This is a genomic window from Ferruginibacter sp., from assembly GCF_049840995.1.
Classification (GTDB): Bacteria; Bacteroidota; Bacteroidia; order Chitinophagales; family Chitinophagaceae; genus Ferruginibacter.
Genome location: NZ_JASGIP010000007.1, coordinates 115,344 through 173,014, shown reverse-complemented (window position 1 = coordinate 173,014; position 57,671 = coordinate 115,344). Strand labels below are relative to the sequence as shown.

Annotated in this window: 54 protein-coding genes (2 of these 54 cut by a window edge); 29 read left to right on the top strand and 25 right to left on the bottom strand. The window is 43.3% G+C overall.

Annotation, left to right across the window (positions count from 1 at the left end; all coding sequences use genetic code 11):
- Positions 1-170, bottom strand: the start of a protein-coding gene (locus tag QM738_RS19165) for a hypothetical protein (RefSeq protein ID WP_462278356.1). Its footprint begins 802 nt before the window's first position; 170 of the gene's 972 nt are visible here — the first part of the coding sequence; it begins with the start codon at positions 168-170; its stop codon lies beyond the left edge, outside the window.
- Positions 171-304: 134 nt separating this feature from the next.
- Between QM738_RS19165 and QM738_RS19160 the strand changes: the two genes are divergently transcribed.
- From QM738_RS19160 to nhaA, 5 genes are all read left to right on the top strand, one after another.
- Positions 305-490, top strand: coding sequence for a KOW motif-containing protein (locus QM738_RS19160; protein ID WP_462278355.1), 186 nt, complete (start codon positions 305-307; stop codon positions 488-490).
- A gap of 35 nt (positions 491-525) precedes the next feature.
- Positions 526-1,089, top strand: a complete 564-nt coding sequence (locus tag QM738_RS19155; RefSeq protein WP_462278354.1) for a DUF6985 domain-containing protein — start codon at positions 526-528, stop codon at positions 1,087-1,089.
- 44 nt (positions 1,090-1,133) lie between these two features.
- Positions 1,134-1,934 carry an alpha/beta hydrolase gene (locus QM738_RS19150; RefSeq protein WP_462278353.1) on the top strand — a complete coding sequence of 267 codons (801 nt, stop codon included), beginning with the start codon at positions 1,134-1,136 and terminating at the stop codon, positions 1,932-1,934.
- Positions 1,935-2,044: 110 nt separating this feature from the next.
- Positions 2,045-2,461 carry a VOC family protein gene (locus tag QM738_RS19145; protein WP_462278352.1) on the top strand — a complete coding sequence of 139 codons (417 nt, stop codon included), beginning with the start codon at positions 2,045-2,047 and terminating at the stop codon, positions 2,459-2,461.
- A gap of 132 nt (positions 2,462-2,593) precedes the next feature.
- A complete protein-coding gene (gene nhaA, locus QM738_RS19140) occupies positions 2,594-3,748 on the top strand; it encodes a Na+/H+ antiporter NhaA (protein ID WP_462278351.1) in 1,155 nt (384 codons plus the stop codon).
- A 7-nt stretch (positions 3,749-3,755) separates the two neighbouring features.
- Here nhaA and QM738_RS19135 read toward each other — a convergent pair whose 3' ends face one another.
- The gene (locus QM738_RS19135) at positions 3,756-4,193 is read right to left on the bottom strand and encodes a GldM family protein (RefSeq protein ID WP_462278350.1); all 438 of its coding nucleotides are present in this window, start codon (positions 4,191-4,193) and stop codon (positions 3,756-3,758) included.
- Positions 4,194-4,457: 264 nt separating this feature from the next.
- Here QM738_RS19135 and QM738_RS19130 point away from each other — a divergent pair, with 264 nt between their 5' ends.
- The 6 genes from QM738_RS19130 (at position 4,458) to QM738_RS19105 (ending at position 9,758) form a co-directional block, all read left to right on the top strand.
- Entirely contained in the window at positions 4,458-5,765 is a 1,308-nt protein-coding gene (locus QM738_RS19130) for a T9SS type A sorting domain-containing protein (protein ID WP_462278349.1), read from the top strand.
- Positions 5,766-5,916: 151 nt separating this feature from the next.
- Complete coding sequence (locus QM738_RS19125) at positions 5,917-7,104, top strand: hypothetical protein (RefSeq protein WP_462278348.1); 1,188 nt, start codon at positions 5,917-5,919, stop codon at positions 7,102-7,104.
- Between the two features lie 106 nt (positions 7,105-7,210).
- Positions 7,211-7,936, top strand: a complete 726-nt coding sequence (locus QM738_RS19120; RefSeq protein WP_462278347.1) for a DUF6090 family protein — start codon at positions 7,211-7,213, stop codon at positions 7,934-7,936.
- 12 nt (positions 7,937-7,948) lie between these two features.
- Positions 7,949-8,695 (top strand): hypothetical protein, encoded by a 747-nt coding sequence (locus QM738_RS19115; RefSeq protein WP_462278346.1) that lies wholly within the window; start codon positions 7,949-7,951, stop codon positions 8,693-8,695.
- A 56-nt stretch (positions 8,696-8,751) separates the two neighbouring features.
- A complete protein-coding gene (locus tag QM738_RS19110) occupies positions 8,752-9,144 on the top strand; it encodes a VOC family protein (protein ID WP_462278345.1) in 393 nt (130 codons plus the stop codon).
- Between the two features lie 59 nt (positions 9,145-9,203).
- Positions 9,204-9,758, top strand: a complete 555-nt coding sequence (locus tag QM738_RS19105) for a cupin domain-containing protein (protein WP_462278344.1) — start codon at positions 9,204-9,206, stop codon at positions 9,756-9,758.
- Positions 9,759-9,857: 99 nt separating this feature from the next.
- Here the strand turns inward: QM738_RS19105 and QM738_RS19100 are convergent, their stop codons facing one another.
- Positions 9,858-10,367: a hypothetical protein gene (locus QM738_RS19100; protein ID WP_462278343.1), complete on the bottom strand. Its 510-nt coding sequence runs from the start codon at positions 10,365-10,367 to the stop codon at positions 9,858-9,860.
- Positions 10,368-10,806: 439 nt separating this feature from the next.
- Between QM738_RS19100 and QM738_RS19095 the strand changes: the two genes are divergently transcribed.
- The 7 genes from QM738_RS19095 (at position 10,807) to QM738_RS19065 (ending at position 15,769) form a co-directional block, all read left to right on the top strand.
- Positions 10,807-11,559, top strand: coding sequence for a PLDc N-terminal domain-containing protein (locus tag QM738_RS19095; RefSeq protein ID WP_462278342.1), 753 nt, complete (start codon positions 10,807-10,809; stop codon positions 11,557-11,559).
- Positions 11,560-11,589: 30 nt separating this feature from the next.
- Positions 11,590-12,309 (top strand): endonuclease/exonuclease/phosphatase family protein, encoded by a 720-nt coding sequence (locus QM738_RS19090; protein ID WP_462278341.1) that lies wholly within the window; start codon positions 11,590-11,592, stop codon positions 12,307-12,309.
- Between the two features lie 108 nt (positions 12,310-12,417).
- Positions 12,418-12,843, top strand: coding sequence for a VOC family protein (locus tag QM738_RS19085; protein WP_462278340.1), 426 nt, complete (start codon positions 12,418-12,420; stop codon positions 12,841-12,843).
- Positions 12,844-12,977: 134 nt separating this feature from the next.
- Complete coding sequence (locus QM738_RS19080; protein ID WP_462278339.1) at positions 12,978-14,129, top strand: aminotransferase class V-fold PLP-dependent enzyme; 1,152 nt, start codon at positions 12,978-12,980, stop codon at positions 14,127-14,129.
- A 16-nt stretch (positions 14,130-14,145) separates the two neighbouring features.
- The gene (locus QM738_RS19075; protein WP_462278338.1) at positions 14,146-14,550 is read left to right on the top strand and encodes a nuclear transport factor 2 family protein; all 405 of its coding nucleotides are present in this window, start codon (positions 14,146-14,148) and stop codon (positions 14,548-14,550) included.
- Positions 14,551-14,598: 48 nt separating this feature from the next.
- Positions 14,599-15,159 (top strand): YcxB family protein, encoded by a 561-nt coding sequence (locus QM738_RS19070; RefSeq protein WP_462278337.1) that lies wholly within the window; start codon positions 14,599-14,601, stop codon positions 15,157-15,159.
- A 1-nt stretch (position 15,160) separates the two neighbouring features.
- Positions 15,161-15,769 (top strand): alpha-ketoglutarate-dependent dioxygenase AlkB family protein, encoded by a 609-nt coding sequence (locus tag QM738_RS19065; RefSeq protein ID WP_462278336.1) that lies wholly within the window; start codon positions 15,161-15,163, stop codon positions 15,767-15,769.
- A gap of 20 nt (positions 15,770-15,789) precedes the next feature.
- Here the strand turns inward: QM738_RS19065 and QM738_RS19060 are convergent, their stop codons facing one another.
- Entirely contained in the window at positions 15,790-16,542 is a 753-nt protein-coding gene (locus tag QM738_RS19060) for a sulfite exporter TauE/SafE family protein (RefSeq protein ID WP_462278335.1), read from the bottom strand.
- 93 nt (positions 16,543-16,635) lie between these two features.
- Here QM738_RS19060 and QM738_RS19055 point away from each other — a divergent pair, with 93 nt between their 5' ends.
- Positions 16,636-17,421 carry an NIPSNAP family protein gene (locus QM738_RS19055; protein ID WP_462278334.1) on the top strand — a complete coding sequence of 262 codons (786 nt, stop codon included), beginning with the start codon at positions 16,636-16,638 and terminating at the stop codon, positions 17,419-17,421.
- Here the strand turns inward: QM738_RS19055 and QM738_RS19050 are convergent.
- On the bottom strand, positions 17,418-17,966 hold the full coding sequence (locus QM738_RS19050; protein WP_462278333.1) for a gluconokinase: 549 nt from the start codon (positions 17,964-17,966) through the stop codon (positions 17,418-17,420). The two genes, QM738_RS19055 and QM738_RS19050, sit on opposite strands and share 4 nt — an antisense overlap.
- 17 nt (positions 17,967-17,983) lie before the next feature.
- Here QM738_RS19050 and QM738_RS19045 point away from each other — a divergent pair, with 17 nt between their 5' ends.
- The gene (locus QM738_RS19045; protein WP_462278332.1) at positions 17,984-18,316 is read left to right on the top strand and encodes a CHY zinc finger protein; all 333 of its coding nucleotides are present in this window, start codon (positions 17,984-17,986) and stop codon (positions 18,314-18,316) included.
- Between the two features lie 16 nt (positions 18,317-18,332).
- Here QM738_RS19045 and QM738_RS19040 read toward each other — a convergent pair whose 3' ends face one another.
- From QM738_RS19040 to QM738_RS19025, 4 genes are all read right to left on the bottom strand, one after another.
- Positions 18,333-20,747 (bottom strand): PKD domain-containing protein, encoded by a 2,415-nt coding sequence (locus QM738_RS19040; RefSeq protein WP_462278331.1) that lies wholly within the window; start codon positions 20,745-20,747, stop codon positions 18,333-18,335.
- 266 nt (positions 20,748-21,013) lie between these two features.
- Entirely contained in the window at positions 21,014-21,814 is an 801-nt protein-coding gene (locus tag QM738_RS19035) for a hypothetical protein (protein WP_462278330.1), read from the bottom strand.
- A 2-nt stretch (positions 21,815-21,816) separates the two neighbouring features.
- Positions 21,817-22,803, bottom strand: a complete 987-nt coding sequence (locus tag QM738_RS19030) for a polymorphic toxin type 23 domain-containing protein (protein WP_462278329.1) — start codon at positions 22,801-22,803, stop codon at positions 21,817-21,819.
- Between the two features lie 52 nt (positions 22,804-22,855).
- Complete coding sequence (locus tag QM738_RS19025) at positions 22,856-23,644, bottom strand: sterol desaturase family protein (protein ID WP_462278328.1); 789 nt, start codon at positions 23,642-23,644, stop codon at positions 22,856-22,858.
- 196 nt (positions 23,645-23,840) lie between these two features.
- Here QM738_RS19025 and QM738_RS19020 point away from each other — a divergent pair, with 196 nt between their 5' ends.
- On the top strand, positions 23,841-27,218 hold the full coding sequence (locus QM738_RS19020; RefSeq protein WP_462278327.1) for a S8 family serine peptidase: 3,378 nt from the start codon (positions 23,841-23,843) through the stop codon (positions 27,216-27,218).
- Positions 27,219-27,309: 91 nt separating this feature from the next.
- Here QM738_RS19020 and QM738_RS19015 read toward each other — a convergent pair whose 3' ends face one another.
- The 6 genes from QM738_RS19015 to QM738_RS18990 all read right to left on the bottom strand — a co-directional run bounded on the left by QM738_RS19015 (position 27,310) and on the right by QM738_RS18990 (position 36,129).
- Positions 27,310-30,294 (bottom strand): TonB-dependent receptor, encoded by a 2,985-nt coding sequence (locus QM738_RS19015; RefSeq protein WP_462278326.1) that lies wholly within the window; start codon positions 30,292-30,294, stop codon positions 27,310-27,312.
- A 106-nt stretch (positions 30,295-30,400) separates the two neighbouring features.
- A complete protein-coding gene (locus QM738_RS19010; protein WP_462278325.1) occupies positions 30,401-31,759 on the bottom strand; it encodes a Gfo/Idh/MocA family protein in 1,359 nt (452 codons plus the stop codon).
- A 40-nt stretch (positions 31,760-31,799) separates the two neighbouring features.
- Positions 31,800-33,146 (bottom strand): 3-keto-disaccharide hydrolase, encoded by a 1,347-nt coding sequence (locus QM738_RS19005; RefSeq protein ID WP_462278324.1) that lies wholly within the window; start codon positions 33,144-33,146, stop codon positions 31,800-31,802.
- Between the two features lie 107 nt (positions 33,147-33,253).
- On the bottom strand, positions 33,254-34,300 hold the full coding sequence (locus QM738_RS19000; protein WP_462278323.1) for an ABC transporter permease: 1,047 nt from the start codon (positions 34,298-34,300) through the stop codon (positions 33,254-33,256).
- 67 nt (positions 34,301-34,367) lie between these two features.
- Complete coding sequence (locus QM738_RS18995; RefSeq protein WP_462278322.1) at positions 34,368-35,513, bottom strand: BT_3928 family protein; 1,146 nt, start codon at positions 35,511-35,513, stop codon at positions 34,368-34,370.
- Positions 35,514-35,580: 67 nt separating this feature from the next.
- Positions 35,581-36,129, bottom strand: a complete 549-nt coding sequence (locus QM738_RS18990; RefSeq protein WP_462278321.1) for a DUF1599 domain-containing protein — start codon at positions 36,127-36,129, stop codon at positions 35,581-35,583.
- A gap of 92 nt (positions 36,130-36,221) precedes the next feature.
- On the opposite strand from QM738_RS18990, the gene folP reads away from it, so the two are divergent.
- Positions 36,222-37,046 (top strand): dihydropteroate synthase, encoded by an 825-nt coding sequence (gene folP, locus QM738_RS18985; protein WP_462278320.1) that lies wholly within the window; start codon positions 36,222-36,224, stop codon positions 37,044-37,046.
- Between the two features lie 37 nt (positions 37,047-37,083).
- On the opposite strand, the gene QM738_RS18980 is transcribed toward folP, so the two are convergent.
- Positions 37,084-38,103, bottom strand: a complete 1,020-nt coding sequence (locus tag QM738_RS18980; protein WP_462278319.1) for an FKBP-type peptidyl-prolyl cis-trans isomerase — start codon at positions 38,101-38,103, stop codon at positions 37,084-37,086.
- Positions 38,104-38,120: 17 nt separating this feature from the next.
- On the bottom strand, positions 38,121-39,140 hold the full coding sequence (locus QM738_RS18975; RefSeq protein WP_462278318.1) for a DHH family phosphoesterase: 1,020 nt from the start codon (positions 39,138-39,140) through the stop codon (positions 38,121-38,123).
- Between the two features lie 231 nt (positions 39,141-39,371).
- Between QM738_RS18975 and QM738_RS18970 the strand changes: the two genes are divergently transcribed.
- The 3 genes from QM738_RS18970 (at position 39,372) to QM738_RS18960 (ending at position 41,330) form a co-directional block, all read left to right on the top strand.
- Positions 39,372-39,788, top strand: a complete 417-nt coding sequence (locus QM738_RS18970; protein WP_462278317.1) for a nucleoside-diphosphate kinase — start codon at positions 39,372-39,374, stop codon at positions 39,786-39,788.
- 211 nt (positions 39,789-39,999) lie between these two features.
- Positions 40,000-40,731, top strand: a complete 732-nt coding sequence (locus QM738_RS18965; RefSeq protein ID WP_462278316.1) for a spheroidene monooxygenase — start codon at positions 40,000-40,002, stop codon at positions 40,729-40,731.
- On the top strand, positions 40,728-41,330 hold the full coding sequence (locus QM738_RS18960; protein ID WP_462278315.1) for a DUF1684 domain-containing protein: 603 nt from the start codon (positions 40,728-40,730) through the stop codon (positions 41,328-41,330). Before QM738_RS18965 ends, QM738_RS18960 begins: the two co-directional genes overlap by 4 nt.
- Positions 41,331-41,384: 54 nt before the next feature.
- Here QM738_RS18960 and QM738_RS18955 read toward each other — a convergent pair whose 3' ends face one another.
- The 3 genes from QM738_RS18955 to glgB are packed head-to-tail and all read right to left on the bottom strand — an operon-like array spanning position 41,385 to position 44,472.
- Positions 41,385-41,972, bottom strand: coding sequence for a tetratricopeptide repeat protein (locus tag QM738_RS18955; RefSeq protein WP_462278669.1), 588 nt, complete (start codon positions 41,970-41,972; stop codon positions 41,385-41,387).
- A complete protein-coding gene (locus QM738_RS18950; protein WP_462278314.1) occupies positions 41,875-42,402 on the bottom strand; it encodes a tetratricopeptide repeat protein in 528 nt (175 codons plus the stop codon). The genes QM738_RS18955 and QM738_RS18950 overlap by 98 nt, the downstream gene beginning before the upstream one ends.
- Before the next feature lie 27 nt (positions 42,403-42,429).
- On the bottom strand, positions 42,430-44,472 hold the full coding sequence (gene glgB, locus QM738_RS18945; RefSeq protein WP_462278313.1) for a 1,4-alpha-glucan branching protein GlgB: 2,043 nt from the start codon (positions 44,470-44,472) through the stop codon (positions 42,430-42,432).
- A 151-nt stretch (positions 44,473-44,623) separates the two neighbouring features.
- Between glgB and QM738_RS18940 the strand changes: the two genes are divergently transcribed.
- Positions 44,624-47,395, top strand: coding sequence for an outer membrane beta-barrel family protein (locus QM738_RS18940; protein WP_462278312.1), 2,772 nt, complete (start codon positions 44,624-44,626; stop codon positions 47,393-47,395).
- Positions 47,396-47,420: 25 nt separating this feature from the next.
- On the top strand, positions 47,421-48,182 hold the full coding sequence (locus QM738_RS18935) for a GLPGLI family protein (protein ID WP_462278311.1): 762 nt from the start codon (positions 47,421-47,423) through the stop codon (positions 48,180-48,182).
- Between the two features lie 67 nt (positions 48,183-48,249).
- On the opposite strand, the gene QM738_RS18930 is transcribed toward QM738_RS18935, so the two are convergent.
- From QM738_RS18930 to QM738_RS18910, 5 genes are all read right to left on the bottom strand, one after another.
- Complete coding sequence (locus QM738_RS18930; RefSeq protein WP_462278310.1) at positions 48,250-50,115, bottom strand: alpha-amylase family glycosyl hydrolase; 1,866 nt, start codon at positions 50,113-50,115, stop codon at positions 48,250-48,252.
- Positions 50,116-50,119: 4 nt separating this feature from the next.
- Positions 50,120-51,676 carry an MFS transporter gene (locus tag QM738_RS18925; protein ID WP_462278309.1) on the bottom strand — a complete coding sequence of 519 codons (1,557 nt, stop codon included), beginning with the start codon at positions 51,674-51,676 and terminating at the stop codon, positions 50,120-50,122.
- A gap of 113 nt (positions 51,677-51,789) precedes the next feature.
- Positions 51,790-53,067, bottom strand: a complete 1,278-nt coding sequence (locus tag QM738_RS18920) for a glucose-1-phosphate adenylyltransferase (protein ID WP_462278308.1) — start codon at positions 53,065-53,067, stop codon at positions 51,790-51,792.
- Between the two features lie 52 nt (positions 53,068-53,119).
- On the bottom strand, positions 53,120-53,470 hold the full coding sequence (locus tag QM738_RS18915) for a four helix bundle protein (RefSeq protein ID WP_462278307.1): 351 nt from the start codon (positions 53,468-53,470) through the stop codon (positions 53,120-53,122).
- 72 nt (positions 53,471-53,542) lie between these two features.
- Positions 53,543-54,958 carry a glycogen synthase gene (locus QM738_RS18910; protein WP_462278306.1) on the bottom strand — a complete coding sequence of 472 codons (1,416 nt, stop codon included), beginning with the start codon at positions 54,956-54,958 and terminating at the stop codon, positions 53,543-53,545.
- Positions 54,959-55,159: 201 nt separating this feature from the next.
- On the opposite strand from QM738_RS18910, the gene QM738_RS18905 reads away from it, so the two are divergent.
- Both QM738_RS18905 and QM738_RS18900 read left to right on the top strand, forming a co-directional pair.
- Positions 55,160-56,656: an MFS transporter gene (locus QM738_RS18905; RefSeq protein ID WP_462278305.1), complete on the top strand. Its 1,497-nt coding sequence runs from the start codon at positions 55,160-55,162 to the stop codon at positions 56,654-56,656.
- Positions 56,657-56,729: 73 nt separating this feature from the next.
- Positions 56,730-57,671 carry the 5' portion of an ROK family protein gene (locus QM738_RS18900; RefSeq protein WP_462278304.1) on the top strand. It continues 24 nt past the right edge of the window, so only the first 942 of its 966 coding nucleotides appear in the window; its start codon is at positions 56,730-56,732; its stop codon lies beyond the right edge, outside the window.

The following is a 57,671-nucleotide window of genomic DNA, read 5'->3' as shown; positions in this document are numbered from 1 at the left end:
AAATTGCCATACAGGTACAGGTTGGCGCCAAAAAGATATTCTTCCACTTCCATATAATCCAGTGCAAAGCTGGCGGAAGGTCCCTCAACCGGTTTGTCTTTAGCCGGTTTGCTGCACGAGGTGCATGTAATGGCAGCAATAAAAAATAAAAGGATCAGGTTACGCATCATAATTTTTTTTAGAACACAAATATGAAGGGCATAACAAAGAGGGAAATTATAGAGTTGTATGAGTTGATAAAAACGGATATTGAAATGTGAAATATGCAACAGGCGGTTTAACTTAGCTGATCAAAATAAATTTTATGACCAACCCCGAAAAATTAAAAGATGGTGATCAATGTAAAGTGACCGGTGGAACACATGCCGGCAAATCCGGTACGGTAAGGGATATCAACAGGAGCAAGACCGGGCATATCACTATTACTGTAGAGCAAAAGAATGGTGTACGTTTTAAAACACTGGGTAAAAATGTGGAGGTACAAAAATAACAGCCCGCTTTTAATACATTTATCAACGAACAATTGTGAAGTATTTTACTTTTTTTATAGCAACCGTGATACTGTATGCCTGCAATGCAGGTAACAACACCGCACCTGCAACTGACAATACAAAAAAAGGCACGCCCCCGCCCATACAATACGATAAAAAAATGACGACCCGGTACAAGGCATTTGATACCACGGTGGAAGTACTGTTCATTGATACCAAGGATAGTTTGAACAGTATACAGCAAAAAAATTATGAAGGCTTTATTGCAAAGCAGGACCTGCTGACACCGGGAATACTGGACAGCATCTTTGCATTTTATAAAAGATCCTACGCCGATTACAAAGATGGCTGGACCACCGACGGGCAGATAACCGACCAGGAACTGGAAAAATATTTACCCAAACCAACCACGGCACAAAATCTTAAAAAATTCATCACACCCGCTGTAGTGTATATCAAAAGTGCCCGCAATTGCGAAGAAGGGAGTTTTACAATAGAATTCGACTGTACCTGGGATAATGAAGAAGGCGGCCTGGGGGTATCCATAAAAAACTGGAAGGTAAAAGAAGTGGGTACAGCAGAGATCGCATACCTGTAAAAGAAATGGAATTGGAGTAATGTTGTTATTCATATGCCCCTGTTATGAAAAAGAAAATTTTAAAACTGATGTGGATCGTTGGAGTACTCTATATCCTTATTTGTGGCGCATTATTCTTTCTGCAGGAAAAACTGATCTTTTTCCCAGAAAAATTAAGCAGTCAGTACCAATTTAATTTTGATCAGTTGTTTGAAGAAATGAGTATCAAAACAAAGGATGGCAAGTTATTGAGTGCAGTTCTTTTTAAAGCCATTGACTCAAAAGGCCTGGTGTTTTATTTACACGGTAACGCTGGTGCCATCAACTCCTGGGGGGATGTTGCCAAAACTTATACAGCGCTCCATTATGATGTGTTCATTTTGGATTACCGCGGCTATGGTAAAAGCCAGGGTTCTATCAGCAATCAAAACCAGTTTTTTGAAGATATACAAACAGCCTACGACAGTGTAAAAAACAGGTATACTGAAAACAGCATTGTTATTTTAGGTTACTCAATTGGCAGTGGCCCGGCAGCAAAGCTGGCAAGCAGCAATAATGCCCGGTTATTGATATTGCAGGCGCCCTATTACAGCCTCACCGATATGATGCGGCACTCCTACCCGGTTATTCCAACCTTTATATTAAAATACAAATTCGAGACCGGGGAATATATCAAAAACTGCAAAATGCCGGTGGTGGTTTTTCATGGCGACCAGGATGAAGTGATCTATTACGGTTCTTCTTTAAAACTGCAAAAGCAATTCAAACAGCAGGATACATTGATAACATTAAAAGGCCAGCAACATAATGGCATTACTGAAAACGCGGATTATAAAGCTGCGCTGGAAAAGATCCTCTTAAAATAAAAACAAGGGGTATTAAATAATAATTAAGCCGCTATTATTTTATTTGAACGGTAATGCCACTACTATGGTTTTTTAGAAAAAAATTGTTTCTTGCAAACAAAAATAATTTTATGCTGGTAGCTTACATCACTTTCAACGGTAATACCGAAGAAGCTTTCAACTTTTATAAAACTGCGCTGGAAGGCGAGTTCGTAAATGTACAACGCATGGGCGATGGACCGCAGGGGGCTCAACTTCCCGATGCTGAAAAGAAAAAGATCATGCACATTTCACTGGAAGCGCCGCACGGCGTAAGACTGATGGGCAGTGACTATATGGATTTCGGAGGCATGCCTTTTCAGCCGGGTAATAATTTTTCACTGTCATTACACCCGGATAATGAAGCATTGGCAGATAAGTTATTCGCTAATCTTTCTGCAGGCGGTACTATTACCATGCCGATGGCCAAAGCGCCCTGGGGAGATTATTTCGGCATGTTCCACGATAAGTTCGGCATGCTGTGGATGATCAACTGCCCTGCTAAATAACAGTGCAGCAATACGTACAACATTTTTTAAAGGCCGCTTTCTGCGGCCTTTATTATGTTCCACAAGATCAAAACCTTGCGGACTTATGCTAAATTGCAGTACTATACAAGTGATAGCAATTGCATAATACTGATGAAACTCACCAAACTCTTCAACGATTTTTTTAACAGCGAAAAGGCCGGCGGGTTGATACTGGTGCTTGCTACTATTCTTTCATTATGTATTGCTAATTCGCCCTGGCAGACTGCTTATACAAACTGCTGGCAGTTTTCCTTTGCCGGGCATTCCGTAGTGCATTGGATCAATGATGGGTTGATGACCATTTTTTTCCTGCTCATCGGGCTGGAACTGGAAAGGGAAATTTATACGGGAGAATTATCCAGCTTTAAAAACGCTTCATTACCTGTTATTGCTGCGGTTGGCGGTATGATAGTACCGGCGTTGATCTTCCTGCTGTTCAATACAGGCGGCCCCGGGCAGCCCGGCGCCGGTATACCCATGGCCACAGATATCGCTTTCGCCGTAGGTATATTGTCATTACTGGGCAGCCGTGTTCCTGCTTCTTTAAAAATATTTTTAACCGCTCTTGCCGTTATTGACGACCTCGGTGCAATCATAGTGATCGCCGTATTTTATACGAGTACGCTTTCACTTGTACATCTTTTTTTAGCATTGGGTGTTTTTGCCGTGTTGCTGGTACTCAACCGGCTTAAAATTCAAAATCCCGTGCCTTATCTCCTGGGTGGAATTGTGATGTGGTATTTCATGTTACAGTCAGGCGTACACGCAACACTTGCCGGTATCTTACTGGCATTCGCCATTCCTTTTGGTAATGGGGATGAACGTTCTGTTTCTTACAGGATACAGCACTTCCTGCACAAACCGGTAGCATTTTTTATCCTTCCGTTGTTTGCGATGGCCAATACCGGTATCAGCATCAGCAGCGATTGGTATGCAGGCCTTACCCAAAACCTCAGTGTGGGCATTATTGCAGGGTTGTTGACAGGTAAACCACTGGGCATTGCACTGTTCGCCTATATCGGTACGGCTGTAAAGTTCTGTACCCTTCCATCCGAATTAAAATGGAAGCATATCATCGGTGCCGGTTTTTTAGGTGGTATTGGTTTTACCATGTCGGTCTTTATTACGCTGTTGGCATTTACGGATGCAGTGATCACCGATACAGCAAAAATTGCCATACTCATTGCATCCTGTGCAGCAGGTATAATAGGTTACCTGTTCCTTCATTTTACATTGAAGAAAACAACTCCCGGCGATACCATTTAAAAAGTCATCAGAATAACAGCAGGTTCAATCCATCGATGGTACGGATGGTATTATCGGGTCCCTTTACTTTCACATCATCAAATATCACCCTGGTACCGGGCTGGCAGCGGTCCATCAATGATCTGATAGGCTTTAAACTGCTGCCGCTGATGGTACCTTTCTCGGTGTTTTTAAAATTAGCGCCGGAAAAATAAACCGTGGCGCTTACCACCGTAAAGTGCACATCAAATTCAAAATCCTCCAGTTCAGCACGGCAAAACTCCTGCGACTTGAATTTGATACAGGCCATTTTTCCATCGCCGGAATTGCCTTTAAAGGTGAGCTGTTTGCCTTCGTCAGTGGCAGTGGTGAAAGTAGGAATAGTTGTTTTAATGGTGGTATCCAGTGCATGCGGGGCAGGCGTCATGCTGATACCCGTTAAGAGCGGGAGCAGTAATAATTTCATGATAAAAGTTTTAGGTGTTGGGGTGTTCACTAAATTTAATGATTGATAAGTGAAAGAAATGTTAGAATTGTATTTATGAACAGCCCTGTGCAAAAAATACCGTTCACCTGTTTTAAAATAAGCTACGCCCAGGTGCTGTAGTTTGCTGCAGTACTGCCTTGTAGAAGAATTTCTAAAAAAAGCCCGTAGGTCTTTAAAATGCAATAAGCATTTATCCACCCCGTTTCTTTCGTGCACACTGAACCCTTATCCTAAAACAATACTATGCAAAACCGATCTTTACACAACTTCATTTCCAGTTTCAACAATTCATTGGCAAAATGCCTGCCGCCCGTGGCTGCAAGGTTCTTTGCCCTGTTACTTTTTATTGGCGTCGGTGCTTTAAAGAGCAATGCGCAGGTGAATACTTATTCGTTCACCACCAGCACCGGTAATGTGATGGAAACCGGCGGCTTCAGCAACCTGCTGGGTACTAACCTGGATGATAATGCATCTGCCATGACCAATATCGGCTTCAATTTTACGTATGCAGGCAGCACTTATACCAATTTCAGTGTTTCTTCCAATGGACTGATGGCGCTGGGTATTACTGCTACTACAGAGTACGACAACTCTATACCGGCATTAACGGGCACCTACCTGTTACCTTACTGGGATGATAACTATACCGACATAGATGGCAATGTGCAATACAAATTAATGGGTGTTGCCGGCAGCAGGAAGCTGGTGGTGGATTATAATCTTTCTGCATTGTCATTCCAGGGCACTGCTGATAAACATTTCCAGGTATGGCTTTTTGAAACGAGCAATAAGATCATGTTTGTATATGGCAGCGGTAACAACTCCAATGATGGCTTTTCTGTAGGTATTTTAAAAAGCGGCACTTCCGATTTTATGAGCATTACCACCAGCACACATACTTCCAGCATTGTAACCGCCAATGACAATAACGGCACCTGGCCGGGATCCGGCAGGGCTTATATCTTCAATACCAGTGTTACGCTGCCCGTAAGCTTTTTAAATTTCAGTGGTTACAACGATGGCAGCCGGAATCTTTTACAATGGAGCACGGTTACCGAAAGCAATAATCTTGGTTTCGAGATACAGCGTTCTGCTGATGGCGTTAATTATAGTGTACTCGGCTTCGTTAGTTCACTGGCGCCGGGCGGCAACAGCAGCCGCGAACTGCGCTACAATTATGCCGATAACAATCCTTCGGCTGCAAGACAGTACTACCGTTTCCGCCAGGTGGATATGGATAACCACAGCCGGTTAAGCAGCGTGATAAGGATAGATGCAGGTAAAGCCACGCAATTAAAAGTGGAAAGCGTTTATCCCAACCCGGCCAATACCATGATCAGTTTATCGATCACGGCGCCGGAAAAAACAAAACTTACCATTTCCTTTATGGATATTACCGGCAAAAAAGTACTGCAGAAAGACATCAATGTGGAAGCAGGAAGGAATATCATACCTGTTGATATCAGCAAGCTGCCGAACAATACCTATGTGCTGAAAGCAAGCACCACCACAGGTGATGCAGATGCCTTTAAGATAGATGTGGTGAAATAAACAAAAGCGTGTTCTTAATATATACAGGGGCTGGTGCAAGTGCACCGGCCTTTTGTTTATACCTGCTTACCGCTTATCATGGACAAAACCATCCTTCGTAAATTATTTTATAACTGTATGATAAAATGATGCAGTTTTATTGCAAAAACACATGAAGTGCATCTGCCTGCTCCTCTCCTTTCTTTCTTTTCAAACAATTTTTTCGCAAACAAAACTGCCCGTCATTAAAGCAAGCTCCAGGTCGGTGACCATTAATGATGACGGCTTTGTGGATAAGGGAGGATGGAACCTGGCGCCCAAAATAAGGCCTGATATTTATACCGCCGATCGCACACGCAAAACCAAGTGGGTGATATTTTATACCGATATCGATTCCATCAAAGTAAAGTTGAAACCCGGTGCTACATTTGATTTTATTGTATTGCTGAATGGCAAAGATTCCTGTTATACACAAATAGCCAGCGCTATTCCGCCTGCTGAAAAAAATCCTTCTACTAAGAACGATACCATACCTTTTACATTGACTTCGTATAATGTCATCAGTGTAAAAGCTGTGATCAATGACAGGGATACTTTGCAATTGCATTTTGATGCCAGTTCTTCCAATTGCAGGCTCACCAAAGAGGCTATTCTTAAAAAAACAAGCTTACTGGCAGCACAGCCCGGCGTGGCGGCAGGCACTGCCAATCCCGATTATAACAAACTGGCGAAAGTATTTAAGCTGCAACTGGGCAATACCATCTTTACCGATCCTGTTGTAGCAGCCACCGGTATTACCGCACAGGAAATGGATGGCCGCTTTGGCTGGAATATGTTTGAAGGCAGGCAGGTTGAAATTGATTACGATCATTACCTGTTGATAGTACACAATATACCGGTGCAGCGTGCTAAAGGTTATACAAAAGTTCCGTTGCATTTTATACGCTCCTTCCCTTGCGTACCCGGTAGTTTTATAATAAGCGGTAAAAAATACAGCAGTGATTTTATGCTCGACACCGGTTCCAGCACAGCGATCATTCTCGATAGCAGCTGGGCAGCCGAACAAAATTTTCCCGACAGTCTGCCATTGATCAAAACGTCTGTATTAAGAGACCCAAGAGGCAACCAGTACAAAACAAGACTGGTGCGTTTCCCGCAATTCAGCATCAGTGATCATTCGCTCTCCGCTGTACCCACACTTATATTGGGCAGTAAGAACCCCGCGGATTTCAAGATCAATTTCTTCGGCAACGATCTTTTAAAACGTTTCAATATCATCCTCGATTTTAAGAACGACCTCATGTATTTAAAACCCAACGGGTTAATGAATACTACTTACCGTGATGCGGTTGCAGGCTAAAAACCAGGAGCAAATGGCATAAGGTGGCAGTTACACAAAATTTTTATCGCAGCAGTTTTATATAATATATTTGCGCCGTTGCAATTTTAACCATAACTAAAACACAATGGCAGAACAGGAAGTAATCAAGCATACCAAAAAAGTATACAAGGTGTGGAATAGTAAAGAACACAGCACTTGGCATAAGATCAAAGAATTTCTGATCGAGATACTGATCATTGTTTTTGCCGTTACAGTTTCAATATGGCTGCACAACTGGAGCGAACACCGCCACGAACAAAAAACAGTAAAGACATTTTTGCTGGGCCTGAAAGAAGACCTGCAGAGTGATATCCGCGAAATGAAAACCGATTCTGTTACTTTTTCACGTACTTCAAAAGCATTTACTTATATCACCAGTATTAAACCCGGCGAAATGCTGAATGCAGACAGCCTGCAACCCTACCAACCCTACATATTCAACACCACCGGCCTGATACCCAACAATGGCCGGTTCGAAGGCTTTAAATCTTCCGGTAAACTGGGCCTTATTGAAGATGATTCATTGCAGAATACCATACTGGATCTTTACCAGGAAGACATTCCTAACCTGATGCTTTCCACCAATGGATTTACGGAAAGGAAAAAAGAATTGTTCCGTTATGTAAATGAGAACAGGAAAAAGAATCCTGATGGTACCGATAATCTCAACGTTATCTTTTCTGCAGACAGGGGACAGAATTACAGCGCTACACTGATGTTTACCGGCGAGATATTATCGCGGTACAGCATCTGCATTAAAACGGCTAAGAAGATCATTCAACGCATCGACGAATTGTATCCTGCTAAATAAACGGACTGGCAGATGATCTATACCAATGATGAAACGGATCGTAAAAGGCGCACGAGAGATGTATATGCAACAGTGGTGGCGCTTCCCTTGTGTTTGCTGATCGTACTTTGCTGCATCATTTATTTTATTGCCGCACACTATCACATTTCAAAACCTGATACGGGTTGCCTGTATTTTATTGCAGCAATGATTGCTATAATGCTGGGTGGTTATTTTGGCCGCGACTGGTTAAAGATGCCGGACAACACTTATCACAACATAAAACAGTTCCGCCTTGCTGCTGCCATCAACGCCGCCGAGCCACAGGAATATGAGGTTGTTTATTATCCTTCGGTGAAGTCATCCATTATTGTATTGCTTTTTGGTATTGTAATATTGGCGATGGCGATCTATTTCTTTTTTATACAATCGGAAAGCCTGTTGATCCCGGGCGCCATGCTGCTCTTTGGAGCGTTTGTATTGTATGCAAGCACCAGGAATATCTTTTTTAAAAAAGCAATACTTAAACTTACCAAAGAAGGCCTGTGGACAAAACGCTCCGGCTTTGTTGACTGGAAGCAGGTGATCAATGCGCAGGTAGCGGAAGAAAAAAATGGCAACAACATACAATTGATACTGGAAATATTCATTAAAGGAACTGTACAGGCAGATGCCGGTGTACCCAATGAAAAACTGAATATCACGGATGTAGCAGGCAGCCAGTTCATACAAATGCGGGTGGACGAACTGTTGACCAAAAGACTGGAAGCCGGGCAATAATTACAGCTTTGAGTTTACATGGAAAATGCTTTTCTTTAGCTCCTGATACAAAAATTATGACCGCAGGTACTGTTGCATTTGCTCCCCAGCTTTTTATTCCACATGGTGTTACCGATATTTCATTTTATACCCAAGCATTCGGCGCTGTGGAGTTGTACCGTTTTACCAATGATGATGGCAGTATACATGTGGCAGAATTATCGATAGCGGGCGCTATTTTTCACCTGCATGAAGAATCAACGAGGACAAATTCTTACAGCCCTGCAACCAATAATTCCGGCTCCGTTACCATCGGCCTGTTTGTGCCCGATGTGGATGCCATCATGAACAGCGCCAGGGCCGCAGGAGGCGAAGTGATCGTTCCTGCACAGGATTATGATTACGGATACCGCCAGGGCGAAATAAGAGACCCCTTCGGCCATTTGTGGATGATCGAGAAAAGAATATGAACACTGGCTGATCGTTTTTACATTGATAGTTATTGCTGTTATTCATAAAAAACCATCACATGAAAAGGCGTTTATTTCTGCAATTCCCCCTCGTGGCAACTGCATTGGTTGCTGCTGCAAAAGCTCCCGCTGCAACAAGAGTACAAAAAGGTTTTAAAGTAGCTTCCGGTAAAGACCGCTACCAGGAAGAACTGCTGATCATGGGCGGGCAATTCGATTGCAAGGTTTCCGGTAAGGATACCGATGGCGATCTCTGCCTCTACGATACTGTGCGGCAGGAAAAAGGCGGTCCTGCCCTGCACAAACATTTCAGCCAGGATGAATGGTTCTATGTTGTCCGTGGCGAATTTATTGTACAGGTAGGCGATGAAACTTTTACATTAGATCCCGGCGACTCGGCCTTTGCACCCCGTACCATTCCGCATGCATTTGCAAAAACCAGCGAAGGCGAAGCACAGATGCTGGTACTGTTTCAACCCGCAGGTACCATGGAAGATTTTTTTAAGCAGATGTCAAAACTGGGAAAAGACATTCCTAAGGACCAGGAAAAGAATTTAAAAGAACTCTGGAAAGCGCATGGAATGGAAATAGTAGGCCCGCCATTAAAGTTCTGATCGCACCAATAAAAAATGGTTCACAAAAAGTGAACCATTGTAAGCACTTAGCAGGTAACGGCTAATTAAAAAATTGTAAGCAGTTATTATCCTGGTATATTATTTTGCTGCAGTAATTGCATTGTCCATACCGTTCTTCTGCAGGTAGGTCATCAATTTACTGTCGGTTAAAGCGTTTACTTTTTTAATGCTGATATTGCCCGAAAGCACAAGGTATTCCCTGGTACGATTGGTAACGAACGGACCACCCATGCTCATATCATCGCCATTCTTTGCAAGGTCCAGCACATTCAGCTGGCTAACATTTTTGGCAGGCAGAATGGGATAATCATTCTCCAGTAATTCAGCATCCTGTATCACCACTTTGCCATCTTTGGCAATGCGTACACTTACTTTTTTAATGCCGTAGTACTGTTTGTTGTCGATAGTGAACCAGCTGTGGGTATAACCGGTGTATTTACCTTTTTCTTTGCTGATAACTAATTCGTACGGTAATGATTGTTTGGTGGAGTCGTTGTACATGGTCCCTTTCCAAAGGCCGGTGATATCCTGGCTGAAAGCGATCATAGGGCTGCATATAGCTGCAAGTACATAAATAATGTATTTCATTGGGTTTAAGATTTATGTGCAAGATAAACGCTTATCAGCGGCATTTATTTCAAAACGCATTAGTTTTTTGCGTTTACCGTGATAATTCATGCAAATGCACGTAGTAATACGATAGTAAAAATATCATTTACTGCTGCAAGGCACCCATTGCGGGCCAATTGCGTTGCAACAGCAGTTAATGCGGTGGCGGTTCCGGCTGCAAAAAACTATACTGTAGTTATACTGTACCTATACTGCCACTATACTGTACTTATACTGTAGCAAATGGCAGGTATACCCGCAGTAACTGCGGCGCTGCTGTCACTCATCTCCCTCCCATCTTCGTGCCCTCTTGCTAGCATCCTGCCATCATCCCCATAACTACCCCGGTTGTACCTGGAACTATTGGTATCAAACGCTTATATCCTTATTTTTGACACCTGTACAACCTAAAGCCCTTATGTTTTTCGACTACTCTTACATTTACTTTATCACCATTGTACTGCAGGTTATTTGCGCCATACATTGTATCCGCAGGGGTAACCAGAACAAATGGATCTGGCTCATCGTTTTTCTGCCGGTGGCAGGAAGTCTCATTTATATTTTTTCGGAAATGCTCACCGGCAACGACGTAAATAAAATGCAGTCGGGCATGAGCGCTGCCTTTAATCCATCCGGTAAAATAAAAAAGCTGGAGAACGAATTGCGTTTTGCAGATACTTTTAAAAATAAAGTGGCGTTGGCCGATGCTTACCTCGAAGCAGGCCAGACCGACAAAGCCATTGAATTATACGAATCCTGCCTGGCAGGAAACTTTATGGTACATGAGCATGTAAGCATGCAGCTGATACATGCCTATGCCGATAAAAAACGTTTTGAAGATATTGTAACTATCGGCAAAAAGATCTACCAGTTGCCGCAGTTCACCCGCTCCCGTGCACACATGCTGTATGCAGTGGCACTCTCCTACACCGGTCACCCCGATGAAGCCGAGCAGGAATTTAAATTATTAAAAGGCCGCTTCTCCAATTACGAAAGCCGTTACCGCTATGCAGGCTTTTTACAAAGAATGAACAGGAACGACGAAGCCAAAAAGATATTTGAAGAAATGCTGCACGAAGCAGGGCATTTAAGTCCGCAGGAAAAAAGAGCCAACAAAGTGTGGTTCGTATATGCCAAAGATGAATTGAAAAAAATGAACGGCGCAGCGTGATGGGTTGCTGCATTTTGTAATACAACTTTTATGAGGATCATTACATGGAACTGCAATATGGCTTTCCGTAAAAAAGCAGCCGTTATTTTAAAATACAAACCGGATATCCTTATTGTACCCGAATGCGAACATCCTGATAAATTACAATTTGCCGATGATGTTACTAAACCCAACGATATGGTATGGATCGGTGAGAACAGGAACAAAGGCCTCGGCATATTCTCCTATTCTGATCTCCGATTTAAATTACACAAGACGCATAATCCCGAATTAAAACTGATCGCACCGGTAAAAATTTTCAACGACAAAACCAACATCATGCTCTTTGCCATCTGGGCCAATAACCCTGCCGATAAAGATGGACCATACGTAACGCAGGTATGGAAGGCGCTGCAGCATTACAGCCGCATCATCCGCACCACCAACACCATTTTAACCGGCGATTTCAACAGCAATACTATCTGGGACAGGCCAAGACGCGAAGGTAATCACAGCACCGTAGTACAGCGGTTGGGCAAAAAAAAGATCTACAGCACTTACCATAAACATTTTTTACAGGAGCAGGGAAAAGAGATGCATCCTACATACTATCTCTATAAACACCAGCAAAAACCCTATCACCTTGATTACTGTTTTGCATCCGGCGACCTGATCAATAAACTGCGATCCGTAGAAGTGGGCAATTACGAAGAGTGGATCAAATACAGCGATCATGTACCGGTGATCGTGCATTTTAATGACATACGGTAAACTGGCGTAAGCACACCTGCAAAATGTCGTGTTGCACCCGCAGCCGTAATGGCTAACAGTATTACCTTGTGCCGGTAAACGGATCGCCTATCATTTAAAAAAATAATCATGACAAACTCAATTTATCCCTGCTTATGGTTTGATGGCAATGCCAAAGCAGCCGCAACATTCTATTGTTCTGTTTTTAAGAATTCAAAGATCACTTCAGAAAACCCGATGGTGGTGATGTTTGAAATAAATGGCCAGAAATTAATGGGGCTGAATGGAGGCCCGCATTTTAAATTTAATGAAGCCTTTTCATTAGTCGTGAATTGTGATACACAGGAAGAAATTGACGATTACTGGAACAAACTCACCGCCGATGGCGGGCAGGAAAGTATGTGTGGCTGGCTGAAAGATAAATTTGGTTTCTCCTGGCAGATAGTACCATCCATCATTGGCGAACTGATGAGTGATCCTGCAAGAATGCAACGCATAATGCCTGTTATTATGACCATGAAAAAACTGGATATTGAAAAGCTGAAGAATGCTTAAAAATAATAGCTCAATATTGCATGGCCGGTTCATCGCCGGCTTTTTTATTGCGCTTGCTTACCGTTCTTTATACAACAGCCGCCGCAGGATAATCCACTGCGGGCAGGTATTATTTTAATTCGGTAATTTTACAGATGCAACAGAACGAGCTGAAAGACCAGTTTCTATTAAAAAAAGATATTACCTTCTTAAACTTTGGCGCATTTGGCGCCTGTGCCAAACCGGTGTTTGAAAGATACCAGCAGTTACAGGCCGAAATGGAAGAAGAGCCCGTACACTTTATGCGGGTGAAAGGCATTGATTATTTAAATACCGCCAGAAAAGCCCTTGCGGATTACCTGCACTGCGCACATGAGGATGTGGTGTATGTTACCAATCCCTCCTATGGCGTTAATATCATTGCCAAAAGCTACGATCTTAAACCCGGCGATGAAGTACTGACCACCAACCTGGAATATGGCGCCTGCGACCGTACCTGGAAATATTACTGTGCAAAAAAAGGCGCTAAGTATATTCAGCAGCCCATCCACTTTCCTTTACAGAGCAAAGAAGATCTTATTGAGCAGATCGTAAGCGGTATTACCCCTAAAACAAGGATCATTTTTCTTAGCCATATCACCAGCAGTACCGGTCTTCGTCTACCCGTAGAGGAGATATGCGCCATTGCAAAAGAAAAAGGCATTATCAGTTTTGTAGATGGCGCACATGCGCCCGGCCAGTTAGCATTGGATCTAAGTACATTGGATGCAGATATTTATACTGGCGCCTGCCATAAATGGATGATGACACCCAAGGGTTCCTCTTTTTTATATGTAAATAAAAGATTGCAGCACCTCTTCGACCCCCTACTCATCAGCTGGGGTTTTGAAAGCGATCATCCCTCTTCCTCGCAGTTCCTCGATTATCACCAGCTGCAGGGCACCCGGGATTTTACTGCATTCCTTACCATTCCTGCAGCTATTGAGTTTATGCAGCAGCATAACTGGCCACAGGTAAACAAACAGTGCAGGGCCATTGCACAGAACAATGCGGAAAGATTCTGCAGCCTGCTGAATGCCACACCGCTTTGCCCGGTGAACGACGATTTTATAGCACAGCTATACTGCACACCCATTAAAATAACAGCGCCGGAAAAACTGCACAGCGCCCTGTACGAAAAATACAGGATACAGGTAGCCGTTATGCCGCACAATGGCGCCGTTTACCTGCGCTACTCCATCCAGGCATTCAACAGCAATGAAGACCTGGACAAATTATACGATGCACTGAAAGAACTGAAAGTATAGTCATAAAACAAGAGGCATGAGTCAATTAACAACCAATGAAGAAAAAGTACTGGCATTCATCAAAATGATGGAAGAGCAGCGCCCGGTGGAAGAACTGGATGAATTTTATCACCCCGATGTGGAGCAGACAGAATTTTCCAACGCCATTGTAAAGAATACTGTGGTAAGAAAACTGGCTGACCTGAAAGCAGGTGCCGAAAGAGGCCGTAAAATAATGCAGCGGGAAGAATATGAAATAAAAAAATTGCATACTGCAGGCGATACGGTGATACTGGAAGCAATATGGAAAGGCACTTTATCAATAGCCATTGGCAATATTCCCGCAGGCGGGCAGATGACCGCTTATTTTGCGCAGTTCTTTGAGTTTAAGAACGGCAAAATATTCAGGCAGCGCAATTACGATTGCTTCGACCCGTTTTAACAGTACGCATCATCTCCGTCAGCAAAAATATGCGTACCTTTAAGCACTATGATAACACTCCGTTATGCGCTTACAGCAGCAGATTTTTCCAGTTTCTCTACTTATGTTCAACTGGACGCTCCCGGAAAGAAAAAAGTCATATACAAAAGATTGCTGCCCATCATGATCGTTTTTGGCATCATCTGCGGTATTAATATTTATACATCGGTAATTACCGGCAATTTCACTATCACCGACCTGATACCTTTTGTGGTATTTGCTGCACTGTTCCTGTTTCCGATCGTTTCTGCACGTATGCGCCTGCAAAGGCAGGCTGAAAGTTTTGCTGCCAACCCTCAGAATGCACGTATGTTTTCTATGGTCGACCACTATTTTTCCGAAGCCGGAGTAATAATAAAAGATGATGCTATTGAAACAAAGTTTCAATGGAGTGCTTTTATACGCAAAGACGAGACCCGGGACCATATTTTTCTTTTCGTGTACTCGTCCTATGCACTCATCATCCCTAAAAGAGTATTCCGGTCGGAAGTGGAAAAAGAAGAATTATCGAAACTGTTCTCCCAATACATTTCCTTTGATGCAGAAATGGGACATCTTGTAAAATCCTGATATGGACCTCTTCAGCAACGAACCAATAGAAAATACCAACCTGCTGCCCCATGGCGGCACGGTGAATTACTATGGTTTTATCATGCCGCGGCAGGAAGCCGATCATTACCTCGATGTTTTATTACACCAGATTGAATGGAAGAATGATGAGGCCATCATACTGGGCAAACATATCATTACCAAAAGAAAGATCGCCTGGTATGGCGACACGAATTTTAACTACACCTATTCCAATATTACCAAACAGGCATTGCCCTGGACCAAAGAATTACTGGAATTAAAAACCCTTGCAGAAGAAAGAACCGGCGAAACCTACAACTCCTGCCTGATGAATTTATACCACAACGGCGATGAAGGTATGGCCTGGCACAGCGATGGGGAAAAAGCATTGAAGAAGAACGGCGCCATTGCATCATTGAGTTTTGGTGCAGAACGCAAATTCTCCTTTAAACATAAGGAAACAAAAGAAACGGTTTCGGTACTACTACAGCACGGTAGTTTACTGGTAATGAAGGATGCCACGCAAACCAACTGGCTGCATCGCTTGCCGCCTACAAAACTTATCAGCAAACCGAGGGTGAACTTAACTTTCAGAACGATTGTATTGTAAGTAATATTGATTTACAATAATTATCGTTTTAAGAAAATAACAATCGCTCCTGCCAGCGTCAATACCAGTATCACTTTGCGGTAACCATCATCTTTTATTTTAGCCACAATTTTTAATCCCGCAAAAAAACCGATCACCATAGCAGGTAATAATATAAGATCTGTCTGCAGCGATGTAAGCGTGATATTCTTCCAGTAAATAATTTGAAACGGTAATTTGAACCAGTTGATAATAAGGAACAGCCATGCTGCCGTACCGATAAAATCATTTTTAGGCATGCGCATGGCCAGGAAATAAATATTGGAGAAAGCACCTGCTAAATTGCCCAGCATGGTGGCAAAGCCCGATACCAGCCCCAGTCCTGATGCAAAGAATTTATTATGCGGCACAACCGGCGTTTTCCTTGCTTCCAGCCAGAACATGATCACCACCGTCAGTACAATGATCACCGCCATGATCTTACGGAAAACCGCTTCATCAATATCCTTGCCCACGTACACACCAATTAAGATACCGATGGCCATCCAGGGCAGTAATTTCCAGAAATGCTGCCATTGCGCATGCCGGTGATAATAGATCACTGCCATGATATCTGCCGCACATAACAAAGGCAATACAATACCCGTGGATGCCTTGCCGCCAAACACAATGGCCATGATGGTCACATTCATCATGTCAATACCTTTCAAACCTGCCTTTGCCAGCCCGATGATGGCAGCGCCGAGGAAAATGAGTATAAGGTTGACAACCGAAAAGCCGGATAATACGTCCATAAACAATCAGCTGGTTAATGTGTTAAGTTTTCGCCGAACTTAAATCAAAATATTTATTTTAATTTGTTGCTGCAATTTAAAAGTTTAAACATCATGAAAGCTTGTTTTGTAAAGATCATTTTAATATGGGTGGCGGTCATCACATTTGCTGCCCCTGCATACAGTAAATCCAAACAGCAATATTACCAGCTCACTGTGTACCAGTACGCCACTGCTGCACAGGAAACGGTATTGAACGATTACCTGGAGCATGCACTGCTGCCGGCATTGCACACCATGGGCTACAGTAATATCGGTGTATTCAAATCGCTGGCCAATGATACTTCGGTAATTAAAAAGATCTACGTTTTCATGACGATCAGGTCCATTGATGAAATGGTGAATATAAAGGAAAAATTAAAAAAAGACAGCAGTTATCACAAAGCAGGCGCAACCTATATCAACGCCGTGTACACCGATCCATCTTTTACAAGAATGGAAGTAATGATACTGAAAGCATTTTCCAAAGCGCCGCAAATGCAGTTGCCCGATCTTAAGGCGCCTAAAGCGGAAAGAATATACGAACTGCGCAGCTACGAAAGCGCTTCGGAAAAAATATTTGCCAATAAAGTGCAGATGTTCAACGAAGGCGGGGAAACGGTGATCTTTAAACGCATTAACGCCAATGCTGTTTTTTATTCGGAAGTGGTGGCAGGCAGCCACATGCCCAACCTTGTATACATGACCTGTTATGAAAATAAGGCCGACCGGGATGCACACTGGAAAACATTCAGCAGCGACCCGGAATGGAAAACGTTATCGGCCAAGCCGGAATACCAGCACAATGTTGCGCATATAGATATTGATTTTGTACGACCAATGGATTACTCCGATTTTTAAACGGCACTTTGCAGATGAGCAAGGATCTGTTCAGCAATAACCTGCGGGTTGTTATCAATGCTTACGGTATAGGCATCCGCAGGTATTTCCAGGCTTTCAAACTGCGATGCTAAAAGCGATGCAGGCATATAATGACCCTGCCGCTGTTGTAGGCGTGCATATATCTGTTCATAAGTTCCCTGCAGGAATATCCAGGATGTTTGAGGTACGCCATCCTTCAGTACTTCGCGGTATTTATCTTTTAATGCAGAGCAGGCGATGATAGCGCCTTTGATGGCCGACTGTTCTTTCGCCAGCTGGTTCAGACGCAGCAACCAATCCTTACGGTCATCATCATTCAATGCAATGCCCGCACGCATCTTATCTTTATTGGCTGCAGAATGAAAATCATCTGCATCAAAAAAAGGCAGCTGCATTTTTGCTGCCAGTATTTTTCCAACCGTTGTTTTACCCGAACCAGAAACACCCATGATATAAATGATGCGATTATCCATTTTGCCGTGCTGCCAGAATGATGGCGCTTTATAATAACTTTGATCTTTCAATAAAACTACAACAACTGTTGAACAACCAACAAAATATAATTGTAAAAGGTAAAAAAATTGATGATGCCACACGCTGTGTGCATTATCATTCACCGTTGGATATTATCGCTATACGGATGAAATGCTGCGATACCTATTATCCCTGCATCTTTTGCCACCAGGAAACAGCAGGCCATGATGCTGAAGTTTGGAAGAAAGAAGAATTTGAAGAACAAGCCATCTTATGTGGCGCCTGCAAAACACCCATGAGCATTACGCAATACCTGCAATGCAATTATCATTGCCCTTTCTGCAATGCCGCATTCAATCCCGGCTGCAGCAACCACAATCATTTTTATTTTGAAACTTGAGCGTAGTTGAATCTGGTTACCGCACCAGTATGCTGGTGCCTTTTCGTATATAGGTATTGCCGTCCACTCCTATCGCTTCCAGCGCCCATACAATGGTCTGCATTTCCTGCTTCACATTTTTAAAGGTGCCGTCCCAGCCTTGTTTTAAGGTTTGCGTTTGATAGAATAACTGGCCCCAGCGGTTATATACCCGGAAGTATTTTAATTGTTTGATGCCGTAGAACACCGGCTTCAGTTCGTCATTAATACCATCACCATTCGGCGTAAAGGCATTGGGCACAAATATCTCGATGCTTTTTACCAGCTTCACCATTTGTGTATCGGTGGTAACACAGCCGGCCTTTGTTTTAATATCGATGGTATACAGCTGCTCGGTATTGCCTTTGAATATGGGATCAAAGCTGGCCGCATCGCTCAGGTAAGTATCAGGGTTCCACAAAATGGTTTCCCCAAAGGTTCTTGCATGCAGTTCAAGCGGAAGATTGATCACCGCGTATTCTACCGGGTAAGTGGTGCCCGGCCTCGGTTGTTCCACCACCAGCGTACGGGTGAAAGTATGTACAGGGAAAGGACATTGCTGCGAACTTACCGATAAACTGATATTGTAATGCCCTACCGATGGGTATACCTGTGGCGGAGGATCCCGCAGCACAGATGTTTGCCCGTTGCCAAAACTCCATAAATAACTGATCGGCGAGCCCAGTGTATCTACCGTATTATTCTTGATCACTACCGGCAGGTTGATACAGGTGGGATCAACAGTAAAAGCTGCGGCGGCGTTCGGGTGAACGATCACATCAAAACTGGCACTGTCGGCACAGATACCGATACTACTAACGATAAGGGTTACCCTGAATGTGCCGGCTTTTTTATAACTGTAAGTAAGGTCTCTTGTGGTGGCCTCGTTGCCATCGCCCAGTATCCACCGGTAAGCCATCACCCCTACTGCATTGGTACTGGTGTTGGTAAATACAAACTGGTTACCAAATAAGCATTGATCTGGTTTATTGACCGTAAAGCCCGGTACCGGTACAGAAGCAATATTGATCGGCTGCTGCACCGTATTCAAAGTACAGCCATAGCCACCAAACAGCTGTGCATAATATACACCACTTTGTGTAACACGGTACCTCGTTTGCGTGGCGCCCGGTATGGCCACGCCATCCTTGAACCATTGTATACTGTCTGCAGGCTGCACCACCAGCACAGCGCTGTCGCCACTGCCGATGCAATAATTCGCCTTGCCTTCCAGGTCTATCTTATTATCCACCAGCGATGCCTTTACGATGACCGTATCCGTATGCAGGCAACCGCCACCGTTACTTCTTGCCGTGACGACGTACTTGGTCGTGACATCCGGCAACGCCAGCGGGTTGGCTATTTCCGTATTCGATAATCCTGCCGCCGGCTCCCAATGATATTTTACACCCAGCTGTGGCTGGCTACCTATCGGGACGGGATTTCGGTTACACGATACCGTGTCGGGCCCGGCATTGGCCAGCACCACCAGGTTATCTTTAAGATCAGTATAGAGTGTATCAAGGCAGCCATAACCATTATACGGCACCAGTACTACTGCTACGGTCATGCTGGTAGTGGGTGGCGGTACAAAAGACAGTACCTGTTGATGACCCAGTACCTGTGTAAAGTTCTGGTCGAACCAGGTATAGCTTTGATAACCGTAAGGCGCCACTACATTCACCACGGTATCATCCGGGCAGAATGAAGCGCCTTCAAATTTGCCGCTGCATTCAGAATTCACATCGATATAAGCATAGCCGAAATGCCTGCGGAAGGTACAATCGGCGGTTTTAAAGAACAGCTGTATCCTTTTACCGGCATTGCCATCCAGGTTAATGGACACGGCCGACCAATCTTTATACCAAACCGGCGTGGTACCACCGGGGTTATCGGATAATTCAAAACCGGGCAAAGGCGTACCATAAGGAAAGAAGGCAAAAGACGAACAGGTAATGATCTTGTTATCGGTAAGATTGGTGATCTCGATCTCCATTCTCGGCTGTTCATTCTGCTGGTGATTGGGATCCTGGAACACCACGGCATAATGATAAATGAGGTTGTATTCATTCATGCCCGCAGGGATCGTGAATTCGTATGAAACACCCTCTGCTTCGGCGCCGCCGGTTGTATTACCCAGTTGTATGGAGTGGCCACTGCCATTGGGACAATTGATGGGGAAGTTACCATAAGGATCCAGCCCGTTGCCGGGAAAGGACGACATCATGGTATGCCTGCCGGCAATAGGTCCTGATTCTGTCAATGAAATGATGTTCTGCCCACCCGAAGCCACCACGTTACCCGTATAGCATTTCCAGCCTGCAAAAGTGCCGGTCTCAAAATCTATATTGTAGGGGCAATCCTGGGCGGAGGAAGAAAAACTTATAATGATGAATGCTGCTGCAAAGAGCATCTGCTTTGTAAAACCATACCACGGGCGAGGAAAAAAGGTTTTAAAGTTCAGCACATCATTAATTTGTATTACTAAAGATAAAGTTTAATTGCAAGAAAACCTTGGCTAATCTGTATATACGTACAACAAAATAGTAAGGATGCCTGCGGGTGAAAATATTTTGCTTTCCGCCTGTTCAGATGCTGTTTTGGGGCGTTTGGAAGGGTGCTGTGGAAAATATTTGCCGGGGCCGAACAGATATATTTAAATCCCTATGTAGCGGAACTTTACTCAAAGGGGGCATTTACCAGCCGGGCATTGCCAAAACTGATGGTGGAATCCTTGTAACCGGAAGGCAGGCTGTGGTCGAAGCGAAAATAGATGCTGTATTTATTATTTTCATTACGGAAGTAAATGGTATTGTCCAGCCAGAAACGTTTGTAGGGCTTGCGGCCTTTTTTTACCTCGTTGATGTCCAGCTTTTTTTCAATGGTCATGTTCCGGAAAACGATCTTAAAACTGTCTGTTTGCACAAAGCTGGCTTTGCGGCTCAGCGCTTCATCCACCAGGTACACATTGCTGGCATCACCGTTCAGGCGTTCCACCACTTCGTACACATGCAGGATGCTGTCGTGCAGCATTTCGTAATTCCAGGTGGCGCTGTATTGGCCGTTCTCAAAAACGATCCCTTTGCCATCTGCCGCTTTTTTACCAAAGCGAAAGGTGCTGAAATCGTAGGCATTCAAATATTCCCTGGGCAGGTATTTTGATTTTTTGGCGTAGTACAACTGGTATTTATCCGGTATGGTGGCAATATATACTGCCCTGCCCCTTTCGGCAGAAAATAAAAGGTATTCGATCTCTATCAGCTTGGTGGCATTACTGGTGGGTACAAGAGTACTTTGCACATTCTTATCGCCGGCATCGGCTGTATCTAAAAAAACCTCGCGGATGTATAGTTTGTACGTATTGTCCAGCACTATCTTTTGCATATCCGCCGGCACACCATTGCGGAATGCCTGGCTGATATTGTACTTCCTGGCGCAGGAGAACAGCAGCAATAAACATATCGATATGTAACTGATCATTTTCATTTTAATCCTGCAGTTGAATGCACTAAATAATAAACCCCGCTGAATGAAAGGTGTTCTTTATAAGGTACGATATGATAAGAGTTGTAAATGGACCAATGTATCAGGTGCTGCACATCCCACTTGGTTTTGTTGTACAGTTTTACATTCACGCCATAACCTTTTACAGGATTGGCCACATTCAGTACAAAAAGGCTTTTGTTGTAAAAGCGCTGCGCTGTTTTTTTATAATTCACATAGGCAAAATCAAACTGGTTGCTGGCTTCAAATGAATTGAGCGTATAGCCCGTGAATTTATGATAACTCAACTCTACCAGATTAACAGCCGTATAAGGTTTGCCATGATAACTGAACAACACATCGCCGGTGTAGAACCTGTCTTTTCTATCGCCTAAATAAATGCCTGATAAAGGCACACCCCCATCGTTGGAATAAGAGATTTGAAAACGGTTGAAATGAAAATTCAAAAAGCCGGTACGCTGAAAGGCCTTGTCCTTATCATTATTAAAAATAAGATTGGTGCCGATGGAGAAAGAATAAGCAAAGGGATTTTGTAATGCCGGTAAGCCAAAATCTGCAAAATAATACAGCGGTACATTGCGGTCCCTAAAAAGCTGTGCACGGCTCTGCTGTAAAAAATCCTTTACGCCTGCAGTTAAAGTAAGCGCAGTTACCAGGTCAAGATTAACGCCGGGCTTTTTTTTGCCGGGTTTACTGCTGCCCAGCCCGTTATTGTAAATCTGTAATTCTGTATTGAAAGTGGGATAGATATTGTTATCAATAAAAGAAGAACCCACACCGCCAGCAACTGCCACCCGGAAATGCACCGGCTGTGTTTTTGTAACGGTGCTGAACTCCACCTGCGCCTTTACTGAAAAGCCATATTGCAAACCGATACTGCTGTTCTTTACAGTAAGTTTTTGCTGCGCCCGGCCAACGCCCATAGCGCAACATCCTGCAACAATAAACAGCAGTTTGGGGATCATACTATCAATTGATGGCCAATATTAATGATTCAGGCATTCTTATACAATACCACTAAGCGGTAATTGTGACAACGGTTGTTGCCGGTGCTGTTCTGCCTTTCACTTCTTCAAAGCGGGTGTCGTAATCGCTGCGGATGGTGCCCATCCAACGGTCCCACCACAAAAAATACAATCCATAATTGCCTTTAAAATACTGGTGATGCTGGTTATGGTTCACCGAAGTGTTGATCCACTTGCCCACCCTGCTTTTACTGAAACCCTTCGGGTATAATTCGTACCCCAGGTGCCCGTACACATTATACACGATCATGAAAAAGAAGAAGAAGAAAAAGTGCGTGATATGCAATGGCAATATAAATACAAACAATACCTGTATGCCTGCTTCCACCACTGCTTCAAAAGGATGGAATGCGTAAGCCGCCCAGGGTGATGGATTGGTGCTTTTATGATGCACCAGGTGCGTGTATTTAAAGATAGCCGGGTGATGCATCAGGCGGTGTGTCCAGTAAAAATAAGTATCATGCAACACCAGCATTACCGGGTAGGCTAAAAAATACCAGGCCCAGCCATAAGCTTTTATATTGCTATAAGTAAGTGTATATTTTACTACCGGCGGATAGATGAGCACGGTATATCCAACAAAACCAAAGATGATAATGGTAAGGATGGAATAAATGATCTCCCTTGCATAATCTTTGGAGCGGGGAAAGTTACTTTGTATCTTTTTGAACTGCCATTTTTTTCGGAACAGCACATAGAATACCAGCGTTGCAATAAAGGCCAGTACGATATAGCGGTCACCAATACCCCGGATGATATTATAATAGATCTGCCAGTTCATAGTTCTAAATTACAATTTTTATTTACTTGTTGATGCGATTTAACAAGGCTGCAAACACAGGTCTTTAATGGTGGATAAATTGCTTTGCCCAAAAGATAATTTCCTATTCTTTTTTATATTAGTTTTATTGCCCGATCCCCCCTTTCAAAATTCCCCTAGATCCTCTTCCGCTTTTTTTACGCTTAAAACCTTTTGTATGAAATTAAAATTTTACTTACCCGGAGTATTGCTGTGTATGCTATTGCCGTTTGTCAGCAACTCCTTAAAAGCACAGGTCAGTCCAAAGCTCGTGCATGACATAGAGCTGATCATGGGAGAAAAAGCAGCCCGTACGGCCGATCAGTTAAAGATCGATTCCAGGCTGCTGCAGGCTTTGAGAGAAAGCCGTGGACAAAAAATGGTGGATGGTGTGGACCTTGAGCCTGTAACACTTGAAAAAGATGATAACGGCAGGATCAAAGTGGATATCAGCGCCACCATTACCCCCGAACTGCTGTCACGCATTGAAGCGCTGGGTGGGACTATTATCTACCCTTCTGCAGTTTATCGTACCGTAAGGGTATCCATCAGTTTTGCCATGGTGGAAAGCATTGCAGCTTTTGCCGATGTGCAGTTTATTGCACCGGCAGCACAGGCCAGTACGGTCAGTGCACAAAATAAAAAGCAGGCATTGCAACTGATCTCACCTGCTGACATCCCTGCAGAAGTTTCTTATAATACCGCCTGTGCAAAAGCATTCAGCATTATACCGCAATTAAGTTTTCAGCAGCGTGCCGAAAAAGTGCGCAGGCAACTCAGCAATTATATCAACAGCAAGGCAGCCAATGGTTTTTTCACCGGCAGTGTGAATTCACAGGGCGACCGTGCCCACCGTGCCGATGATACCAGGACCACTTATGGATATGAAGGACAGGGTATCAGGATCGGCCTGTTGTCCGATAGTTATAATTCCAAAGGAGCCGTTGCCAGTGATATGGTGAATGGCAACCTGCCGGGCCCGGGCAACAGCGCCGGTAATAATACACCGGTAACGGTATTGGCCGATTATCAGCCCGGTTCGGATGAAGGCAGGGCTATGCTGCAGATCGTGCATGATGTGGCGCCCCAGGCCAAACTGTATTTTGCAACGGCCTTTATAAGCGAAGCCAGCTTTGCAAGTAATATACAGGCATTAAGAAATTCGCCTTATAACTGCGATATCATTATCGACGATATTTTTTATTATGATGAACCGGTATTCCAGGATGGTATTGTGGCGCAGGCAGTGAATACAGTAACTGCGGCAGGTGCCTTGTATTTTTCTTCGGCAGGTAACGAAGGTTCGCTGGGCAAAAGCACTGCCGGTTATTTTGAAGGCGATTTTGCTGATGCAGGTTCACCGGTGTTCACACATCCTACCGGCAAAACAGGTACCATACATAATTTTGGTACGGTAGGTTCCCCGGTAAATGGTGACATCATCACCACTGTCGGTAACGTATACACGCTGAACTGGTCCGACGCTGCAGGCGCTTCTGCAAACGATTACGATCTTTTTGTGGTGAGTTCCGCAGGTACGGTAAAAGCGCAATCCACCAATACACAAAGTGGCTCACAGAATCCTTACGAACAGATCAGTGCACCGGCATTGGTGTCCGGCGACCGCCTGGTGGTTTTTAAAACCGGTACTGCGGCTGTAAGAGCATTTGCCATCAATACTAACCGCGGTGTGCTTACGGTAAAATCAACAGGGCAAACGCATGGTCACAGCAGTGCTGTAGACGCCTTCAGCGTGGCAGCTACACCGGCTGTTGCACCCGGTCCATATCCCGGCAATTTCACAGCATCCAATACGGTGGAATCTTTCAGCTCCGATGGTCCACGCCGTGTATTTTACACCGCAGCAGGGGCAGCAATTACGCCGGGTAATTTATTATTCGGCACCAATGGAGGCACAGTGCGTAATAAACCGGATATCACTGCAGCAGATGGTGTATCCACTACCCTGGCCGCTACATCAGGATTGAATCCATTTTACGGTACTTCAGCAGCAGCGCCGCATGCGGGCGCTATTGCAGCATTATTGAAATCTGCCAATCCATCACTTACACCCACACAGATAAGGACAACGCTGGTGAACAGCGCACTTGATATTGAGACTGCCGGTTACGATAACCTGAGCGGTAGCGGTATCGTGCAGGCTTTCCAGGCAATGCAGCTGGTAGCCCCTACGCCTATTGCCAATATACATTTTGGTACCATCACCGTTTCGGAAGGTACTACCGGCACTAACGGTAACGGGTACATTGAACCGAAAGAGAATGGCAAGATCGTGGTGCAGCTCACCAATCCTTCTTCCGTATCTGCCACTGCCATCAATGCAACATTAACCACCAGCACTTCGGGTGTAACCGTGATACAGAATGCATCATCATACGGTACTATAGCAAGTGCCGCCAATGGCAGCAACAGTGCTACTCCTTTTACTTTTGTGGTCAATAATTCCGTTTCCTGCGGAACGGTAATCCGCTTCCAGCTATCTGTTACCTACAGCGGTGGCGGCCCAAGCCCGCAATTACTGGATATTGATGTGCCTGTGGGTAATACCAGTGGCATCAACATAAGTTCCACACTGGGCAGCGTGCCACCTACCGGTGCCGGGTACACGGTAACGTCTGGTCAGCAGACCGGCCGGTTAACCAGGACCAACGCCACTTCCAGTTGCCTGATACCTAAGACCAACCCCGGCTTAACAACGGCAGTTGGTTCAAGGCAATACGATGCTTATACCATTAATAACACAGGTGCCAGCCAATGTATCAATGTAACCATGAATGCCGCCAATGGTGCTAACCTGTATTGTGTTGCCTATACCAGCGCAGGTTTTGTTCCGGCATCACCCTCCAACAATTACCTGGCCGACCCGGGTTCATCATCCACGTCGCAGCAGTTTAATTTCACGGCCCCACCGGGCAACTTTACCGTAGTGGTGCATGATATCAATGTCACACCTGCTTCCAACTCGCCTTACACACTCAATATTACCATTGCAGCCTGTGCGGCCGTGTTGCCTTTAACATGGCTTGATTTTACTGCCACACTCAGCAACAACAACCAGGTGGCGCTGAACTGGAAAATTGCCAACGAACTGAATGTAAAAGAATATGAAGTGGAATATAGTACTGATGGTATTAACTTCACTTCACTCTTCACCGTTCCTGCAACAGCAGTCATTGCTTCGGAAAAAAATTACAGTAAGATACACGCCTTCCCCGTGGATGGCATCAATTACTACCGCGTAAAACAGGTGGATATGGATGGCCGTTATTCTTACAGCAAAACTGCCAGTGTAAAAGTGAACAATCCCAACAGCATCACTATTAAACCTAATCCTGCATCTTCCTTTGCAGTGATACAATCCAGCTCGGTCATCAAGCGCATACAACTGTACAGCAGCACCGGCCAGTTGATGCTGAGCGTTATTCCTTCCACAGTTTCGTATGAATTGCCCCTGCAAAACCTTGCCAGCGGACAATACATCATTAAGATAGAAACTAAAGATGGCGTAACGAATAAGAAGCTCACGAAGAATTAAGGATCTGCAGCATATAAAAATCCCCGCTCAACAAGCGGGGATTTCTTTTTTGGGTGGTTTTAAATAGGTGTTATACTCTTTTATAAAGAAATTAAAAATCAGCTGCATTGCCGCCACCGCCTCTTCTTCCATTACCGCCGCCGTTTCCACCACCATTGCCGCGTTGCATACGGTTACCACCGCCGCCATTCTGATTACCTCCCTGTTGTTGCGGCCTTTTGCCACCGAAACGGTTAAGGTTATACGTAAATGTAAGCAAAAAATATCGTTTTAACACCACTGTCCTGCTATCATAATAATAATTCTCGCCCTGGGTACGGCTGATGCTCTGGTTCTGGTTCAGCAGGTCGTTCACAGAAAATTTTATTTCGCCGTTCTTCTTTTTAAATAACTGCTTGGCAATATTGGCATTCCATAATGGGATGGTTTGGTTAAACCCTGCAGATTGACCGGTATACAGGATACAATCAAAATCAGTGGAGAGTATCAGTGATTTAGTAATGTAATAATTGATATCGGTGGAATAGGTCTGCGTAAAATAATCCGTATTATTCTTGCCCTGTGCAATACTGTATTTTGCCTGCGAATAAGCAACCCTTGCCCTTAAACCAAAGTTCACAATGTTCTTGATATCCATATTCACGCCGGCAGATTGTGATATCGTCAATGTATTGGTAACATTCAGTTGTTTATACAGCATGCTCAGGCTGTGGTTGTAATTCACCACGTTGGTAAAATTCACGCTGCTGCCTTTCAGTTTTTTTGTAAAGGGAATACCTACGGTAATATTGGAAGAAACATTGAAAGCACCATTCAGGTTCAGCGGACGGATGATCTGCACGCCGGGGCGCAAAAGCGAATCGGGTAAGCCCAGGCTTTTTAATGTTCCCAATGTTAAACTATCGGTGCTGTTCACGATCCTGTTGCTGGTTTGCGAACCATTGATAGTAATGTTCAGGTATTTGTAGTTAACTGCATTGAGTGTTTTAAAACTGATATCTACTGTATGCCCAAACTCCTGCTTCAGTGAAGGATTACCTACACTGATACGCAGCAGGTTGGTAAGATCGGGTACATCCTGCAACTGGTTCACCGTAGGCTGGTTGGTACGGCCGCGGTAATGAATGGCAAGATTGGTCTTTTTGGAAAAATTATAAATAAAGTTGGCCGTAGGGAACAAATTGGTGTATTGCTGTTTGGTGTAGATAATGGAATCTTTACCATTGTTCTGGTAAATGCCGCGGATACTTTTATTATCAAGCATAGAGGTCTGCACCGATGTTCCCAATTGAAAACTGTATTTAGGCATCACGAAACGGAAATTACCTCCATAACGGTGTGCTATAAAACTGTTATCAAAATAATTGGTCTGCTGTTTATTGATGATGTCAAACTGTTTGGTACTGCTGTTATAATCATACGCATCCTTATCCGAAGTGCTTTGCCGGTTGGTGTAAGCATAATTCAACTCCAGTATCTTGTTCTTGCCGAACATTTCTGTAAAGGAACTGGTGATGACATTGCTGGTGCTGCGGGTCTTTTGCGCACTTTCATAATTCTGGTCTATCACGGTGGCAACCGTGCCATCGGGATTATAAAAATATATCGGCGAAACATTGGTACCGCTGCCGGTGCTGTTATCAATACCACTCGAATACCCCAGTGTGAACGTACGGCCTACTTTTTTAAACCGGCGACGGTACAGTAATTCGTTGTTGATACTGGTACCATTGCGTTCACTTTGGTATACCGCTGCATTGCTGTTGGATAAATATTTTACCGAAGGCTTTACCGCCATAGTGGAAGAATTGCTCTCGCTGTAATTTTCCGAATGCTGAACAGAAACATTGGGTGTGTACAGGATCGAATTCATGGAATCGATATAGAACTCGAACCGCAGGTTGAACTGGTGATTGTAATTGCTGTTCACCGAATTGCTGCTGCTGTTCTCCGTTGCAGAAGAATCATTGAAGAAAGTGGATTCCCTGTAAGTGGTCTGCTCCTTTTTATTACGGGTCTCAAAATAATTATAACTACCGGTTACGTCTATCTTCTTTCCTATCTTATCAATATAATTCACACCGATGGATGAAGCTGTGGTAAGCCCGTTGCCGCCTGCACCACCGGTGCCGCCACCACCGCCCCTTGTTCCTCCACCACCTCCTCCGCCGCCACTGCGACCTGCACCACTAAAACCACCCATTCTTGTTACAATATCATTGTTACTGAATACCTGTTTATTTACATTGTTGGAAGATGCTATCAACGAAATACGGCGGGTATCGTTAAAACGGTTAGCCGTAAGCGAAGTCTGGTACCGTTCATTATCGCCCATGCCTGCAATGGCCCTCCCGAAATATCCTTTGCGGCGGTTCTTCTTCAGTACAATATTGATCGTCTTGCTGCGGCTGCCATCATCAATACGGGTAAATTTTGCCTGGTCGCTCATATCATCATATACCTGCACACTCTGTATCATATCCGCTGGAATGTTCTTGGTAGCCATTTTAGGATCCTTACCAAAGAATTCCTTGCCATCCACGTATATCTTGGTCACATCCTCACCCTGTGCTTTTACATTACCATCCGCATCCACTTCCACACCGGGCAGTTTTTTTAACAGGTCTTCCGTGGTAGCATTGGGCACCGTTTTAAAAGCGCTCGCATTGAACTGCGTGGTATCCCCCTTTATCTGTATCGGCACATCACTGGTCACCACAAAAGTATCCAGCGTATGCAGGTCGGCCTTCATCACGATCCTTCCAAAGTCAACAGTTTTTTTTGTATCCGATATGGTGAATGTTTTCTGGTAAGCTTCAAAACCTTTAAAACTAATGTGGAGTTTATAAGTGTCATTGTCCAGGTCCTTTATCTCGAACAGGCCCGCTTTATCGCTCATGATAAAATTGGCCATCGTAGAATCTTTGGTAAATACAATGGACACAGTGGCGCCTGCCAATGGCTGTTTACCTGTGGTATCCAGGATTACACCTTTTACAGACCCGGTTGTTTTTTGTGCAGATGCAGCAAGCCCCGTCAGCAACATCAGGGAAAAAAGTAGGTATACTTTCCTCATACTGGTTAGTTATTTACCATTTAGACGCTGACGGGGTAAATAACTGGCGGCCGTTTAAAAAAATAAACGGAACAACCAGCACAGTACAGGTAAGTTCGCTTGCTGTTTAGTATTTGAACACTTTTCCTCCAGCCATCACTTCCTGTGTTTTGGGATCGAAAGTTGCTTTTTGCCCGGTATGTACAGCAGCGTTGGTCATGATACACGCAATAGAATGCATGTAACCTGCTTCCACCGGTGCATTGGGTTGTTTCCGGCTACGGATACATTCCATCCAGTTGCGCACATGGTTGGATGTAAGCGGATCATTGCCGGTATTGGCAGAAGCTATCACTTTATCTGCTGATGCAGTAAGATCGAGCTCAGGCAAAAGATTGGGCTGCATATGCATGGCATCGGCCATTTTTTTTGTAAGGCCGCCTTTTGGAGAAACTTTATTGGTGATCAGGTTCAATTCACCACCATTAGAATAATAGATCTCTGAGGGTGATTCATCACCATTATTCATTCTTGAACTGAATATTACCTGGAAACCATTGTCGGCATCATTTTCAGGACCATAATCAAATACAGCTGTGATGGTATCCCAGTTTTTCCGTCCATCTTTCCATTGGTAAATACCACCATTGGCAACAACACTTCTGGGATGCTGAATGCCGCTGAACCAATGTACGGTGTCTATCTGGTGGCTCATCCATTGTCCGGGTAAGCCGGAAGAATAAGGCCAGAATAAACGGTACTCCAGGTATTTTCTTGGATCGAATTTATCAGCAGGACGATTCATTAAATATCTTTTCCAGTCAAGATCTTCTTCTTTACATTGCGCCACTAACTCGGGCCTGCGCCAGCGGCCGGGCTGGTTCACATTCCAGTTCAGTTCCACCATAGTAATGGCACCAAATTTTCCCTGCTGAATAAAATCTGCTGCAGCTTTATAATTAGCCCCGCTCCTGCGTTGTGAGCCTATCTGTACAATCTGTTGTGAAGCCTTCACCGCTTTCAATGCAGCCCTTGCATCTTCCATCGTTTCGGCAAAAGGTTTTTCTACATAAGCATCTTTTTTATTTTTAACTGCTTCTATACAATGTAATGCATGCTGAAAATCGGCAGTGCTGATGAATACGGCATCAAGGTCTTTGAGTGCATATAATTCATCATTATTCCTGCAGGCTGTTATATCATGCCCCATCTTTGATTTTAAAAATTCCTGTCCCGCTTCCCTTCGCAATTTCCATATATCCGATACCGCGACAATATCAAAATTCAATTCTTTGTAATGATCCATAAAAGCAGGAATATGAGAATTCTTGTGCCTGTCGGAAAAGCCTACCACGCCTACCCTTACACGATCATTGGCGCCGCGGATATTGGCGTAAGATTTTGCACTGAAGCCATTGATGCCTGCATAAATGGCGATGCCTGCTTTGGCAGACTGCTGTATGAACTTGCGACGGTTGATGGACATGATGGTATGATTGAAGAATGAATAATTATTTTTAAAAAAGTTATTTCAGTTCTTTTATTTTAATGCTCCTGAACATTACATGGTTGCCATGATCCTGCAATAACAAATGGCCTTTTGCAGCCATTCCGAAATTGGGCCACTTTTCGTATTTACTCCTTGCCACCAGCGCATAATAATACGGTGTGCCGCGTTGGTATTCCAGCACTTTAATGCCATTGAGCCAATGTTCTATACGGTTATCGGGATATACAATGATCATACCCCTGTTCCACTCGCCGATATTTCTTTTGGCATTGGGATGCTTAATGGAAGGTATCAGGTCGTACAGCGAAGCCTGTGTACGGTTACCGATCGACCCGAGTTTGGCATCAGGATGTTTCAGGTCATCCAGTATTTGGTATTCCAATCCAATAGCCGAGCCACTGTTCTTTTCATTTTCAGTTACAAAATATTTTACCCCACTGTTGGCGCTGTCGGTTATTTTAAAATCAAATTGCAAAATAAAAGCGCTGTACTCGCCGGTGGTAACAATATCGCCGCCATTCTGCGATTCAGCACCGCTGGAAGCCAGCACATGCAGTTCACCATCTTTTATCTCCCACCCCTTTGCAGGAAAACTTTCTTTGTAAGCGCCGCGCCAGCCATTGGTGGTCTTGCCATCCCACAATAATTTATAGCCTTGCTTTGCTTCCAGCGGTGAAATATAATTGGGAATAAAATCAGCCACCGCTGTAGCCGCATCATCCGGCGTAGCTTTCAGGTTCGTGGTTTGTATGCGGATGTTCTTCCAGTGAATATCTCTTCCGGCTTCTGCCTCACTTTTAACCTGGTGCACCTGCAAAGCAAAAAAACCTTTGGCCGTGGTATTATCCACCACCTGTGCCATCAGTTTACCATTGATGAATGTTTTGATATTCGTACCAATGCATTCCACCCGGTAATGATACCATTTGCCCGTAACAAAATCGATCTTGCTTTTTTCATTCAGTTCCATCGGGAACAGCCAGCCATTCCTTGCTTCATCATATACACCACCACTCCATTTTCTTGATGAAGGATCTACTTCCATTTGATAACCATGCACCCGGCCCTTCATATAATCTTCGGTGCTTAAACTGCGGAACTGTATGCCGGAATTGACTGTATCATCCAGTTTGATATCAGTCTCAAAAATAAAATCGCCGTAATCTTTTTCTGTTACTAAAAATGAATTGGGTGTGTTTGCTACAGAAGTGCCTACTATCTCACCGTTTTGTACTTTGTATTTTGCAGCGCCGCCCAGTTGTTTCCATCCTGTAAGATCCTTACCGTTGAACAAAGGCTGCCATTGTTGCGCATGTAAAGCAGAGATAAAACAAATGCCCAGCAGGGCGAAGAAATTTTTCATACAAGATCGTTAGGTAAAAGCAATTTAAGTAAAAACCGTCATCCATGCAGCAGGCTGCATAAAATTGTTTTGGCAACATGTGGATAAACCCGATCAGCGTGGCAACATTAAGCTGTTTTAATGCGGGGATCAATAATGCCGTACAACACATCTGCCAGCACATTAATGGCAATAAAGATACAGGCGCTTAGCAGCACTGAACCCATCACCACCGGGTAATCCAGTTTTTCCAGCGCATCCACGGTGATCTTGCCAATGCCCTTCCAGCCAAAGATGTATTCCACGAAAAAAGCGCCTGCCAGCAATTCGGCAAACCAGCCGGTAATGGCGGTGATAACAGGATTGAGTGCATTGCGCAGCGCATGTTTAAACACCACTACCCTTTTACTCAGTCCCTTTGCATAAGCTGTGCGGATATAATCCTGGCTCAGCACATCCAGCATAGCGCTGCGGGTAAGTTGAGTAATAATGGCCAGTGGCCGTATGCCCAGTGTAAATGCGGGCAGTATCAAATTTTTTAGTGTCAGGTATTTTTCACCTGTCACATCATCCATATCAAACCAGCTGCCGGTAAGGTTGAGGCCGGTGAAAGGATGCAGCACCACCCCAAAAACATAGGCAATGATGATGGCCATAAAAAACGAAGGCGCTGATATACCGGCAATGCTGGCAAATACAGCGGAACTGTCCAACCAGGTACCCCGTTTGACTGCAGCCAGTACGCCCAGTAATACACCGATAACAGTAGCAAATAACATGGCTGCCAAAGCCAGCAGCAAGGTGCCCGGCAGGGCTTCCATCAGCAATTGCCCTACGGCTTTTTTGGTTTGATAACTGCGGCGCAGGTATGGCATTTTAAAAGCCAGCTTGGTTTCGCCGCCTATAAAAAAACCTTTCAATTCTTTTTTATCAATATCCGCTTGTGTATGAAAACTCAATGGTGAAACATCGTTCAGGTACAGCAGCAATTGTTTCCATTTGGGCTGATCAAGGTAAAGATCCTTGCGGATATTATCCATGGTTTTTTTATCTCCCGTTTGTCCCACTATCATACGTGCAGGATCGCCGAAGCCCTGGAACATGATGAATACGAGTATCACGACGCCCAGCAGCACGAGCAAAGAATAAAATATTTTTTTGAAGATGTAAGCCACCTGCTGAAATGGATAATTTTATAATGAATAATTGATAGCAGCTCACAGTATCGCACTAAGGCAATACTTAATTCTTCATTCCAACAAATCCTCCCAGGCCGAATATTTTCTTAATATCGGTTCCGCTTTTTTTATCTACGATCACAGGGCCATTCATTAAAAAGATAGTTGGGTTAGCCCTTGCTGCAGTTTTTATTGCCGTACCATCGCAAATGAAAACCGGGATATCTGCATTAAGAAAGGATTGAATTTCTTTTACTGATGCTGCTGTGATCACATACACGGGTAATCCCGCCACTTTTTTCTCCTGGTTATAAATGCTTTTAAAATATTTCACCCATGCTGCGTCTGTATCCTTTGGTATATCCTTTATAAATAACAAATAGTATTTACCCTGCTGATTTAAAATATCCTCAGTTGTATCATTACCGCTTGCTGTGGTAAAAGTAAAATCATTGATCAATGGTACATTGTTCTTCCCTTTCTGTATCAGTATCTCTTTTCGTTCCAGGAATTTCCAGCTGCTGTCGGGCAAAGCAGTTACCTTGAATTCTTTTTTCTCACCATTCTTTTCATAAAAAAAGCTGTACTCGTATTTATCCATCACGGCATCTTTCGGCATCTTGCGCAACTCCAAAATATTATTGCCCACTTTATACGGCAGGCAGTCTTTTACAGGTAAATGTTTCAATACATAAAACTGCAGTGCCAATACTGCTATCAATGACAGCAGCACCACAATGCCGCCCACCATTTTTTTAAATAAAGGCTGAATATATTTTTGTCCGAACAGCAGCAATATGATAAGCAGTGTGAGGATGATATCCTTGGTAAAGGTCTGTATCGGCGTAAGTGGTATACAATCGCCAAAGCAGCCGCAGGCCCTTATTTTGCCACTGAATAAAACATAAGCAGTTAAAAAAGTAAAGAACAGGGTAAGCAGGAACAATAACCAAACCGTTAATCTCTTACACCAGCCCATCAGCAGGGCCACACCCAGCACCACTTCCAGCGTGATCATAAATATGGAAAAACCGGTGGCATATACATGCAGCCAGTCCATCAGGCTTTTAAAATAACCGGCATCTGCCCATACTTCAAAAAACTCCTGCATCTTATACGCCAGCCCCAACGGATCAATGGCTTTTACCAGGCCGGAAAAAATAAAAAGCCCTCCCACTAAAATGCGTGCAATGCTGACTGTTACTTTCATAAATATCTTAAACTAATTTTTAACTTTCGCTTCAATCAACTTTCAACCATCAACTTTGAACTTTCAACTATGAACCATGCACCCCTTCTTCGATCAATATCAACCCAAACACCGCATAATTGATAATATCATAAAAATTGGCATCAATGCCTTCACTTACGATCGTTTTGCCTTTATTGGCAATGATCTGTTTGATGCGTAAAATTTTTGCGAGTATAAGGTCCACAAAACTTTCCTGGCTCATATCCCTCCATGCTTCTCCGTAATCATGATTTTTATCGAGCATTAAGTTCTTGGCGTTGCTGATCTTTTCTTCGTACAGTTTTTGTACCGTTGCAACAGGCAGTTCTTCCACTTCATCGTTGGTAATATCCAGTTGTATCAGCCCGATGATACCATAATTCAGTATGCCTTTGAATTCGCTCAGTATATCATCCCCTATTTTCTGTTCGCCTTTTTCCTGTATGGTGCGGATGCGTTTGGCTTTGATGTAGATCTGATCGGCAACGGAAATGATGCGGTAAACCCGCCACGAAGTACCATAATCAGCCGTCTTTTTTAAAAAAATGTCTTTACACGATGCCACAGCTGCATCATATTGTTGGTTCGTTGTCATCAGAAAAAAATCATTATTTAATGCCGTATCGCCTTTTGCAGCTATTGACGGTGGTAATTGTATCTTAGCTCAAAAATAACTGAATTCAACCGATGTTCGCCATAAACTGCAAAGGAAAAATTGTTAGCTGGGACGCCCCGCTGGTGATGGGCATCATCAACGCCACACCCGATTCGTTTTACAAAGGCAACCTGCAAGATGATATGCTGCAACTGGCCGGCCGCATGCTCTCGGATGGTGCAGGCATACTGGACATTGGTGGCCAGAGCACCCGGCCCGGCAGCGAAAGGATCACGGTAGAAGAAGAATTAAAAAGAGTGCTGCCGGTCATCAGCAGCATCCATCAAAAATACCCGGACGCACTTATTTCCATCGACACTTATTACAGCACTGTAGCCGCAGCAGCCGTGGAAGCCGGCGCCGGCATAGTGAATGATATCAGTGGCGGCAAAATGGATCCGTTAATGTATGCAACCGTTGCACAACTGAATGTACCCTACATCTGCATGCACATGAAAGGCACCCCCGGCAATATGCAGCAAGATCCGCAATACGAGGATGTGACTAAAGAAGTATTGGATTTTTTTATTGCAACGATCGATACCTGCACAAAGGCGGGTATAAAAGATATCATCATCGACCCAGGCTTTGGTTTTGGTAAAACGATCGAACATAATTTTTCGCTGCTGAAAAAACTGGAAGTGTTTCAAATGCTCCACCGGCCGGTACTGGCAGGCATTTCAAGAAAGAGCACGATCTATAAAACCCTGGGCACTACAGCTGACCAGGCTTTAAATGGCACCACCGTTTTAAATACCATGGCGTTAATGAACGGCGCCTCCATATTAAGGGTACACGATGTAAAAGAAGCAAAAGAAGCCGTAACACTGTTTACTGCTTATAAAAAAGCCCGCTGAATATGCAGCGGGCTTTAATTATCTTTTAATGATCCGTTTATTTTTTGGGAGCAACCGGTGCTGCACTCTGACCTTGTTGTTGCAGTTGTTTCTGCAATTCTTCCATCGCTTTTTGTTTGGCAATTTCCTGTTCCTGTCTCTTCTTCATCATATCGGTATACTGCGCCTGGGTAAGGATATCTGCTATAGAAATATCAAACACCAGGTTCTGGTTAGGTTTAATTTTATCACCGCTGCCTCTTTTACCATACGCCAGACCTGAAGGCACAAAGAATTTTGCTTTAGCGCCTTTCTTCAGCATTTTCAATCCATCCACCCAGCCCGGTATTACCTGCGGTGCAGCCATATTAACTGGATAGGGTTCCACATGCTGGAACGCAGAATCTGTATTGGAATCAAAAGTTTCGCCGGCAAATGTTTTACCTGTATAATTTACAAGTAATACCTGGCTTGAATCTGGTGTGTTACCGGTACCGGGATCCAGTATCTGTACATAAGTGCCTTTAGGGCTTTTTACAGCATTCGTAACATTGGTCTTGGTAAGGAAGCTGTCAATAGATTTATTGTCTTTAGCGGTTTGCTCAATAGCCAGCAGGGAATCTTTCTTTTGTACTGCAGCCACGTAGATCTTTTGTACGCTGTCTACCTGTTCCTTGGTTTGAAATACATTGGTAATGGTATACATCTGGTACAGGAACTGGCCTTTCTTCATAAAAGGTGCACTCTGGCCTTTTGCAATCAAAGTATCGGTAGATACTTTCAATATTATACTATCACCTACATGTACGTTTTTGAAAATTTCTTTAAAAGGTATAGGGAAATTTGCGGTATCATACAAACCATACTGTGGCATGCCTTCATCTGCAGTGCTGTATAAAAGACTGTCTTTATATTTTGCCACCACACTCATCTCCATAAAATTACCTGTTACTAATTTGGGGCCTTTTTTCACGCTTATTATTTTGTACTGCGATCCATCCTTCGCTTTTTTGAAAGGAGTGGTGCAGGCCGCCAACGTCAATAAGCAAATAACCGCTACATTAAAAGATTGTTTCATTGTTTATTATTATGTGTTTAAAATTGATAACTGCTTAACTGTTCTACATTTTCCTTCATGGCCTGTTTGAACTTTGCCACCACTTCTTCCAGCGGTTCTTTATTAAAGCCGCCTGCCGCATTAAAATGGCCACCGCCATTAAAATATTTTCTTGCAAATGTATTCACATCAAAACCACCCTTGCTGCGGAACGAGCTCTTGCGCTCCTCGCCCCTGTCGATGATAATGGCGGCTAATTTAATCCCTTTAATACTTAATGGAAAGTTAACGATACCTTCTGTATCACCGGTTCGCATATCGAATTTTACAAGATCCTGCTGCGGTATAGCGATCAGCGCCGTATTATATTCGTAAAAGATCTCCATACGGTTCAGCAATATATTGCCGATAAAACGGTAACGGTTCTCTAAAAAATTATCAAACAGTTCTTCGTGAATATGGCTGTGCTCCAGGCCACGTTCTTTTAGATTGGTCACCATTTTATGCACGCTGGCCGTGGTGGAAGGAAAACGGAACGAACCCGTGTCCGTCATGGTACCTGCATAAATGCATTCGGATATCTCGGGTGTGATCCTTTCTTCATTGCCGGAGTTGATGATAAAATCGTAGATCATTTCGGCGGTGGAACTTTTGCCGGTATCGCTGATGCCGTATGCAAACATTTCTGTTTGCGGCTCACGGTGATGGTCGATCAATATACGTTCTGCTTTTGCATGCGCCAGTTTCTCTTCCATTCTTTTGGTACGGCTGAGCGTATTAAAATCCAGGCAAAAGATCCATTCGGCTTCGGCAATGGCATTATTTGCCTTGTCGTTAGGCGATTCAAAATCCAGCACCGTCTTGCAACCCGGCATCCAGTTTAAAAAAGTGGCCCAGTTGGTAGGCGATATCACCGTGACCTGGTGCCCGAACTGCAGCAAAAAATGATACAGCGCCAGCGAAGAGCCCATCGCATCGGCATCGGGTTTCTGGTGCATGGTAATGACCACTTTACGTGGCTGGCTGAGCTGGGGAAATATGTTTTGTATCGGCTGCATAAATGAGGCGCAAAAGTAGGGGAAAACGGGGGATTTTAGATTGCAGGCTGGAGATTTTAGATTGCAGATTGCCGATTTTAGATTTTTTGAGCCTTACAGCGGTAAATTTTTTCACAAATCTGCAATCGCCAATCTAAAATCCCAAATCTAAAATCGCCAATCCAAAATCTGCAATCGCCAATCTAAAATCCCCAATCGTTCCCTATCTTTGCCGCTCAAAAAAACGATTCAATGAGTAACAGAACTTTCACAATGATCAAGCCCGATGCAACTGCAAAAGGAAACACCGGTGCTATTTTACAAATGATAAATGCAGCAGGTTTCAGGATAGTAGCCATGAAGATGACACAGCTGAGCGCACAGAAAGCAGGCGAATTTTACGCAGTACACGCTGAAAGGCCTTTTTATGGAGAACTGGTGGAATTTATGAGCAGGGGCCCTATCACAGCTGCAATACTGGAAAAAGAGAACGCTGTGGAAGATTTTCGTAAACTGATCGGTGCTACCAACCCGGCTAATGCAGAGGAAGGTACCATCCGTAAATTATATGCTGCTTCTGTAGGCGAAAATGCCGTTCACGGAAGCGACAGCGATGAAAATGCAAGGATCGAAGGAGATTTCTTTTTCAGCAAGCTGGAACAGTTTTAAGCCCCGCCAATATTTTATTACAAAATCCGGTAACGGATCGCTGCTCGTCAAACCAAACAATGTTGATGAATGCTATTAAATGAAAAGAGCCCCCTGAAAAATCAGCGGGCTGTTTCTTAACTAAAAGCACAAACAAACTACAGTTTAAGGTAAAAACGGTGTCTTATACCTATAACGCAAAAGTTTGGGCTATATTGCATTTGTAATTTATATGACAGCAACTCTTACGATCATCAGGTACCGGAAGCGCTTTATTTTCTTTGCCTTCCTGGCCATGGTATTATTCCGTTTCCCGCTCTGGTTCAATAAAAGATGCCGTTTCTGGAAGCTGATGGGCAGTGGTAAGAATGGCAGTTTTGATAAAAGGCCCGACCTGCAGCAATGGGCCATTTTTTCGGTTTCCAACATCAAATTCAAGCACGTACAGCTTAAGAATTACCGGGGCGAACTGCTGATACAGAAACTGTATGGCAAATTCATCAGCAGGTGGCTCAGCGCCTTTAATTGCGAGACCATTACCTACCTGCTGGAATCTGTGGAAGGCCATGGGCTGTGGGACGGCAAGACCGTTTTTGACGACCTGCCCAAAAAAGCCGAACTGGAAGGCCAGGTAGCAGTGCTCACCAGGGCCACCATCCGCCTTTCCAAACTCAAGCAATTCTGGAGATACGTAGATGGCGTGGCCGCAAAAATGGCCGAAGCAGATGGCTTTGTTACTTCCTATGGCATTGGCGAAATTCCCTGGATAAAACAGGCTACCTTCAGCATCTGGCAAAATACCGATGCCATGAAATTATTTGCCTACGGCGAAAAAGAACACCAGGAAGTGATACAAAGAACCCGCCGGGAGAACTGGTACAGTGAAGACATGTTTGTACGGTTTAAGATAACCGGTTGCATCGGCACTGTAAAAGGTGTTAACCCCCTAAAAGGTAAAATATGAAAAGCCTGTTGACCACTATTTTGTTACTGACAGCGACCTGCTGTTTTGCACAAAAAAATAAAACCTACAACGATTCGCTGAAAGCATACCAGCAGCAATATGTATCATCGCACGAAGTGGTAAAGGGCGGCGACCGTAAATACTTTCGTTTTTTTACAATAGATAAGAATTTTAAAGTGCTGTGCCGTTTTGAAAGATCGGCAGACACCAGTGTTGTAAGAATGAAAACCTCTGGTAAGACCATACCACAAAAAGATTTCAGGCGCTATGGTAAACTCATTTTTATCATTCACGATACCACCCTGCAACTCACGGTTTATCAATCCACACCGGTAAAGCAAAACGATCCTTATAAAGATTATCTTTTCATTCCCTTTACCGATCTCACCACTGGCGAAGCCACTTATGGCAGCGGCAGGTACATTGATATTTTTACAACAGATATCAAAAACAACGAAGTGGTAATAGATTTCAATAAAGCGTATAACCCTTACTGTGCGTACACCACCGGTTATAATTGCCCCATACCACCGCGGGAAAATTATTTGGCCATTGCCATCAATGCCGGAGAAAAAGCATTTGCAAAAGCAACTCATTAAAAACAAAAAGCCGTTTTATTGTAAAACGGCTTTTTAAATATCATTCTGTATCGGTTATAAACCACCGGGCATCTGCATCTGTTTCCTGTTCTTTGCCAGTGAAGGATCCATTTCAATCGCTTTATCACACATGGCCTGTCCCCTGTCCTTCTCGCCTTTTTTCTGAAAACACATACCGGCCTGGTACAATGCCTGTGCGTCCTTGGCATCCAGTTCCAGTAGTTTCTGGCAATAGTCCAGCGATTTATCATACATTTTGCGGTCGTAAAATGCCTGTGCCACATCACGTAACAGGTCTTTATTACCGGGCTTTCTTGCAATAAGCTCCTGCACTAATTTTTCACCTTTATCAAACTCACCGGAATAAATATAACTGAAGCCGAGGTTCTCATTAAAATCATTGGTAACGGTCAATCCCGCTGCAGCAGCTTTATTAAAATTGATCACGGCATTTTTATAATTCTCTGCAGTGTAATATAAAATGCCCAGTTCGTTGAACCACTGGCTGCGGCTGCCATCTGCCTGCACTGCTTTTTCGTAGAATTTAATGGCATTGGGCATTTGCTCCATTTCCATATAGCTGCGGCCCAGTGCATAGTTCGCATCCGCATCGGCCGGTGTTTTTGAAAGATAGGCCAGCAATGCTTTTTCTGCCTTTGCATAATCTTCCTGCTGGTATAGGCTTAATGCAGTGATTCTTTTCTGCATTGGCGCAATCCTTACATTTCTGTGCAAACTCAATGGCTTTTGCGTATTGCCTGTAACTGAAATATAAACTCATCAGCTCACCGATGGCAACACTGTTAGCTGGTTCCAGTTCGTTGGCCTTTGTAAAACTGGCTATTGCCACATCGGTCTTGCGCATTTCAAGATTGGCATAGCCGTTATCAATATAGGCGGCAGTGTATTGAGGATTCAGCTTGATGGCTTTATCAAAGTTCTTGGAGGCTGATAAAAAACGTTTCGCATTCTTTTCCTCTACTCCTTTCTGGTAGAAAAAAGCAGCGCTGTCCGTCTGCGCAAAGGATTGTGCTGAAACAAGGATGGTTAGTGCTGTTAAGAAGTTTTTCATATAAGGTATTTCGCAAAAATTATTCCGCTATTTAAGTACTATGGCTGCTAACGCAGGAAGGTGCACATTTATTTCGTACAATCCTGTTTTTTTATCCACCAGGTTCACTTCAATTTCAGGGTTGTACGTATCTCCTGTGCCCCAGTATTTTTTACTGTCGCTGTTGAACAGTTCCTGCCACGCCGCCTTGCCATATACATTGATCTTCCAGTTGTTACGCACCACGGGTGTCATGTTCAATATCACCAGTATATCGTCTTTCTTCTTCTTTCCTTTGCGGCGGTATACCATTACCGATTCCTGCCGGTGATTCAGGTCTATCCATTCAAAACCAGCTGTATCAAACTGCAGTTCGTGCAATGCGGGTTCGTCCCTGTACAAATGACAAAGATCCCTTACACATTCCTGCAGCATATTGTGGCAATCAAACTGCAGCAGTTCCCAGTTCAGTTCACTTTTATAATTCCATTCGGCTGTCTGGCCAAATTCGTTGCCCATGAACAACAATTTAGCACCGGGATGTGTGAACATATAAGCGTATAAAAGCCGCAGGTTCGCAAATTTCTGCCATTCATCCCCCGGCATTTTATAGATCATCGGGCTTTTGCCGTGCACCACTTCATCATGGCTCAAAGGCAGCATAAAATTCTCGTCATAAAAATACATCATGCTGAAGGTGAACTTGTTCTGGTGATGCTGGCGGTACAATGGATCGAATTTGAAATAATCCAGGGTATCATGCATCCAGCCCATCATCCACTTCATACCAAATCCAAGACCACCCTCGGTAGTGGGTTTACTTATCTTGGGCCAGTCGGTGGCTTCTTCCGCAATTGTCTGTACATCCGGAAAATCGCGGTAGATCGTTTCGTTCAGGTGTTTCACAAATTCAATGGCTTCCAGGTTGCCGTTGCTGCCAAATGCATTGGGTTCCCATTCACCTTCTTTCCTGGAATAATCGAGGCGCAGTATAGAACTCACTGCATCCACCCTGATACCATCGATATGAAATTTATCGAACCAGTAGCGGGCGCCGCTGATCAAAAAAGATTTTACTTCTCCCCTGCTGTAATTAAAAATATAACTGTTCCAGTCCGGGTGAAAACCCTTGCGCATATCCGCATATTCGTAGGTGTGCGTACCATCGAACATGAACAGGCCGTGTGCATCATAAGGAAAATGCGAAGGCACCCAGTCCAGTATCACACCAATATCGTTTTGATGAAAGGCATCCACCATGGCGGCAAATTCTTCGGGTGTGCCAAACCGTGAGGTAGGTGCAAAATAGCCCGTGCCCTGGTATCCCCAGCTGCCATCAAATGGATGTTCCATTACCGGCATCAGTTCCACATGTGTAAAGCCCATACCTTTTACATACGGTACTAAACGTTCGGTGATCTGGCTGTAGCTGTTCAGGCTTTCTTCATTATCTTTTACAGGTCGCATCCAGCTGGCCAGGTTCACTTCATACACACTCCAGGCTGAATCGAGTGCATTGTTCTTTTTTCTTTTTTTCATCCATGCGGCGTCATTCCAGCCGGGCTGCGTATTCCATGCAATGGAAGCCGTGTTGGGCCTCACTTCCCAGTAACCGGCATAGGGATCGCCTTTATCCAGCTGTATGCCTTTGTAACCAACTATATGATATTTATAAGCCTCTCCTTTTTGAAAATGCGGGATGAATCCTTCCCATATCCCCGACCCGTCCTGCCTTACATACAGGTTATGCGCCACCGGGTTCCAGCCGTTAAAATCGCCGATAACACTTACGGCAGTGGCATTAGGCGCCCATACTGCAAAATAAAAACCGGCTGTATCCAGCACCTTCATTGCATGATTGCCAAATTTGGTATAGGCATTATACAATGTACCTCTTTGATAATTGCGGATGTCTTCATCGGTGAATAAAGAATAATTCCACACCGGTTTTTCACTATCAACAAAATATTGTTCTTCGTATTTAACTGCTGTTGCCACTTTGCTTGTAGTTTTCTTTTTTATTATTTTCTCTTTTACGGCCTTCTTTTTAACCGTTTTCTTTTTTACCGCTGGTGATTGTGAAGTTGCCATTTATATAATCAGGTTGCAGGTGAGTGATTGTTTAAGCCGAATTTTGCTTTAACGTAAATTTAAGATTTGTAATTAAGGAATTACAATAATTATTACGACTTTTAACTAAGAATTTAGTTATTGCCATAAAAAACACAAAACCACCCTGTTTATGCTCAAATTACCTGCACTGCTGATAGGTATCTTCTTCAGCCTGTCAGCTCTCAGTCAAAACAACACTGTATCCGGGAATATCAAAGACGGTTCTGAAAAAAAGCCCATCAAAAATGCTGTAGTTACCTTGTTAACTGTAAAAGATTCCATCCTGCATCGTTTTGCACGTACGGATGAGAATGGAAATTTTGTGATCAAAAATGTAAAGCCCGGCAGCTATATATTAATGACCACACACCCCTATTATGCCGACCTGTTAGATAATATTGAAGTAAAAGCCGGCGAAACAAAAATTGGCGACCTGCTGGTAACCAGCAAGACCAAATTATTACAGGAAGTAATTGTAAAAAGCGGTAATCCTATACGTATCAAAGGAGATACCACCATTTATACAGCCGATAGTTTTAAAGTAAGCGCCAATGCCAACGTAGAGGAACTGCTGAAAAAACTACCGGGCATACAGGTAGATAAAGATGGAAAGATAAAAGCCATGGGTGAGACCGTGGAAAAGATATTGGTGGATGGTGAAGAATTTTTCGGCGATGATCCCGGTATGGCCGTTAAAAATTTAAGGGCCGATGCCGTAAAGGAAGTACAGGTATTTGATAAAAAAAGCGACCAGGCAGAGTTTACGGGTATTGATGATGGTAACAGTAAAAAGACCATCAACCTTAAATTAAAAGACGATAAAAAGAAAGGCTACTTTGGTAAGATAGATGCAGCAGGTGGCCCGCAAAAAGACATCGATGACCGCTATAATACCAATATAATGCTGAGTTCATTTAAGGGTAAAAGAAAGATCTCAGGCTTTGTGCTGAATGGTAATACCGGGCAAGATGGATTGAACTGGCAGGATATGGAAAAGTTTGGCGGCGATAATGATAATATGAGTATGAGCATGGATGATGATGGCGGCATTATGATGATGTGGCGTGGCGGCAGCAGTGATGATGAGCCTTATGTAAACACACAGAATGGTTTCATTAAAAACACCAATGCAGGTTTGCAATACAGCAATAAATGGAATGATAAACAAACACTGAATTTTTCGCCCAAGTTCAACAGCCAGATCTACGATAATAATAAAGGACAATTTACGCAGCAGCAGGTGGGTGATTCTTTGATCAATACCAACCAGGCCACTGCTACACACGTAAACCGTAATAATTTTAAGATCAATAGCTCTTACGAAGTGAAGCTGGATTCCAATAACACTATAAAATTCACTGCCAAGGCTAATTTCTATCATACGGAAAGTGAAGAGACCACTAATTCAACCACTGCGGGTGAAAAAGGGATTTTAAAGAATATCAGCAATTCCAATACACGTACCAATTCTGATAAAGAATCTTATTACGGCAGCATTTTATTTAAACATAAATTTAAAAAAGCCAGGAGAACGTTCTCACTCAATACCGACTGGAACCTGCTGAATACAGATGCCAACAACTACCAGAAATCCTACAACAATGATCTGTATAATAATGTTATACTGAACCTGGATCAGCAACGGATCAGTGAAAAGCAAACACAGAAATTTTCTGCAAGAGCGGTATATACAGAACCATTAAGTAAAAAATATGCACTGGAGCTTGCAGACGAAATATCGTTTAACAAAGGTACCAACGACCTGACCACTTATAACTATACTCCGGGCACCGGCAAGTATGATCAAGTAGTGGATTCCTTGTCGAATGAATTCAGGCAAAATATCACGGTAAACAAACCTTCTGTAAAGATCAGCTACAGTGATAAAAAGATAAAATTCAATTTTGGCAGTGGCTTTGCATTCACTCATTTTAATTTTACCGACGTTACTTATAATAAAGATTACCTGCGGAACTATACCAACTTCTTCCCTTCCGCAACATTTACGTATAGTTACAAGGCCAATCACAGTGTGCGTTTTAATTATAATGGTAATACTTCGCAGCCATCACTTAACCAGTTGCAGCCATTGCGTAACAACAGTGATTACTTTAATCAATACATTGGTAACCCCGATCTGAAGCCTTCCTTCAGCAATAACTTTAATCTTTCGCACAACAGTTATAATTTCCTGAAAGATGTTTGGTCGTACCAGTCACTGAACCTCCGTACCACCAGCAATTCCATCACTAATAACAGGACCATTGATGCCGGTAGTGGACGCACCACTACACAACCCATCAATACTGATGGCAATATTTCAATAAGCTTCTGGAGTGGTATCGGTTTTAAATGGAAGAAGCCAGAGATCAGGTTTAATTTTAACCCTAACTTTAGTTACAACAAATTTGCTGATGTTATCAACAGCAAAACAAGTTATTCCCGTACTTCAAATGCAGGCCTTTCAATTTATGTGTCAAAATCAAAAGACAAGAAATATGATCTTAGCGTGAGCAATGATTTTTCATTCAATCACAATAAGACCACGCAAAGTACAACTGTTAATAAATACTATACCAATACCAGCAGCGCTTATGCTACTGTTTATTACAAAAAAGTATGGTCCATCAGCACCGATTACAGCTACTTTGTTCGCCAGAAAACAGTGCAGTTCAATACCAATCTCAACAACAGTTTGTGGAATGCCAGGTTAAGCCGCACCTTTAAAAAAGATGAATTCACGGCTTACTTCCTGGTAAGGGATATTTTGAATCAGAATATTGGTATTGAAAGGGATTTTTACGGCAACACCACTTCCGAAACAAGGAACGACCGGTTAAAAAGATATTGCATGATCGGCTTTACCTGGAACTTTAAAAACAAAGGCGCCGCTACAAAATAATTTTATAACGCATTAATCATACAAAATGAAAAAAATAATTTACAGCATATTGATAGCACTGCTCATTTGCGGCAGCAGCTATGCACAACAGTTCATTGATAAAGCTGTTATTGAATACGAAGTAAAGACCAACGTTAAAAAAACGATCGGTAATGGTACCTGGGCAGAAATGCTGAAAGAGAATATGCCGCAATTCAAAACAGCCTATTTCAACTTCACCTTTGCAGATAATAAAAGTATCTACAAATTCAGCCGCTGGGATGAGAGTGCTAAAGTACCGGAGTTCCTGCGCCGCGGCGATGAAGAGAATATCTGGTATTTTGATTTTGTCAATGACAAATTCAGTATGCAGAAAGATGTAGTGGGTTCTAAATTTTATGTGTCTGATTCCATACCGCAAATTGAATGGAAGATATCCAACGAAAGCAGGCAGATTGCCGGTTTCAACTGCCGCAAAGCGGTTGGTAAAATAATGGACAGTGTATACGTGTTTGCTTTTTATACCGATGAGATCACTATTTCAGGAGGCCCCTGCTCTATCAGCGGTTTACCGGGCATGATACTGGGCCTTACCATTCCAAGAATGTACACTTCATTTATTGCCACCAAGGTAATGGTGAATGGCGTGAATGTAAGCGCCATCAAACCTGTGGAATCAAAAAAGCCTTACACAAATGCAGGTTTAAAGAAAACCATCAATGAAAGAATAAAAGAATGGACCAGCGAAGATGATGATGAGGACAGCAAGATGTGGAGGAACCAGTTTATCTGGGGTATTTTACTATAAAGAACCCTCTCAATAAAAAAGTCCCTCCTGGTATAATGGAGGGACTTTTTATTTACCGCAAGCGTGGTTATTTAGTCAATTCCAATACTTTGGTTTGGTAAGATCCTACTGCGATCGTATTCATATCGCCGCTGGTTTTTGCGATCACATCATTGTATTTACTGAAACCGCCGGTACGCTCAGTAAACTGGTCGAAATGAATGGTCTTTTCTGTCTTGCTCGTATTCATGATCACCATTACTGTTTGTTTGTTATCGTAACGGAAATATACATACACGCCATCAGCAGGCACATACTGCATCATTTTGCCGGTGGTTAATGCCGAAGATGATTTACGGAAATTGGCCAGCGTGGCCAGGTGCTGGTAAATGGCCTGGTCGGTTTGTGTTCTTCCTGCAATAGTGAATTTATTCACCGCATCATTCTTCCACCCACCCGGGAAGTCCAGGCGTACATGACCATCATTCGGGTTGGTGGTACCGGTAGTGGCAATTTCATCGCCATAATAAATTTCCGGTATTCCGCGGCTGGTGAGCAACCACGATAATGCCGACTGGTATTTATCCATGTTCTCATTCACCACCGAATAAAATCTCGACATATCATGATTGTCTAAAAAGATCACCTGCCTTGTGGGATCTTTATACACATAATCCTGCGCCAATGTAGTGTATAAATTATTCACGCCATCGGTCCAGCCAAAATCCTTTGTCATGGCATCGCTGATACCCCACAGGGTTTGAAAATCGGTGGAAGCCTGCAGGTTGCTTTTAAAAGAGATATTATAATTATTCTGTACAAAATAACTTTGGTTAGGCACGCCATGCACCCATGTTTCACCGAACATGGTCAGCTGGGGATATTCATCCATCAGTGCTTTGTTGCAGCGATTCATGAATTCAAGATCGTTGTAAGCATAGGTATCAATACGCCAGCCATCAATACCAAAATTTTCCACCGTCCACACAGCATGTTCAATTAAAAAATTGGCCACAAAGGGATTATTCTGGTTCAGGTCGGGCATTTGCCGGGTGAACCATCCATCAACCATTTGTTTTACATCTTTTTTACTGGCATAAGGATCAAACAATACCTGGTCTTTATAAGTAGTATTGGTATAATGATCCCATTGGTGCAGCCAGTCTTTCATCGGCAGATCCTGTACGGTGATGTGATACAGCCCTACGTGATTGTACACCGCATCCTGTATGATCTTCATACCTTTTGCATGTGTTGCGTCTATCAGTTCCTGGTAGGCCTTATCCCCTCCCAGCCTTGCATCAATTTTATAATGATCGGTAAAGGCATAACCATGTTCTGTCCGGTCGGGCATATCATTTTCCAGCACAGGGTTCAGCCAGATAGTAGTAACACCGAGTTGCTGCAGGTAATCCAAATGATTTTGTACCCCTTTCAGATCGCCACCATGGCGGTTAAACACGGTATCCCTGTTCAGCGACTGGTCCCGCATGCCGGCAATACGGTCATTGCTTTCATCCCCATTGCTGAAACGGTCAGGCATGATGAGGTAAATAAAATCCCGGGAGGTTACTCCCTGCGCATAGTCCTTACCGTTATTTTTCCTTCTTGCTTTCAGCTCATACTCAATAGTGATATCTCTTAAAAAAGGAAAATTGAATTTGCAGGGCTTTGCAGTGGCATCAATGGCAATATCCAGGAAGACATAATTGGGATTCTCCACCCTTGTAATGGCCATCAAATTCACGCCCGTGGCCAGTTTGGTGCCCTTAGGTCCCATTTTTATCATAGGGAAATGATCAGCTACTTTATCGCCGTGCACCATTACCTGTATCTTATTCATCTTCATGCCCACCCACCAGTTGGTGGGATAGCATTGATAACCATTACTGGTTTGTGCAAAAGAGCCTGTAAAAAATACATAGCAACAGGCTGTCAAAAATATTTTTTTCATACACTCAGTTTTTATCCTCATCTTTTACGATCAGTGTAAGTAAACCTGCCAGTATCATACTTACGCCGCCCAGTGCAATAGTGTTGAGCGTGTTGGCATGAAATACCTTCATTGTAAAGAAACCAAGAATACCAGCAGCTACTATCTGCGGAATTACGATAAAGAAATTGAATACACCCATGTAATAACCCATCTTGTTTGCCGGCAGTGCATTAGACAGCATGGCATAAGGCATTGATAAAATACTGGCCCATGCAATTCCTACCATCGCCATCGACAGGATGATCATAGTGGGGTTTGTGATAAAATAGATGGATAAAAGTCCTGCACCGCCTATTATCAAACAGATCATGTGGGTGATCTTGCGGTTGGTGCGGTAGGCTATCAAAGGAATGATAAATGCAAATACAGCAGCCATACCGTTTCTTACTGATGAGCATACATTCAGCCAGTCGGCGCCATCATTGTATTCTTTCTGCACCCGTTTCAATTCTGCCTTATCTTCCGGCGATGTTTGTGTATTCAGGCTGTCGGAAAAATAATTGGCCAGATTCACTGATATCGCAACAGGATCTTTATCGTTGCGGTAGGTTTTTATTTCTTCAATATCACTCAAAAGCGAGTGCAGTGTTTTTTGTTTTTTGGCATCGGCTTTTATTTCATCTTTTGAAAGATCGCCTGTGGCCGCAGTTTCCATTTTGGTTACAAGCGCCTTGCTCACTTTCATATTATACTTGTTGGCCGTAACAGCATTGGTGGCGTATATCCACATAGAGAAAAGCGCAAACCAGGTAAAGAACTGCACAAAAGCCAGCTGCAGCATGGTTTTGGGCATCTTAAAAATGCCGCCAAAAGTTTCTTTGAAAGCATCACTAAAACTGGTATCCCTTTTTTCCTGTTTGAATTTTTCGATGTCTTCAGGTGGAAATTCTTTAGTGGTAAACACTGTGTACATCACTGCACTTAAAAAAGCAAAGCCGCCCAGGTAGAAAGACCATTTTACGGAAGGCGGTATCTTACCAGCTTCTGCCACATTACTTACATGAAACCAGTTGGTGAATATCCAGGGCAACAGGGCTGCAATAACGGAGCCCACACCAATAAAAAAACTCTGCATGGCAAAACCCGAAGTACGTTGCGATGGTGGTAATTTATCCCCCACAAAAGCACGGAAAGGCTCCATTGAGATATTGATAGATGCATCCAGTATCCACAGCATACCACCTGCTATCCACAGCGCCGGCGAGTTGGGCATGATGAATAATGCAATGGTGGCCAGTATAGCGCCAATGAAAAAAAAGGGTCTTCTTCTGCCCCAGTAAGGATGCCATGTTCTATCGCTTAAATAACCAATGATAGGTTGTACCAGCAAACCGGTAAGGGGCGCTGCTATCCATAGAATGGGAATCTCGTCTTTATTGGCACCCAGGGTTTCAAATATGCGGCTTACATTGGAGTTCTGCAATTCAAAACCGAACTGGATTCCAAAAAACCCAAAGCTCATATTCCACAGGTCCCAAAATGATAATTTATTCTTTGGCTGAAGATCGGGAGAAGACATAGCAATCGTTTAGTTTTTCGTTAATTGTGTACAAAATACACATTTTTGAAATACCACAAAAAAAACATTCGCAGGAGCGAATGTTTTGGTATGGTTTGGTGATTTTATGTAATTTATATGACAAATCCGTCGGGTAAAACCGCCCCTTTCTTCAACACAACGATACCGTCTTTTACTACATACAATGAATGATCGGCATCGGGCAAATGCGGTCCGCCATTGATACGCACATCATTACCAATGCGGCAGTTCTTATCAATGATCACGTTTTTAATATAGCAACGGTCGCCAATGCCGAGTTTGGGCAGGCTTCTTTCCAGGTTATGGGTCAGCTCTTCCAGCGTTTCATAATAATCACTACCCATCATATAACAGCTTACCATGGTGCTGCCCTGGCCAATACGGCTGCGGATGCCCACTACACTGTTCTCAATACGGCTGGCATTAATGATACAGCCTTCCGCAATTAGTGTACGCTCCAGCGTTGTGCCGCTTATTTTTGCAGGCGGCAGCATACGTGCCCTACTGTACACCACGTTGCGGTTATCAAATAAATTGAACAATGGTATTTCCAGCGTTAATGCCAGGTTGGCTTCAAAGAAAGAATAGATATTTCCAATATCGGTCCAGTACCCTTCGTACTGGTAACTTACCACTTTATGTTTATCGATAGAAGATGGTATGATCTCTTTACCAAAGTCGGTCGCATCCTTACGGTCTTTCTCCAGCAGGTCGAACAATAATTTACGGTTGAAGATGTAGATACCCATCGATGCCAGGTAATTCCTGCCCTGGCGCTGCATATCGGCACCGGTATCGCTTACCCATTCGGGTAATAATTCTTTTTTGGGCTTTTCTATAAAGGAAGTGATCAGGTTCTCTTCATTGGATTTCAATATACCAAATTCCGGTGCTTCCCTTTCGCCGACAGGTATGGTGGCAATGGTGATATCTGCACCCAGCGCTGCATGGTTATCGATCATCTTGGCAAAATCCATCTGGTACAACTGGTCACCACTTAATATCAGCACGTACTCGAAGTCGTTATTGCCGATATGTTTTAGTGATTGCCGTACCGCATCGGCCGTTCCCTGGAACCAGCCCAGGCTATCCGGCGTTTGCTCGGCTGCCAGTATATCCACAAAACCTTTACTAAAAGCACTGAATTGATACGTGTTCTTGATATGCTTATTCAGCGAAGCAGAATTGTACTGCGTTAATACAAACATGCGGTTAATGCTTGAATTGATGCAGTTGGAAATGGGAATATCCACCAGGCGGTATTTACCCGCAATTGGTACCGCAGGTTTGCTACGGGTGGATGTAAGGGGGTAAAGGCGGGAACCGGCGCCACCACCCAGTATTACGGCTACTACAGATTTTGTGTCCATAATTATAAATTAATTAATAATGATATAATTAATAATGAATAATAAAATACAATTATCTAGATTTTGAGGTCTTGATGCTTGCAGTTAACATCTTTATCAGTTCAATGCAATCGTTATTAAGGGAATTGAACATTTTCATTTGAAGGTAGTCTGTTTTATGCAGCAATCTTAACCAATACCTCGTTTCATTTGCTTCCTTAAGCGAAATAGCCAGCTTAGCTGTGAAATCTTTTTTTGAACTGCCATATTCACTTTCCATTATTAAAGCCCCGATCGCAGTTCCGCTTCTCACTATTTGTTTCGAAAGAATATATTTATCAAACTCCTTTTTTAAATACTTGTGTAGTTTTACGATCCTCACAGCAAAATCAAAACTCTTTTCAGCCAAAACATTAGGGTTCATAAATTTAATACGATATTGAAATTAAGCATTAATCACTATCAATTATTCACTATTCATTAATCATTATTCATTTTATAAAATTGATTCATAAAGTTCAATGTACCGTCCTGCACTTACTTCCCACCCATTATCTATCTGCATCATTTTTTTTCTTAACGCGGTCATTCTTTTTTTGTCGGCATATAATTCCACTGCACGGTACACCGAATAAGTGATATCCCCTACCGTAGCTGTATTAAATCTTATGCCAAAGCCGCCTTCATCACCGATATCTATCACTGTATCTCTTAGCCCGCCGGTACTGCGTACAAGCGGCATAGTGCCATAGCGCAATGCGTACATCTGGTTCAGTCCGCAGGGCTCCACCCTGCTGGGCATTAATAAAAAGTCTGCCCCGGCATACATCAGGTGCGCCAGCTTTTCGTTATAACCTATCTGGGAATTATAAAAACCCATCAGGCTGCTCCGCATCATTTCCAGTTGTCCTTCTACCGACGGATCGCCACTGCCCAATATCAAAAAATTCATCCGGCCATTGATATGATAGACAGAATCATTGATAGCCTGAGGCAATAATTCCGCAGCTTTTTCCCCCACCAGGCGGCCGATAAAAATAAACAGCGGCTTCTCAATATCCAGTCCAAAATCATCGCACAGCTTTTTCTTGTTCAGTTTTTTACCTGCATCCACATCCTTACTACTATAGTTGTCTAAAATATAGGTATCAGTTGCACTGTCCCATACTTTATTATCAATTCCGTTGAGTATACCAATACATTTACCCTTTTCATATTCAAATAAAGCTTCCAGGCCATTGGCATTGTACTTCAGTTCGTCCATATAGCTGGGACTAACAGTAGTAACCCTTAGTGCACATTTTATGCCCGAAGCCAGCGGGTTGATGGTATCATTCCAGTCCAGCTTGCCCCATTGCCAGCTGTCGTACGCAGGTATATAATTATTCTTATCCCAGCCCATCCATCCCTGGTATTGGGCATTGTGAATAGTAAGTACAGTTGGAATATCTGCCAGGTGCCGGTAGGCATAGCAGTTTTGCATCATGAAAGGAATAAGACCGGTATGATGATCGTGCACATGTACCACTCCCGGGCGGTGCTGCCAGCGGCTGATCCAGTCCACCACCGCTATCTGGAAGGCAGTGTATCTTTCAGAGTCATCATCATAGCCGTATATCTTTTCCCGGTTAAAAAGGCCGAATATATCAACACAATAAAGATCGAAACCCAGTTTATTGGTACTTTCTTTAATAATGGTGTAATCAAAATAATAATTACCCATATTAAAAGAACCTTTATGAACAGTATCCCAACTATTATCCAGTAAAAATTTAGTGCGGTGCATGGGCATCACTACTTTTGCAATATGCCCGAGTTCGTTCTGGTATTTGGGTAAAGCTCCTGCCACATCTGCAAGGCCGCCGGCTTTGGCGTAGGGGTAACATTCTGCTGTTACATGAAGTATTTCCATTATTAGCAATTGAGTAATCTTATTACAATTTAGGAAGTTTTGATTGATTTAACCAAATTATAAAAATATTAATCTACTATATGCCTGCTGCTATTTTATCCAGATACATTACACAATTCAATGATGATGTAGTAATGACGTAATGAAAATTTTTCTTCGTCAGTAAATTATTCTATTTTCAGGCACTTAAAACATAACGATATGCCAATTGAACAAAAAGACCTTATCTCACCATTGCCGGCAACAGACACTAACAAAACAAAATGGGGCCAGTTTGGTACCCTTGTAAGTGTATTCTTTTTCTGGGGATTTGTTGCTGCGAGCAATGATGTACTGATACCCGTATTCAAGGAAAAATTGAAGCTGGAACAATGGCAGGCTCAAATGGTTTCCTTTGCATTCTATGTGGCGTATTCTGTTGGAGCCTTGCTTTATTTTATGATCAGTAAAATATTAAAGCAGGATCTGTTGAATAAAATAGGTTACAAGAACGGTATCAGTATCGGCTTGATCGTTTCTGCAATAGGTACTTTATTATTTATACCCGCTGCAAGTACCGAATCTTTTGGTTTATTCATTTCCGGTTTATTTACAATTGGTTTAGGATTTTCCCTGCAACAAACTGCTGCCAACCCGATGGCTATTAATATGGGCAGTGCCAGTACCGGTTCGCAAAGGTTAAGTATGGCCGGCGGTGTAAATAATTTCGGCACCACTATTGGCCCGTTGATCGTTAACCTGGCCATCTTTGGTTCTGTTACATCATTAGTGGTTACATCTTTAAGCACGGTAAAAACACCTTACCTTATTTTAGGTGCTGCTTTTTTATTGGTGGCTGTTATCTTCTATTTTTCATCAGTACCCAATAAACTGGTAAGTAATACTGAGGAACTGGCCGAAGCAAAAAACACCTGGGTAGACCGTGGCACCCCTTTTAAATACCCGCAGTTGGTACTGGGTATGATCGCGATATTTGTTTATGTGGGAGTGGAAGTAAGTACTGCTGCTAATCTTCCTGAGTTCATGAAACAAAAACTGGGTACGGCTACAAGTGCCACTGCTCCTTATATCTCCTTGTTCTGGGCAAGTCTTATGATCGGCCGCTGGACTGCTTCTGCAGGTGCATTTGGTTTTAGCGAAGGCACCAAAAAAGTACTGCAGTTTTTAATGCCTTACCTGGCCTTTGGTGTATTCTTATTGGTGAATGCCATTGCTAAACACGATCTTCAACCTTTTTATGTGTATGCCGCAGTAATAGTTGCATTAATCATTGCCAACTTTTTAAGCATGGGTAACCCCGCCAGGCAATTACTGATATTCAGCATTTGTGGTATCATCGCTTTATTGATCGCGATCTTCTCCCCTGATTATAATGTGAGTGTATATGCCATCTGCAGTGTGGGTCTATTCTGCTCCACACTTTGGCCATGTATCTTTACACTGGCTATTTCAGGATTGGGCAAACATACCAGTGAAGGTTCCAACTTTTTGATCTTTATGATCTGCGGTGGTGGTATCATCAGTTTATTGCAGGGCTATTTATCCGGCGATCATCTTTTAGGTATCAGCTTCTCTTATTTTGTAGGTATCGCCTGCTTTGTATACCTGGCCTATTATGCCATAAAGGCTAAGAACGATCTTAAGGACCAGGGTATCGACCTGGATGAACTGAGTAAAGTAAAAGGTGGCGGTCATTAAACAAGTTCTATCATTTAATTCATAATTTAGCAATCCCCAAACTATTTTGGGGATTGACTTTTAAAACAGCTATATGGCAACAGCTTTGGAACAATTAGTAATTGGTATTGATATCGGCGGCACCGGTACCAAGTTTGGTATTGTAGACCGTGTGGGTAATGTTTTATTCAGCAGCGAGATCTCTACCAAAAAACATGCTACCGTAGATAGTTTTATAGATGATCTGTATGAGGCGCTTTCTGAACTGATCCAGAAAAGCGGTGGTACCGGTCGCATCAAAGGCATTGGTGTTGGCGCTCCCAATGGTAATTTTTATACCGGCACTATCGAATACGCCCCTAACCTGCCGTGGAAAGGCATTATACCGCTGGCCGAATTGCTGGAAAAGAAATTCAGGTTGCCGGTTACATTGACCAACGATGCCAATGCAGCCGCCATTGGCGAAATGATGTATGGTGCTGCGCAGGGCATGAAAGATTTTATCATGATCACCCTCGGCACGGGCGTGGGAAGTGGTATTGTGGCCAACGGACAATTGATATACGGTCACGATGGTTTTGCCGGTGAACTGGGACATACTATTGTAATACCCGACGGACGTTATCACCAGGGTACCGGTAAAAAAGGGCCGCTGGAAGCCTATGCATCGGCAACGGGTGTACGATTAACAGCTATTGAATTATTGAACAAAACAGATGAACCCAGCTTATTGCGAAAAGTGCCCGAAGATCAATTGGACTCCAAAGCAGTGTATGATGCCGCTATACAAGGCGATAAAATAGCGCTGGAGATATTTGAATTCACCGGCAAGATACTCGGACTTTCATTGGCCAATGCCATCATGTTCAGCAGTCCCGAAGCTATTGTATTATTCGGCGGCCTTACCAAGGCAGGCGATTTTATATTAAAACCCACCAAGCAACACATGGAAGAGAATCTGATACAGGTATTCCAGAATAAAGTGAAGATACTGGTGAGCCATTTAAAAGAATCGGATGCAGCGATATTGGGCGCA

Coding starts and splice junctions, on each gene's coding strand:
- QM738_RS19160 (WP_462278355.1), top strand. CDS start 305: ATGACCAACCCCGAAAAATTAAAAGATGGTGATCAATGTAAAGTGACC.
- QM738_RS19150 (WP_462278353.1), top strand. CDS start 1,134: ATGAAAAAGAAAATTTTAAAACTGATGTGGATCGTTGGAGTACTCTAT.
- QM738_RS19145 (WP_462278352.1), top strand. CDS start 2,045: ATGCTGGTAGCTTACATCACTTTCAACGGTAATACCGAAGAAGCTTTC.
- nhaA (WP_462278351.1), top strand. CDS start 2,594: ATGAAACTCACCAAACTCTTCAACGATTTTTTTAACAGCGAAAAGGCC.
- QM738_RS19135 (WP_462278350.1), bottom strand. CDS start 4,193: ATGAAATTATTACTGCTCCCGCTCTTAACGGGTATCAGCATGACGCCT.
- QM738_RS19130 (WP_462278349.1), top strand. CDS start 4,458: ATGCAAAACCGATCTTTACACAACTTCATTTCCAGTTTCAACAATTCA.
- QM738_RS19125 (WP_462278348.1), top strand. CDS start 5,917: ATGAAGTGCATCTGCCTGCTCCTCTCCTTTCTTTCTTTTCAAACAATT.
- QM738_RS19120 (WP_462278347.1), top strand. CDS start 7,211: ATGGCAGAACAGGAAGTAATCAAGCATACCAAAAAAGTATACAAGGTG.
- QM738_RS19115 (WP_462278346.1), top strand. CDS start 7,949: ATGATCTATACCAATGATGAAACGGATCGTAAAAGGCGCACGAGAGAT.
- QM738_RS19110 (WP_462278345.1), top strand. CDS start 8,752: ATGACCGCAGGTACTGTTGCATTTGCTCCCCAGCTTTTTATTCCACAT.
- QM738_RS19105 (WP_462278344.1), top strand. CDS start 9,204: ATGAAAAGGCGTTTATTTCTGCAATTCCCCCTCGTGGCAACTGCATTG.
- QM738_RS19100 (WP_462278343.1), bottom strand. CDS start 10,367: ATGAAATACATTATTTATGTACTTGCAGCTATATGCAGCCCTATGATC.
- QM738_RS19095 (WP_462278342.1), top strand. CDS start 10,807: ATGTTTTTCGACTACTCTTACATTTACTTTATCACCATTGTACTGCAG.
- QM738_RS19090 (WP_462278341.1), top strand. CDS start 11,590: ATGAGGATCATTACATGGAACTGCAATATGGCTTTCCGTAAAAAAGCA.
- QM738_RS19085 (WP_462278340.1), top strand. CDS start 12,418: ATGACAAACTCAATTTATCCCTGCTTATGGTTTGATGGCAATGCCAAA.
- QM738_RS19080 (WP_462278339.1), top strand. CDS start 12,978: ATGCAACAGAACGAGCTGAAAGACCAGTTTCTATTAAAAAAAGATATT.
- QM738_RS19075 (WP_462278338.1), top strand. CDS start 14,146: ATGAGTCAATTAACAACCAATGAAGAAAAAGTACTGGCATTCATCAAA.
- QM738_RS19070 (WP_462278337.1), top strand. CDS start 14,599: ATGATAACACTCCGTTATGCGCTTACAGCAGCAGATTTTTCCAGTTTC.
- QM738_RS19065 (WP_462278336.1), top strand. CDS start 15,161: ATGGACCTCTTCAGCAACGAACCAATAGAAAATACCAACCTGCTGCCC.
- QM738_RS19060 (WP_462278335.1), bottom strand. CDS start 16,542: ATGGACGTATTATCCGGCTTTTCGGTTGTCAACCTTATACTCATTTTC.
- QM738_RS19055 (WP_462278334.1), top strand. CDS start 16,636: ATGAAAGCTTGTTTTGTAAAGATCATTTTAATATGGGTGGCGGTCATC.
- QM738_RS19040 (WP_462278331.1), bottom strand. CDS start 20,747: ATGCTCTTTGCAGCAGCATTCATCATTATAAGTTTTTCTTCCTCCGCC.
- QM738_RS19035 (WP_462278330.1), bottom strand. CDS start 21,814: ATGATCAGTTACATATCGATATGTTTATTGCTGCTGTTCTCCTGCGCC.
- QM738_RS19030 (WP_462278329.1), bottom strand. CDS start 22,803: ATGATCCCCAAACTGCTGTTTATTGTTGCAGGATGTTGCGCTATGGGC.
- QM738_RS19025 (WP_462278328.1), bottom strand. CDS start 23,644: ATGAACTGGCAGATCTATTATAATATCATCCGGGGTATTGGTGACCGC.
- QM738_RS19020 (WP_462278327.1), top strand. CDS start 23,841: ATGAAATTAAAATTTTACTTACCCGGAGTATTGCTGTGTATGCTATTG.
- QM738_RS19015 (WP_462278326.1), bottom strand. CDS start 30,294: ATGAGGAAAGTATACCTACTTTTTTCCCTGATGTTGCTGACGGGGCTT.
- QM738_RS19010 (WP_462278325.1), bottom strand. CDS start 31,759: ATGTCCATCAACCGTCGCAAGTTCATACAGCAGTCTGCCAAAGCAGGC.
- QM738_RS19005 (WP_462278324.1), bottom strand. CDS start 33,146: ATGAAAAATTTCTTCGCCCTGCTGGGCATTTGTTTTATCTCTGCTTTA.
- QM738_RS18995 (WP_462278322.1), bottom strand. CDS start 35,513: ATGAAAGTAACAGTCAGCATTGCACGCATTTTAGTGGGAGGGCTTTTT.
- QM738_RS18990 (WP_462278321.1), bottom strand. CDS start 36,129: ATGACAACGAACCAACAATATGATGCAGCTGTGGCATCGTGTAAAGAC.
- folP (WP_462278320.1), top strand. CDS start 36,222: ATGTTCGCCATAAACTGCAAAGGAAAAATTGTTAGCTGGGACGCCCCG.
- QM738_RS18980 (WP_462278319.1), bottom strand. CDS start 38,103: ATGAAACAATCTTTTAATGTAGCGGTTATTTGCTTATTGACGTTGGCG.
- QM738_RS18975 (WP_462278318.1), bottom strand. CDS start 39,140: ATGCAGCCGATACAAAACATATTTCCCCAGCTCAGCCAGCCACGTAAA.
- QM738_RS18970 (WP_462278317.1), top strand. CDS start 39,372: ATGAGTAACAGAACTTTCACAATGATCAAGCCCGATGCAACTGCAAAA.
- QM738_RS18965 (WP_462278316.1), top strand. CDS start 40,000: ATGACAGCAACTCTTACGATCATCAGGTACCGGAAGCGCTTTATTTTC.
- QM738_RS18960 (WP_462278315.1), top strand. CDS start 40,728: ATGAAAAGCCTGTTGACCACTATTTTGTTACTGACAGCGACCTGCTGT.
- QM738_RS18950 (WP_462278314.1), bottom strand. CDS start 42,402: ATGAAAAACTTCTTAACAGCACTAACCATCCTTGTTTCAGCACAATCC.
- glgB (WP_462278313.1), bottom strand. CDS start 44,472: ATGGCAACTTCACAATCACCAGCGGTAAAAAAGAAAACGGTTAAAAAG.
- QM738_RS18940 (WP_462278312.1), top strand. CDS start 44,624: ATGCTCAAATTACCTGCACTGCTGATAGGTATCTTCTTCAGCCTGTCA.
- QM738_RS18935 (WP_462278311.1), top strand. CDS start 47,421: ATGAAAAAAATAATTTACAGCATATTGATAGCACTGCTCATTTGCGGC.
- QM738_RS18930 (WP_462278310.1), bottom strand. CDS start 50,115: ATGAAAAAAATATTTTTGACAGCCTGTTGCTATGTATTTTTTACAGGC.
- QM738_RS18925 (WP_462278309.1), bottom strand. CDS start 51,676: ATGTCTTCTCCCGATCTTCAGCCAAAGAATAAATTATCATTTTGGGAC.
- QM738_RS18920 (WP_462278308.1), bottom strand. CDS start 53,067: ATGGACACAAAATCTGTAGTAGCCGTAATACTGGGTGGTGGCGCCGGT.
- QM738_RS18915 (WP_462278307.1), bottom strand. CDS start 53,470: ATGAACCCTAATGTTTTGGCTGAAAAGAGTTTTGATTTTGCTGTGAGG.
- QM738_RS18910 (WP_462278306.1), bottom strand. CDS start 54,958: ATGGAAATACTTCATGTAACAGCAGAATGTTACCCCTACGCCAAAGCC.
- QM738_RS18905 (WP_462278305.1), top strand. CDS start 55,160: ATGCCAATTGAACAAAAAGACCTTATCTCACCATTGCCGGCAACAGAC.